The following is a 57,391-nucleotide window of genomic DNA, read 5'->3' on the forward strand; positions in this document are numbered from 1 at the left end:
GGGAGGCCGCTACCTTGCACCTGATCCGTCGTGGGGCGTGTGAAATACGCACACCCAAAGGCGCGCTGGTTGATCAAATTGCCGATGGCGAGTGTTTTGGGGTATCAAGTGTGTTGGCTCAAAACCCAGACGGTTTGGAAATCGTGGCGATGGAAGACAGTCTCGTTTACCGGTTTGATAAAGCCTCTTTTCTGACCGTGATTGCACAAAGCGACGCCTTTGCGCTGTTTTTCAAACACACTCGACACCATAGGTCGCGCAAATTATTACGCACCCAATCAGGCGATATTAATACGCCAGCGTTGCAGCTCTCAACGCCCATCGAACAAGTGATGACGCGCCAGCTTATTCAAGCGATTCCTGAAGAAACCGTGCAAGTAGCGGCGGCGCGCATGACCGAGGCGCGCGTCAGCTCGATTCTTATTGTTGCAGGTAAAGAGGAGAAGCAACGCCTAGTTGGCATAGTGACAGACCGGGATCTTCGTTCTCGAGTGCTGGCGTTGGGTATCACGGCCGATTTATCGCTGGCTGAGGTCATGACCGGCGAGCCAGCGACCTTATTACCAGACTCTTTGGTGATGCAGGCGCAAACCTTAATGAGCGAACACAATATTCACCATTTGCCAGTGGTTTCTGCCGAAGGCCTTCCGGTCGGTATGGTGACGGCGGCGGATTTATTGCGCCACCAAGAGTTGAGCCCCATTTTATTGATTAACCAGATTCATCGGCAGGCCAGTGTCGACAGCCTTGCACGGGTGTGCAAGCAATGGCCTATTTTGATTGTGAATCTGATTTTAACGGACATGAAACCGGCGGACATTGGCAAGGTATTGGCCGCAGTGAGTGACAATCTGACCCGCCGCTTGATTGAATTAGCCATTAAGACGCTCGGGGAGCCGCCGATGGCGTTTCAGTTCTTGGTGTTTGGTTCTCAAGCGCGAAGCGATCAGTCATTAGGCAGTGACCAAGACAATGGCTTGATGCTGTCGAGAGCGCCAACGCAAACGGAAGAAGAGTACTTTGCGGCCTTGGCCTCCTTTGTCTGCGAAGGTTTGGGGGAATGTGGTATTCGCTTGTGCCCTGGGAACATTATGGCAAGTAACCCAGACTGGCGGATGACGGCGGCACAGTGGCGTCAGGTATTTTCTAATTGGGTAACCAGCGCTGCCCCTAGCGCGTTACTGAACGCGAGTATTTTCTTTGATATTCGTTGTGTGTATGGGGATGACGAATCGGTGGCGAACTTGATCACCGAAGTGCAAAAAGACGTCGCTAAGAACAGTCTGTTTTTGGCTTCTTTAACGCGCAGTGCTCTCGCTTCAAAACCGCCGCTGGGTTTCTTCCGTCATTTTTTATTAGAGTCTTCTGGTGAGCATAAACACCAGCTGGATCTGAAACATCAGGGCTTGGCGCTGATCAATGATATTGCGCGTTTATATGGGTTGGCGTGCCGCACGTATCGAGTGGGTACGATTGAGCGGTTAGAGCAAGCGATTCGTGAGAAGTTGATCACCCCCGACACCGCCCGCAACTTAATCGACGCCTGGGACGAACTCAATGGCTTGCGCCTTGATGCTCAGCGCCGACACTGGCAGTCATCTGGTAAGGCCAGCGCTTACCTCGATCCGAGTGTGCTGAGCCCTTTAGAGCGCAAACATTTGAAGGCGACATTCGCCACGATTAAAGACGCTCAAGAGATTGTTCTACAGCGTTTTGCGAGAGGATATGCTTAGTGCTTGGCTGTTTGATAACAAGGTATAAAAGGTGGCGGCGCGATAAGTTGAGCGAAAAACGGCCATGGCAAGAGTGGGAATATTTGGTATTAGACATTGAAACCAGTGGGCTAGATGCCAAGCGAGATCACATTGTTAGTATTGGATGGGTGTTGATCAAACAGGGTCAGATTCAGTTGGATTCGGCGCAGCATCTCTTGTTAGATGGCGCACAAGTGGACGCCAGTGTGGGCATTCATTTGATCACAGATGGCGACCTAGAAGACCGTGGTCGTCGTGAAGAAAGCGTGATCCGTTATCTGCGTTTGCTGTTACGTGACAAGGTCTTAGTGATGCACCATTCACCGTTAGAACTTGGTTTCTTAAAGAGCTGGTGGCGCCAACTGAAGCAGCCTTCGTTGTCCATAAGTTGGTTGGACACGCTGGCGATAGAAAGAACAAAGGCAGCACGCAGCAGTCAACCAATACAAGAAGGAGGCTTTCGTTTAGCGCCTTGTCGAATGCGTTATGGGCTACCGGAATACCAAGGGCATGATGCGTTAACCGATGCCTTGGCGACGGCGGAGTTATTACTTGCGCAAGTCGCTTATCAAGGCAAAGGTTGTCGCTTACATGACTTGCTCCAAATGGGCGGCGGTCATGTCATCTTGGGATCAAAGCAAACGCTTAAACGTTAACGCTAAGAGTGACTTCAATGTTGTTGCGCGTGGCGTTTGAGTAAGGGCAAACTTGGTGTGCATCGTCGACCAGTTTTTCCGCCACGGCTTTGTCTAGCCCAGGTACGTTGATAACTAGGTCCGCAGCGATACCAAAACCGTGCTCAATTGGCCCAATGCTGACAGACGCGTCAATGTTGGTGTCTGCAGGCAGCGTGACTTTTTGTTGCGAAGCAACCAGTTGTAACGCACCAATAAAACAGGCTGAATACCCTGCGGCAAAAAGCTGCTCAGGGTTGGTGCCATTACCACCAGCACCGCCTAACGCTTTTGGTGTGCTTAGGGTGACCTGTAATGCGCCATCATCAGAGTGAGATTCACCAGTACGACCACCGGTTGATTTTGCTCGAGCGGTATAAAGAACATCATTTAATGCTGTCATTGCTGTCTCCTAATCTTGGATTTATATTGTCTGCTATTAAATAGCGCGCTATATAATTATCAAAAAATAAGAACTTAATCACATCAGCACAGTTAACGGCTATACCATTAAGAGTGGGTGAGTAAGTTCTGTCGCAGTGCTTCTATGGCTGTTTTGGTCTTCGCCAGCTCATCCAACGAAAGGTCTGAAGCACAGACCGCTTGTTGAATAATGCCTTCTACTTTGGCTTCTAAAGCTTCCCCTTGCTGAGTTAACTCAATGATGACATGACGTTCATCATCCTTCGCACGGTGCCTTGTGACTAAGCCAGCTGTTTCCATTCTTTTCAGTAATGGCGTTAAGGTGGCTGAGTCCAGATAGAGCTGTTCTCCAATGGTAGAAACGGAGCAGGATCTATGTTGCCAAAGTACAATTAAAACCAGGTATTGTGGGTAAGTGATGCCTAAGGGCTTGAGTAGTTTCCGGTATAACTTGTTCATCGCCAACGACGTTGAGTACAAGGAGAAACACAAAAGCTCGTTCAATTTTGGAACGCCTGTCATGGCGGACTTACCTCTAAACTCTGGATTCGTAGATAATAGATAGTGCGCTATTTAATTGCAATACTATCTATTCTGCTTCCTTGCTTTTTGATTTCTTGCTCCTATTTTTGTGCGGTTATCAGGCTAATGTGCTTACTTCTTCAGTTATTGTTCTCTAGCTACGAGAAGGGCTTGGATTAAATGCCCATTCCTCATCCGTCGGTTCGGACGCCAGGTGCTTGGGATTTTCAGACCAGTGAATCAAGTTAAGCTGACCGCTGGCTGATTCCGTGAGCGCCGTGCAATGTTCTACCCAGTCGCCGTCGTTACAATAGAGGGTCGCGTCTTTAAGGCGAAAAGAGGCGTAGTGAATATGGCCGCAGATATAACCATCAAGATGGTGGTTTTTGGCAGATTTTAGGGCCGCTGTCTCAAAGCGCTCAATAAACTCTTTGGCTTTATTGATATGGGTTTTCAAGTATCCGGCCAGCGACCAATAAGGCAAACCGATTAAACGACGCATGCCATTAATCCATTGGTTAAGCGAGAGCATCAGGCCGTGTGCTCGGTCGCCAATGGCTAACATCAGCGGGCTGATTTTGATCATCTGATCAAACTCATCGCCGTGACTGACATGGAAGGTTCGGCCATCTGCCGTGATGTGTTTGGCGTTTAGACGAATGTCGATGCCGGATAAGGTTTGTCCCGCAAATTGTCTAAAGAAGGCGTCGTGATTGCCTGGAATGTAAATCACCTTGGTGCCTGAGCGCGCCATGCTGAGGATCTGTTCAACGATCTGAGTGTGCGTATCAATAAAATTGGCACGACTCTTCATTTCTTGTAAGTCGATGATGTCTCCGACTAAGTACAAGGTTTGTGTGGAGATTTTCTGCAGAAAATCCAACAAGTGGTTTGCTTGGCAAGCCTTAGTACCTAAGTGAACATCTGAGATGAAAACCGATCGAAACGTCGTTTGCATAAAAGTCTCCTGAGCGCCATGTTCTTCTAAGATAAGCTGGCTTCATGACAAATATATGAGCGTGAGATGACGGTTCTGTCACATAGCGATACTGGGGGTGAAATAGGTATTTTGATAAGGCTGAAGGTAAAGGTAATTGCCGCCTTTTTGCTTTGCGGATTTCTTGGCTTGCGCCGCTAGCTCGGCGACGAGATGGTGGTTGTCACATTCATCAGGGTTTGGGTTCACCACCCCAATAGCGAGGCTTAAAATGGGGTGAAATACCGTCTCGCCTTGTCGGCTTTGCGTCCAGACACCGCCTTCTTGGAGGGTTTCTTGTGTGTAGAAATGACGAACTTCTTGAGCAAACCTAGCCAAGATAGCGCGACATTGCTGTTCCCAATTTGGCGATCGAAAAATGGCGACAAAATCATCGCCGCCGATATGGCCGATAAAGTTACCATCAGGACTCACTTCATCTTTAATAAGGTTGCCGACCAATTGAATAATAGCGTCCCCTTTGGAGTAACCAAAGTAGTCGTTAAAAGGTTTGAAATCATTGAGATCGAAATAGGCCACATAGAAGTCTTCTTTGGCTTTTAAACGCAGGCTGACTTCTTTGTGGATTGGCACATTCCCAGGCAACAAGGTGAGCGGGTTCGAGTAGGTCGCATTTTGTATTTTGAGTTCGGTAATGCGCTTGAGCAGATCGCGTAAATGCCCTGTACCAATAAATTTACCGTCTCGAACAATGATGATTTCGTTGTTGAGTGTATTGGCTTCTTGGTTGGTGACTAGCTCAGACACAGTCGCCAGACTAACGCCGCTTTCAACGATCAGCACATCTTCACTAAGTAAGGTGATGGCAGGTTTGTATTCGTATAAAGCGCGGCCATAGGTGGTCGAAAATAACTCATGCAACTGATAGCGTCGGACAACACCGATGGGCTCATCTGCCTTGTTTAGAACCGGAATAGCGAACACGTCAGGGTGCTCGGTAAAAAGCAGAGACACGCTGTTTAAAGGGCTGTCGGCATAAACGTTAGGCGTGGCTCTTGATAAGGTTTGTACTGTTTCTGCATGATCAATGTTGAAGGCAGCACGACGTTGGGCGTGTTTTTCCAAATACGCGTTAGGTTGTGATGAGGGTTTTTCTACCGGTCGAGCGAGAAAGAAACCTTGGCCGAATGTGACCCCCATTTCGATGAGCTGGTCCAACTCCTGCTGTGTTTCTATGCCTTCGGCAATCAGTTTGCAATCTAAGCGTTGGGCAATGGTAATGATGGAGCGAACAAACTCCCGCTTGATTTCGTCTTTATCAATGTCATGAATGAAATGCTTGTCGATTTTGACAATGTCAGGCTGCAATTCTGACCATAATCTAAGGCCTGAATACCCCACACCAAGATCGTCAATAGCGACTTGGAAGCCCATTTTTCGATAATGCTCGACACTGGTTCTCGACAATCCATTATGGTCGTAAGGATGCTGTTCAGAGAGCTCAATAATGATGTCTTTTTGGTTGAGACCAAGGTCATTAAGAATATTGAGCGTCATGCCTTTTTGATGGTAAGGCGAGCTTAATAGAGACGCGCTCACGTTCAGAAATAAGCGTCCTGGCAGCGCCAGTTTGGCAAAACGAGTCAGTGCTCGCTCGCGACAAAGCAGCTCAAGTTCGTGCAATCGATGCTCTTCAGTGGCCAAGGTAAACAGAGCGTCAGGGGTGAACAAAGGCGTGTTTTCAGGGCCTCGAGAGAGGGCTTCATTGCCGTAGATTGCACCAGATGATAAATCATAGATGGGCTGAAAAAGCGGCGTAATTAAGCCGTCATTTAAAATCTTATCCAGTAAAATTTTGTTCTCGTTCGTGCTCATCGTCGTCTTAACACTTCATCAGCTTGTTGATGCACATCAGTTTATGTCGTATTTATGACCGTTTGATGACGGTCTGTCGGGCACGAGTCGGTGGAACACAGTGAGCGCCATAGGCTGTCACAGAACGGGGTAATAACGCATTAAAATAGGGTGTGTTGTTTTTGAAAAGCAGAGTGAGAAATAGGGTAGGAAAAGAGTTGTACTAAGAGGGGGATTGAACCCGTAACCAGATCGGTATTGTTATTCTTACCTTACGATCGGGAACGTGGGTCGTTTAGTCTTCATTACGGCTGTTGATAACAACGGCAATCGACTAGTCGGTGACGCGAATGATTAGTGTGCTGTGTGGCCTTGAACTGAACGATTAGGGATCAAGCTAACAATTACTTTTTTAATGCCAGAAACCACTTTTTTGAACGCTAGAGAAAGGTAAACACGGCGCATTTCGTAGGCTTTTTCTACGTAGTAATCAGTGTCTAAGTTACCTAGGTTGTCGTATTTGTAATCAGTTTTCATCGTTTATCTCCTAAATAAAAATCGTGTTTTGTTTACGCTTTTTATAGTAGCGAATGGATGAATCTTGAACAAACGATCAATTTTCAGCTAATAGTTGAGAAAAACTAACCGTTAACGCAACAACCCTCTACATAGGGTGATTTTTACTGTGTTATTGAATCGGCTGCTGGCTGGCCGCACGGAACCTTCCTGGAGGATAGCCTGTGTTCTTTTTGAAAAAACGCGAGAAATAGGCCGGGTCTTTGAAGCCTAGATTATAAGCAATTTCTTCAATGGATTGGCTGGTGTACAGAAGTTGCCGCTTGGCTTCTAAGAGCAACCTCCCATGGATTAAGTCATGGATGCTCTGTTGCAGAACCGCTTTACTGGCGCGATTCAAACGGCTAATAGAGGAACCTAATGCCTGCGCGTATTGATCACTGCTCCAATGCTCTTTGTAGTGCTGCTCGATGAGGGTTTTTAGTGCCTGCATCTGACGGTCTTGCGTCGACATGACCGCATGTTGCTCACCACTCAGGCGTTGTTGACGCCTCAATTGCAGAAGAATGGCATTGATTAAGTAATGACACATCAATCCACGGCCTTCTCGCGAGTATTGCAGTTCTTTTTCCAGTTGCTCGATCAGCGGCCAAAGCTCTCTCAGCATGGATGGCTGCCCGTTAAAAGGGATGTAGCCTGGCTGATTCAATAAGGGTTTGATAAATTGTTCGGCTTCTTTGCCGATGCGGTCGATCACAGGCACGGCAATGGTAATGACTCGACCATCAGTGTCGGGAGCAAATTGAAAACTATGAACCACCCCCGTAGGCACAATAATGGCCCAACTGCCGAGTAAGTGTTGCTGCTGTTCATCCATTTGAATATTGGCGCTGCCCGATTTAAGAATCAAAATCTGAAACAACTGGGCATGGCGATGGGCTTTGATTTTCCAATCCAAATGACTGCTGCGAGATTCTATCGCTTCTATATGAAAAAAATCAGGGTCATCAATCCAATTAGATTCGCCATATAAACCAAAGTGAGGAATGCTGTTGTTTGTCATCATGTTTTTATTATTTTTCCAAAAGGTGCAATAAAGAGAAAACCAAAGCGTGTGCTCTTTATGATTACTTTTTATTGAATATCTCTGTTTTTACTTAAAAATAGCCACAAAAGCACGCCTTTTCTATGGTTTTTGTCGAAATATAGATTTCTTAAATAAATCTATAGATGATCGAAAAGTACAATTTTTTGATCATAATGTGCCTAACGGAAGGGCTTTTAATTCGCCACTATAAACTCACTTTATGGCGAGCAATGATCTCGCTAAAGAAAAAAAATAAAAGCATAAGGTGAGAAAAAATGAGAACACAAGTCGCTATTATCGGTGCAGGTCCGGCAGGATTATTGTTAGGCCAGTTGCTGGCCAAACAAGGAATAGACAATGTCATTATTGAGCGCGCCTCAGGGGATTACGTTTTAGGGCGTATCCGTGCCGGTGTTCTTGAGCAAGGTATGATGGACTTATTGCGTGAAGCGGGTGTGAATGAGCGCATGGATAAAGAAGGTGAAATTCACAGCGGCTTTGAATTGGCCTTTAATAATAAGCGTGTGCACATTGATCTAGCCGAACTCACCGGCGGTGATACCGTGATGGTGTATGGTCAAACCGAAGTGACACGGGATTTGATGCAAGCTCGTGCCGCCGCCGGATTAACGACCCATTACGAATCTAGCAATGTGCTTTTGCACGACGTGAAAACCGAATCGCCTTATGTGACCTTTGAGCAAGACGGGCAATTGCAGCGCTTGGATTGTGACTACATAGCCGGTTGCGATGGTTTTCATGGTGTTTCTCGTCAAACTATTCCCCTAAGTGTTCGCACTGAGTATGAACGGGTTTATCCGTTTGGTTGGTTAGGGCTACTAGCCGATACACCACCGGTTAACCATGAATTGATTTACTGCAAAACAGATCGAGGTTTTGCCCTCGCCAGTATGCGTTCGCCAACCCGTTCCCGTTATTACTTACAGGTGCCTTTAACCGACAAAGCGGAGAACTGGAGCGATGATGATTTTTGGGAAGAGTTGAAGAAACGTTTACCAGACGATGTGTCTAGTCAGTTGGTCACAGGGCCAAGTATTGAGAAAAGCATCGCCCCACTGCGTTCTTTTGTTTGTGAGCCAATGCAATACGGTCAATTGTTTCTCGTCGGCGACGCCGCGCATATTGTGCCGCCAACAGGGGCAAAAGGGCTGAACTTGGCGGCGTCTGATGTTGCAACCTTATACAAGGTGTTGACCCGAGTGTATCAACATAAGGATACCGCCTGTATTTCTCAGTATTCTGATATTTGTTTGCGTCGAGTGTGGAATGGCGAGCGTTTCTCTTGGTGGATGACGAATATGATGCACGATTTTGGTGATGTATCGGTCAATGGCGCAGACGCCGCAACCTTTGAAAAATTCATGAGTTCTGAGTTGAACTTCTATACGGGAACAGAAGAAGGGCGCCGAGTGATTGCTATGCAATATGTCGGCTTGCCTTATGAGCCAATTTTACCAAGTGAAAATCATTAGGTTAAACAAAAAATGAAAGAGGTTGATTATAAAGTATGAAATTACAATTTCTTAAAAAGCCTTATAAATCATTGGGTTTATAAAATATTTGTATTTTATTTTTGAGCGGAAGGAAAACACCTCCTTCAAAAATAAGATTTTGCTATTCATTTTTCCAATAGATAAAACTCAGAATCAATTACCTTTTTAAGGATTTGCTTGTTAGCTTTTAAAGAGAATACTGCAAAGGATCGCAGCACAATATAATAAATATAATGATACTTCGGAGTCGAACATGAGAAAAATAATAAAGCAGGCGGCTGTCGCAGCCGTTGCCGTTTCCGCCATTGCTCAAGTACACGCATCCGCTGAATACACTTTGCGTTTCAGTCACTTTTTCCCAGAGGTTTCTGGGCAAAGTAAAGAGCTGTTCCATGTGTGGGCAAAATCGGTAGAAGAAGAATCTAATGGGCGCATAGACGTTCAAATCTACCCTTCCGGTACCTTGGCGAAAGCCACAGGCCAATACGATGCGGTGAAAAACAGCATTGCTGATGTGGCCGTTGCTATTCAGGGTTACACCGCCAACCGTTTCCCTCTTACACAAATTGTTGAGCTGCCAGGGGTGGCGAAAGACGCTGCGCAAGGCTCTTGCATCGTCGAAAGCTTATACGATGAAGGTTTGATTGCGAAAGAGTATCGCCAAACCAAGCCTCTGTTTATGTTTACCCATGGGCCTGGTGTGCTGCACACCACAGACAAAGAAATTAAAACCCCAGAAGATTTAGCGGGCTTACGCATTCGTCGTCCGACTTCTGTGGTCGCGAAACTATTAGAAGGACTCGGTGCTCAGCCTGTTGGTATGCCTGCGCCAGACGCTTATCAATCCACTCAGCGCGGTGTGATTGATGGGGTTGCCTTGCCATGGGAAGGGCAATATACCTTCCGACTTAACGAGTTAACCAAATACCACACAGAAGTGGGTGGCCTTTATACCTTGGCCTTCGTGATGACAATGAACAAGTCCTTCTATAACCGCCTTCCTGCCGATCTTAAAAAGGTCATCGATAACAACTCAGGCATGAAATGGTCTGAAAAAGCCGCGAAGGTATTTGATGAACTGGATGCGAAAGGGCGTGCCCAAGCCATTGAAATGGGTGACACGATAGACATCATCAAAGATGGTGCAGAAAACCCATTGTGGAAACCTGTGCTGTATCAAGCCACCGAAGATTACTTAAAAGAGCTGCAAAAGAAAGGCTTACCCTCTTATAAGGTCTACGCTCGCGCTATCGAACTATCACAAACCGCGTGTAAATAAGCGATGATGAAGACTGTTTTTACAGCGTTATCTGGGGACTTTTCATGAAAGCAGTAACCTGTTTTATAGCGCGAATCACCCATTTTATGCATCTGATTGGCGGCTTCTTTTTAGTCGCCATGATGTGTGTAACCTTAGTGGATGTTGCTACTCGCGGAATCTTTACCCTTACCGATGGCGCGCTGGATTGGACTTTTACCGGTGGCATAGAGCTGGTTAAGTACAGCTTGTTGTTTACGGTATTGTTTATTTTGCCGCACTCGGTCAGCCGATCACAGGTGATTGTTGACCTGTTTACAGACGGTTTTAAAGCCAGAACAAAGGTCATGTTTGAAGCGTTTTATAGTGTTTGCTTTGGCCTATTTGGGGCGGCGATGGCATATAGTTTTTACCTACACATTGAAGACGCCGCGATGAGTTATGAAACCACTCAAGACCTGATGATCCCATTAACCTACTTTTACTCAGTGGCCACATTTGCAACCGTGATGCTGGCTGTTTCTGCGTTTGTCTACGCGTTCGATTTATTAATTTGTGGGAAGGCAGAATCATGAGTACCTCAATGATAGGTTTAGTTTGCATCGCGTTTATGATGCTATTAATTGTGCTGCGAGCGCCCATTGCGTTAACGATGGCGCTGATTGGCTTTGGTGGGTTTACCTGGATTGTGGCGTTTGATCCTGCGGTGTCTATTTTGGCAAACGGACCTTTTGAGACTCTGTCGAACTACAGTTTCAGTCCTATTCCTATGTTTATTTTGATGGGGGTATTTGCCTCAAAAGCCGGCATGTCACAGGCGCTCTTCCAAGGCGCACGAACCATGTTTGGCAGCTGGCGTGGTGGCATGGCATTGGCGGCCGTGACCTCCTGCGGCATCTTTTCTGCGATTTCAGGTTCTTCTTTGGCGACGGCGGCAAGCATGTCTCGTGTGGCCTTGCCTGAAATGGAGAAAAACGGTTATGCACCGACGCTGGCCAGTGGTGTGTTAGCGGCAGGCGGTACTTTAGGGGTGATGATTCCACCGTCGATTGCGCTCTTGTTGTATGCCTTGATCACTGAGCAATCGGTGGGCGATATGTTTATCGCAGGCATAGTGCCAGGCCTCATGGGCTTGGTGATGTACGGTCTTACTGTGGCCGTGGTGGTGACGCTTTTTCCGAAGAGTGCGAACCCTGGTGAAGCGACGACGTTAAAGCAGAAAATCATTGGCTTGAAAGGCTTGTTGCCTTTCTCTACGGTGTTCTTGTTTATTATCGGCGGTATTTACACCGGTTGGTTTACGCCAACTGAAGCCGCTGCTGTGGGTGCAGGTGCGACCTTGGTTATTGCCTTGGCCAGAGGGATGCGCTTCCAGCAATTTCAAGAAGCCGTGAGCGAAACCTTGGTGATGTCTGCGATGATCTTTTTTATGATCATAGGCGCGGAAATATTTGGTTATTTCTTATCGGTATCGCGTATTTCTTTCTCCTTGGTGGAGTATGTCGGCAGCTTAAACCTGAGCCCATACATGGTGTTATTGTGTGTGCTTGTTTTGTTTATGTTGCTGGGCTGTGTGATGGACAGTATTGCCATGCTGTTGCTGACCGTTCCTGTGGTTTATCCCCTGATTGAAGCCGCGGGCTTTGACCCTATCTGGTTTGGTATTGTGGCTGTGATTACCGTTGAGCTGGGGCTGATAACGCCACCGGTTGGCATGAATGTCTTCGTGATTAAATCAGTGGCGCCGCATATTGGTCTGGGAGACATGTACAAGGGCGTGGTGCCGTTTGTGATCTCTGACTTATTGCGCTTGGCCTTGATTGTCGCCTTCCCTGTGATTGCTGTGGGCTTGGTGCATTAACTGACAAATCGAGTTGAGCAGATAAACAAAAGCGGCCTCTGTGGATCACAGAGGCCGCTTTTTTACCTTTACTAATTGGCGAAAAGCTGCCGTCTGGCCATGATACCCAGACGTTTATTTCTGGCTGGTCAGCCAGCTAAATAACGTGCTGATGGCTTGTTGCGACCAATCTTCAGCGGCTTTGTTTTCTGCGCTTTGCTGGTTTTTATCTATTCCACGAGCACTCAGGTTCCAAGATGCCAAGTGACCATTGTCAGGCCCAATAAGGGACAAGGTGCCTTCTTGGAACACATAATAGCGCCCACTTTGTGTCTGACTATGGCTGGAGGTTTTAGAGGATAAGCGAAACACACCACCTTGCTTTGCAACCAACCCATATTTGGACAATTCACTTGCCAATAAATGACCTTGCTCGGTGGCAGAAATATCAAAACCAAACTGGCTTAGTGCTTGATTGAGTTGACGCTCCGTGGCTTGTAAGTCTTTGTCTGCACGACCGCTTAACCCATTTTGAGTCGAATAGAGATTGAGCTCATCCTGATAGGTTTTACGTTGGGCAAATAGGCGAATCAATCCCATGTAAGTGCGCCAGTCTTTTACGGCTGCCGTTTGCTCAGGGGTGGTGCTTAACCTAGCCGCCGCGCTGCGAATCTGGTCGTCGGTGTCGCTTAGCATAGCGGTTAATTTTGCGATGATGCGTTGGCGATCAATGGACTGCAAAACATAGACGTAATCGGCGCCTGCGAAACGTTGCTCATTGACGGTTTGTTCTAGTTCAATGGGCGCGGTTTTGACTTGGGTGTACGCGCTTTGTATCCGCACGACTTGCTCGTGTTGCCCTGAGGTCGACGACACCTGAGTGTCTTGGGTATTAACCTGACTCACTTGGGTACGCAGCTGTTGGGCAATCTGTGCATTGCCGTTTTGCTCTGCTTGTGAGAACGCCAACGCGAGATTATCGATGCGTGGCGCACTGCCAACACCATACAGGTGAGAGCGATCACTGGGCGGAGACAAGACCCAATCAGGCACATCGGATGAGTCTGTCTTGACCAGGCTGTCGCCGCTCAATGCGCTGATGCAGCCGGTTAAGCTGGCGAGACTAAAGGACGCGACGAGCAGCCAGCTAAAAGATCGAAACAAGGAGGCTTTGTTCATCGTTAGAAGAAACCACCTTTAGTCGCCAGCTTTTTGATTTTCTTCTGACCATTCCATACTTCTCGGTTGGTTGTCATGTCGATCAGTTTTAAATCCACTTGATAAAAAGTCACTCGCTCGTCACCGTTCGAATCGACGATGGAGTTGATGGTGCCAGACAAAGCAAAGCCGGCACCCTGTTCAAGGCCGAATTTCGCCACAGTATCAGGAGCGGCATTCATTTCTTGATCGCTTCTTTCGGTACGAATGTCTTCACGTTCTTCGCCAGACACCACAAAGTCCACTTTACCCGCGCGTAACAGGCTGCGTTTGATGTCATTCACAAAGGTATCCACAGGGATATGTTCTGAGCTTTTGTTGCGAATGGTCTGAATAATGACGGTTGGATTGCCTTTTTTCGAGAAGTTGTAATCTCGGTACCAAGGGAAACTCAACATGTCATTGATCATGGCATCGGCGACCAATTTAGAATCGATGTCGTTCCAGCGATCAGAAACCGCCACTTCTTTGTCCGTGTCGATTCGTTTAACACTACCCGAGCAGGCTACTAAGGTAACGGCGAGCAGTATCACAATTAAATGTTTCCATTGAGCTAATAGGCGCATGATCAGAGTCCTTATTTACTTACCTAAAATTTTAGGTGTTTAGAGTCGTCAGTTTAGTTTGGGTTACGTAAGTTCCACACTTTTATTTCATTGGGTTTTAACACAATTTTCCCCAATGAAAAATGTTGCTTGTCTACCGAGTAAGTTGGCTCGTAAGGGCGAGCTGGTATTGCTTTACGAGTTAAACGCACTTGCGCAGGCAAGGTGAGCCAGTTGCGCGTGTCGGCAGCCGAAGAGGCGAACACAGACACTTGGCCGATCAAGCTGAGGATCAAGCTGGCGGTATCATCTTTGACACTTCGCGCCACCCGATCAGCGAGCCAACTTCGTAATAATTCACGAACCAAGCCTTCGTATATGTCGCGCTGTGCTTCAAACAGCTGTTCTTGGAAGGCGATATCCGCCAGGGATGTCATGCGGATGGTTTGGCTCGCCGGCTCGGTTTTATCTGTACTTTTGTCAGAGTTTTGGTCTGTACTTTTACCAGTACTGTTGGCCGTGTCTTTATCTGTGCCGCTGGCGTTTAATGCCAATATAGGGGTTTGGTGGTCGAGTGTAAAACGTGTGTAATAGGGCACGGTGACGCGAATAAACTGCTGGGTTAGTAGTGTGTCTAAATGGGCTTGTTCGAGTTGTTTCCACACCGCCGGACCGACAATGACGCGCTTGGTGAAGACACCACTGACGGCGCCCCAAGCGCCACCCGCTTTGTAATTGGCGATCAAGTTAAGCGGATTAATGTCTGAATACACCATGGTAAACCAGCGAAAAGCATCGTTTTGTTGCTGGTGGCTGCCGCCGATTACAGGTTGTAATACCAAAGAATAGGCATTCGGGTCGGCGTACAGACGCAGCGACATTTCGCTTTTGTCTGGAATAAAGCCTTCGTGTTCGAGAATGACGAGCTCTGCGTCGTCTTTTTTGTAGCTGTCTAGCACGGTTTGCATCGGCAAAGAGAGTTTGCTTTTGATGAGTTTATTTATTTCATCTTGGCTCCAGCCTCCGCCCTTACGCATCATACGTATGGTGTCTAGCCAGGCGCGTTCTGCGGTCATATCAGACAGGCTATATTGTTTGGCGTAACCTGCTTCGTAGAGCTTGGCGGCGTCTTGATAGCTGATACGAGCGTCGTCGTATTGTTTGCTGATCTCATATTGCAGACCTTCTAAATAACGCGCCCAAGCGTCATCGCGATAGGCGTATTCTTCGGTACTGCGACCGCCATTATAGAAGTTACCCAGCCAGCTGAGCGCTTTCATATAAAAGGCTTGGTCTTGTTTCGCGTTTAAATCTTGGTAGCTGGGTTTCTGCGCTTGAATCTCATTGAGTTTATTGTCGATGCGGCGGGCTTCTACCAGAGCGGAGTCCCGTAGTTTGTCGCGTTGCTCACGATTAGTGGCTTGTTCTGATAAGGCTAAGTAATTGAGAGACTTAAGATAACTGATGTAGATTCGTTCTAAACCACTGCCATGGTAATTTTCTTGTCTGGGGTTGCTTAAGAGTGCCCAAGCGCGATTTTTGAAGCTCTTTTGGAAGAAGGTATCGCTAAGCTCATCGGCTTGTTCCAGCAAGGCGTTACTGCGCTGATAATCCCCTTGATTCTGCGCCAATGCGCCCGTTTCAAGGAAATAGAGTAATTGGTCATGGGGGCTGTCGTGCAACGCTTTGGTGAGTTGGTTTTCCGCGTTTTTCCAATCGCCTTGTTTGGCCAGGGTTAAGCCTTGGTCTATTTCCTGTTTATAGGTCGCGCAACCCGTCAATAGGGTGAAAGTTACGCAAATAATAGCCCACTTCAACATTAATGCCCTTTGCCTAGAAATTGGTTAATAAAAAGAACGCCAATCAATGCCATGCAGGCTAAGTAAAGTAAAAGCCAGCGAGCTTTAAGGCAATATGGACAAGGCTTTTTCTTTTTTTTCGTCATGATGGGTAAACGCCAAGTTAATGGTTACTGTTGGAGCGCATCTAACGACTACTATGCCACAAAAAAGGAGGCACAGGGCCTCCTTTTATAAGCAAAAAACGTGCACACGGGTTATTGTGTTGTGGCCGCTTCAGCTTGTTGTTTCTGAAGATTTTCTAAGTAAAGCGCATCAAAGTTGATTGGCGCTAGCATCACGGCAGGGAAACTGCCTTTAACAATGGTCGCATCAACATTTTCACGCGCATAAGGGAACAATGTTGCTGGACAGAAAGCGCCTAATGCGTGGTGCAATTGCTGATCGTCTAGACCGGCAATGACAAACAATCCACCTTGTTGAACTTGCACAAGGTAAGCAGGTTCATTGGCATTTTTCACATTCAAAGTGATATCTAACACGACTTCATAAACGCTTTCACCCACTTGGCGACTGCGAGTGTTCAATTCCATGGCCACTTCTGGTTGCCATTCTTCTTGGAAAACCATTGGAGAGCGTGGAGATTCAAAAGAAATGTCTTTTAGAAATACGCGTTGTAAAGAAAGCTGAGGACCTTGTTCTTCTTGGTTTACTGCCGCTTCGTTATTATCAGCCATTATTATTCCTTTTTCTTATGAAGAGTGTTCCGATTTACTGTCCTAGACAGCGATATCGTTGTTATTTTTCCGGATGCTATTTTTGCCGCTTTATTTAGTGAGCAAGCAAAGCATCCAGTTTTTGTTCACGTTCTAACGCAAACAAGTCGTCACAACCGCCAACGTGTTGTTCACCGATCCAAATTTGAGGAACCGTATGACGACCGCTTTTTTCCATCATTTCTTGGCGTTTTTTAGGTTGTCCATCCACACGAATTTCATCGTATGCGACGTTTTTTGTGCTAAGTAACTGCTTTGCTCGAGTGCAAAACGGGCAGTAGTCACTAGAGTAAATGGTTACTGTTGCCATAATAGTCTCTCTTATTTCTTCACTAGAGGAAGGTTAGATGACTGCCATTCAGCGATGCCGCCTTGAAGTTTGAAGACTTTACTAAAGCCTGCTTTTTTCAACTCTTTCGAGCTAGGGCCAGAATGAATGCCAGATTTACATACTACAATAATAGGGGCATCTTTGTGTTTCTCAAGCTTGCCTAGACTGCTTTTGATCTTAGTCGCAGGGATGTTTAAAGAGCCGGTGATAAAGCCAGTTTTAAATTCCTTTTCTGGACGAATATCAAGAATCACAGCGTCTTCTGTGTTCATAAGAGTCGTTGCCGCAGAAGGGGTTAATCCTTGTGGGCCACCTTTTGTTTCAGAGAAAATTAATGTGGCTAGGACAGCTAAAAATACCGCGACCATTTCCCAGTGGTTAGTCGCAAATTCAATAATTTGATTCATCATCATAACGGTAAGACCTGTAAAAAAACTGCCAGCATTATACACGGCCAGCTTAGCGGGTACATACTCCTTATCAGAGGATGTGGATTCTCAGAAAAAGATTTCTTCAGAACGGGCAAAACAGACAAAAAAGCCAGCCGACTATTTCGCCGCTCGCGTGACAGAATCCTGCTGTCACTGAACGAAAAGTCGGCTGGCGTTTGGAACATCGCCTGTTTTATAAAAAGGCGTTAGTTGCTGTTAGTTGAGTCGAATATTTTATCCGCATTGCCTTCAATAAAGCTGTCGAATAAGACGCCATCTGGTGTCTTATGACGACGCGCGAACTCATAGAAGCAACTTGGGATGGTGCTGGTTTTGGCGTCTGAAAAAGTGTATTCGATCTTGTCGGCCATAGTGGAAGACTGTTCGAGGTAGACACTTGGTGAGCCTTTTACTAAACCGCCGACTTCATTTAGGCGATAGCCTTGGTCTAACAGTAATTGGTTCACCTGTTCGATGCTGGTAAAGCCTTCTAACAGATTAATGCTCACCGTAAAGTGATTTGCTTGTAACCCCATAGTGGATAGCCAGGCCGCATATTCACTGTGTTCGGTGAGTGTTTGATAGTCGTCGAATGACAATGGCTGCCATAAGGTACCGGACCAAAATACGGCTGGCGACTGAACAGCGTCTGCCGGAATTTGTTTGATCATGGTCTGGATGATGGCTTGGCAATTGTCAGGGAGCTCGTCCACCAGTAGTTCTGACAAAAAGATCTTAGGCAATTCGTCATGCTCTGGGTGTTTGTAACAGCGCGCCACTAGGTGTTTATTCTCAAAGCGAAAAGCACCGTAAGCTTGGTAGCCCATGCTGAGCAGCTGAGGCTCTAATTTTGCCAACGAAACCGGTGAGTTAGCGAAGGTGCGAAACGCAACATGATCATTAAGAACGCTTTCTCCATGGCTTTTAAACAAAGCTTGGATACGGTTAGCTTGAGGAGTCACCTTAATGTACTGCTGCCATAGAGAGTCGAAAAATTCTGATGCTTGCATAACTTACCTCTAAAAATAGGATGACGGTTGATAACGACTTTACTGGATGCGTTGACCCACCGACAAAGGGTAAAAACGCACTTAGTCATGCAAAAAAATTATGCGGGTCACGGTGCTTCGGGGCTTTTTTACTAAATAAACTGCTTTTGGTCATTAAAATAGTGTTGATCACATACGCAGGAAAACTGTGTTCTTTGCTGTGAGCAAGGCCGACTACTCGTTTCAGCGCAATGTCATTTAACGTGCGTAATACTATGTCGCCACGGCCGCGTGATGAGTGTTCTGGGATCAGTGAAATGCCTAAGCCTGCGGCCACCAGATCGAGTGCGTATTCTTCGGTTTTCACTTGTGCGCGAACATCGGTGGTGAGCCCTTGCTTTTGCATAATGAAGTTCCAAGATTCCAAAATATCGCAGGGTGTGCGCGAGACAAAAGGTTGTTTGTCGATCTGCTTGATAGAAAGCGAGGTGTAATCGGCCAACCAATAGCCAACCGGCATAGCAATGACGTAATCGTCTTCCCAAAGTGGGTAAAACACATCGTCTTCGTTTATGTAGTTGCTGCAGGTAAAGCGTAAGTCGGCACTTTCAGAGGCGTCAACCAAGCTTAATGTCAGCCCCGGAATGTCATCGAGCATGGTTTTAATGACTTGGCTGATTAAGGTGCCAGATAAAAAAGGCGCCAAAGAAATGGACAGCGCCAGAGGTTTGGCACTGTGGCGGAACATGTCTTTGAGATTGCTGAATTCATTCACCATACGACAAGCGTGAGGGTAGAGCTGTGTGCCACTGTCCGTGGGCGCCACTCCCTTAGAGTGACGAACAAACAGCTTGGTGTCTAAATCCTCTTCCAGTTGCGCTAAGGTGGCCGAAATAGACGGCTGAGCAATAAAGCAGCGTTTTGCTGCTGCGCTTAAGCTGCGTTCTTCAAAAACTGCAATGAAGTACCTAAGTGATCGAACGTCCATAAAGAGAGCCTCAGAAGCCTGTGTTTTACTGAGTATGGAGCAGGCTATAGGTAAAAACTAGACCTCCCTCAGGAAAACGGTATTTCTCATCATTGACTAAGCTGAGTAAGGTGTTGGAAAGACTTGAGCGCGGCAAATTGACCATCAGCGCTTTCTCTATTTGTCATTTCACCAAGATTACAGAGGTTCAGAATGTCATTAACTTGCTTAGAAACATTGGGTGTTAATCAACTAAAACAGGGCGATACTTTCTACAGTGTGTTGACCGGTAATACACGAGCCTTGGGTGACGGCAGTGAATTTTCTGCGCACAGCCCCATTGACGGCGCGCGCTTGTCACAATTCAACAATGCCACACCAGCACAGTTAGAAGGCGTCAGTGCAGAACTAAGAGACGCCTTTAGCGTATTGCGAACCATTCCAGCGCCACGTCGTGGTGAGTTGGTGCGTCGTATTGGTGAAGAAGCTCGTAAATACAAAGAAGAGCTGGCTCAAGTCATTTCATTAGAAGCGGGCAAGATTGTTCCTGAAGCCTTGGGTGAAGTTCAAGAATGGATCGATGTCTGTGACTTTGCGGTCGGTCAATCTCGTATGTTGCATGGTTTGTCGATTGTTTCTGAACGTCCAGGGCATCGAATGATGGAGCAATGGCAACCACTAGGCCCTGTTGCGGTGATTACGGCGTTTAATTTCCCGATGGCCGTGTGGGCGTGGAATACCATGCTTGGGCTGGTTTGTGGTGACCCTGTGTTATTAAAACCGTCTGAAAAGGCGCCTTTGTGTGCCTTGGCCATGTATCAAATCGCGCAGAATGTATTGGCGGATATGCCAGACATTCCAAAAGCGGCGGTGTCTGTGATGATAGGTGGTCGAGATTTAGGGGAGGCCATTGCCGCTAGCAATACTTTCCCACTCGTGTCGGCGACAGGATCAACGGCCATGGGTCGAGCAGTGGCGACGACTGTGGCTGGTCGTTTAGGGCGCTCTTTACTAGAACTTGGTGGCAATAATGCCATGATAGTGTCGGATTCCGCCGATTTGGATCTAGCCTTGCGGGCGATTGTGTTTTCCGCCGCGGGTACTGCGGGACAACGTTGCACAACCTTACGTCGCCTTATTACTCATACTTCTGTGGTAGATGGCGTGGTAGCACGTTTGGCGAAATCTTATACCTCATTACCGATTGGTAACCCATTAGAAGAAGGCACTTTAGTCGGGCCCTTGGTGGATGAAGGCAGCTTTGCACGCATGCAAGCGGCGTTAGAAACCGCGAAACAACAAGGTGGAGAAATCATTTGTGGCGGACAACGCGTAACGGATGGCGTGCCAGCAGGTGGTTTTTATGTGGCCCCCGCCATTGTACGAATCGCTCACGACGCTCCTATTGTTCACGAAGAAACCTTTGCGCCTATTTTGTACGTGCTAACGTACAGTGATTTCGAAGAAGCGATTGAAATTCAAAATGAAGTGCCACAAGGCTTATCTTCTGCGGTCTTCACCGAGCGTTTACGTGAAGCGGAATTGTTTATGTCGCCAGCGGGCTCAGATTGCGGTATTGCTAACGTCAATATTGGCACCTCTGGCGCTGAAATCGGTGGTGCATTTGGTGGCGAAAAAGACACTGGTGGTGGTCGTGAGTCTGGTTCGGATGCGTGGAGAAACTACATGCGTCGCACCACCAATACGATTAACTATGGCGGCGATCTGCCATTGGCTCAAGGCATTGTTTTTGAGTAAGGCTAGGTTGCGAGCATAGTGCAATACGCGGCGAGTTTGGCTCGCCGTTTATTGTGAGCCTTACCCAAGTAAGGTGTGTTGTTTATTCATCCATCCATTTCTAAGGCCGTTGTCGTCGGCTTTAAGGTCGTGAGTATGCTGGAATCTGTGTGTGATTCTTTGTGGCGGGCCAGTGCACCAGAAGGCCCTAAGTTAGCGCCTTTAGAAGGGCGTCACGAGGTGCAGGTGGCGATTGTTGGTGGCGGTTTTACCGGTTTATCCGCGGCGCTTCACCTTGCTCAGTTAGGCTTGTCTGTTGCGGTTATTGAAGCGCAAGAAATTGGTTTTGGTGGTTCTGGCCGTAATGTGGGCTTGGTGAATGCTGGGGTTTGGCTGGAGCCAGATCAACTGGATAAAACCATAGGCGCGGACGCGGGACGAACCTTATATAACACCTTAGCAGACGCCCCCGAGTTGGTGTTTAGCTTGATCGAAAAGTATCAAATCCAATGCGAAGCGGTACGCCATGGTACTTTGCATGCGGGCGTGGGTAAGCCTGGCTTGGCGCAATTACAGCGCCGTTGTGAGCAGATGCAAATGCGCGGTGCGCCCGTGCAATTGCTGGACACCGCAGAAGCCCAAGCGCGCATTGGTTCAAGCAAGTTTAATTCTGCATTGTTCGACCCTAGGGCCGGCACGATTCAGCCATTAGCCTACGCTCGTGGGTTGGCAAAGGCGGCCCTAAAAGAGGGGGCTTTGCTGTTTGATCACTCTCCCGTCAGCAGCGTGCAACCTTCGTCAGAGGGCTGGATTGTGAATACGCCAGATGGCGAAGTTCACGCCCAAAAAGTCGTCTTGGCGACCAATGCGTACAGCGAACATGGGGTAAAGGAGCAAGCGCGTAAATTTGTGCCCATCTTTTACAGCCAGTTAGCCAGCCAACCGTTAACGCCCGCTCAGCTGGCGCAGATTTTACCGAACGGTGAAGGGGTATGGGACACCTGTACTGTGATGAGTTCTTTTCGGCTTGACCAGCAAGGGCGTTTGATTTTTGGTGGTATGGGCGGAGAAGGCGGTGCCTTATCTAATTGGGCGTCTCAACGAGTGTGTGAGCTGTTTCCGTTTTTGAATAAGGTGGAATGGGCGTATTCGTGGAGTGGCAAAATTGCCTACAGTGAGGATCATTTGCCCCATTGTCAGCAATTACAGCGCGGGCTGTTCAGTGTTGCAGGGTACAGCGGTCGTGGTATTGGCCCGGGCACCATGATGGGGAAAGAGCTGGCGGAGTGGTTTGCAGGGAAACGAGACGCTTTGTCTGTGCCCACTACCATGCTGCGCGATATTCCATTACGGGAGTTGAAACGTCTATTTTACGAAGTGGGCGCGCACACTTATCACCTAGGCCAAAAAACACATGCTTTTGATTAGCTTAATCGGATGATTTGACAATAAAAACGAAGGAATGCGCAATTTTAGGGCATTCCTTTGTATGCCTAATAAGCTTAAGGTAGAGTATATTTTTATCCCTCTATCACCTTAGAATGAAGTGGCCAAAGAATGCGGAGATATATCCCGTCGTCAACCGCGCTCAAATGTTTTGAAGCGTCGGTTAGGCACCTTAGCTTTACGCGCGCGGCACAAGAGTTACACCTAACTCAAAGTGCTGTGAGTCGTCAGATTCGTAATCTGGAAGAGTTTTTATCTCGTGACTTATTTATTCGTTTAAACAAACGCTTAGTTCTTACTGGCACTGGGGCGGCTTATTACAAAGAAGTCGTACCCTTACTCGATGGTATGGAGAATGCGTGTTTGCGCATGCTGCATAGAGAAGACGAAAAAACAACGTTGACCATTTCGGCGTTGCCGACCTTTGCTTCCCATTGGTTGGTTCCTCAATTGGCTGAATTCCAGCAAACGTACCCACAGTTTCAAATCAAAGTTCGTTCCCTCGATGACGCGGCGAAAATCGACCCTGAATGTATCGATATCATTCTTCACTATGGTGGCGATCATTGGCCTCGTGCTGTCTCGCATCAGCTGATGCAAGAGAAGGTCGTCGCTGTGTGCTCTCCCGCTTTGTTAGCGCAATATCAAGACCAGCAAACCGATGGGCAATGGCAATGCAGCGACGTGGTTAAGCTCCCTTTGCTGCACTCGTCTGCGCGTATTAATGCTTGGCCCGATTGGATGGTGGCGCAGGGATTAGAAAGTGGCTCCTTTGCTGGCACCTCGTTCGAGCATTTTCATATGCTGATTGAAGCGGCGAAAAACAGCATGGGCGTGGCGGTCATTCCGAGTATCTTAGCGCAAGGTAGCCTAAACAATGGTGATCTCGTTGCGCCTTTTGGTGATGAAGTGGCGACCCCCCATGAATACTTGTTGTCTTATCCGGCCGACAAAGCCGATTTAGAGCAAGTGGTGACTTTTCGAGATTGGTTGTTGGCCAAACAAGCCCGATCATAAAGAGAATTAATAAGCGGAATAGTCTTGTCAGTCTGTAACTAAATTACACGCCTGTGATAGTATCGAACCATCGTCATGTTTAATTTACGGGACACATTACCATGAATAAAAAGACCACCGCACTCTTCATCCTTGATGGATGGGGTTACAGCGAAACTTCCCAATCGAATGCCATTGCTGCAGCAAACACGCCTAACTGGGATCGTTTGTGGGAGAACCGCGCGCACACCTTAATCAAAACATCGGGTTTGGCCGTTGGTTTGCCAGAAGGCCAGATGGGCAACTCTGAAGTTGGCCATATGAATCTAGGTGCGGGTCGAGTGGTTTATCAAAACTTTACTCGTATTGGTAAAGCCATTTCTGATGGTTCGTTTTTTGAAAATACGGCCTTGGTTAATGCTGTCGATAAAGCGGTTACCGCGGGCAAAGCTGTGCATATTCTAGGCTTGCTTTCGAACGGTGGTGTGCACAGTCATCATGAGCAAATCATGGCAATGTGTGAGCTAGCCGTTAAACGTGGCGCCAAAGCGGTTTATGTTCATGGCTTTACGGATGGCCGTGATACGCCACCGCGTTCAGCACAAACACCGATTATGGAATTAGAAGCCAAGCTTGCGGAATTGGGCGTTGGTAAAATCGCTACCTTAACGGGTCGTTATTTTGCAATGGACCGAGACAATCGCTGGGATCGTGTGCAAACCGCCTACGACGCGATCGTATTAGGTGAAGGCCAGTTCCAAGCCGAGTCTGCAGAACAAGCGATTCAAGCCGCTTACGAGCGAGATGAAAATGATGAGTTTGTCAAAGCGACCGTCATTGGTGAGCCTGTGCCAGTTGAAGATGGCGATGCGATTGTATTTGCGAACTTCCGTCCGGATCGTGCGCGCCAACTAACCCGTGCTTTTACTGAGCAAGAATTTGCTGGTTTTGAGCGTAAAGCGCACCCTGCGTACGCGTCGTTCGTGACCTTTACAGAATTTGCCTCAGACATTGCTGCCGATGTGGCCTTCCCGCCATTGGCGTTGAGCAACACCCTAGGCGAAGTGCTTTCTAAGTCTGGTAAAAAACAACTGCGCATTGCGGAAACCGAAAAATACGCCCACGTTACCTTTTTCTTTAATGGTGGCGAAGAAGCGGTGTTTGATGGGGAAGATCGTGAATTGATTCCCTCTCCTAATGTAGCCACCTATGACCTGAAGCCAGAAATGAGCGCGCCAGAAGTCACAGATAAGCTGGTGGAAGTGATCGAAGCGGGCAAATACGACACCATTATTTGTAACTTTGCGAATGGTGATATGGTTGGGCACAGTGGTATTTTCGATGCAGCGGTAAAAGCGGTCGAAGCGGTAGACGCATGTTTAGGCCGAATTATGGCGGCGTTGAAAGTGAATGGCGGCCAATGTTTGGTCACCGCAGACCACGGTAATGTTGAGCAAATGCTAAGCAATGACGGGTCTCAGCCATTGACCTCTCATACGATTGGTCCTGTTCCTTTGGTGCTTTTCTCTCCCACTCCAGGTCTTGGTCTTAAAGAAGGTTCTTTGTGTGACATCGCGCCGACTTTGTTGGACATGATGGGCATGGAAAAACCTGAAGAAATGAGTGGCGTTAGTCTGCTCACACGCCAGTGAGGCATTGATGACTTTATTATGTCGTCATGTGTTCTGTGTCGTATTGCTCTTGTTGTCCAGTGTGAGCTGGGCAGCAGGGGAGCCTAAAACGCCACAAGAAGCCAAACAGCAAATTCAAGCATTGCAGCAAGATTTGAAAAAGCTGAATGCTTGGTTGAAGGATACAAAGTCTCAGCGTTCTGATGTGGAAAAAGAATTAGAAGGCAAAGAGAAGGCGATTCAGGGATTGCTTAACAAGATTCAAAACTTGAAAGACAGCCTGAAGAAGGGGGAAAAGCAGCTTGGCCAGCTAAAGCAGCAGCAGCAAACTCTTCAGCTTAGTATCCAAAAACAAAACGAACAAATAGCCGCCCAATTAAGGGCGGTTTATCGTTCCGGTAAGCAAGAAGGCATTAAGTTGCTGCTCAATGGGTCAGACACTGCGACCTCGATGCGCTTGCTGCAATACAATCGTTATTTCTCAACGGCTCGACAATCCCTTATTAATGGCTATGCGAATGAGGTGAATGACCTCAATTTGGTGGAAAAAAGCCTGCGCCAGAAACGCGCTCAACAAGCCCAAGAAGAAGCCTCATTAATAGAACAACGCAATCAACTCAGCCAAGAGAAAACCGCGCGTCGCGCCCTATTGGCTAAGTTGGATAAAGATTTAGCAAAAGGCAATCAGCGTTCTCAGCGTTTGGCGCAAAACCAACAAGAGCTTAAAGAAATGCTGAAGCGCCTAGAAGAAGCATTGGCAGATGTGAAGCTGCCTGACCAAGACGTGCCTTTCTCATCACAGAAGGGCAAGCTAGTAAGCCCATTGAGAAAACTCGTACGTTTGCCCACTGACGGCAAGGTAAACCTTGGCGGAGTGACCCTTGAGGCCAAAGAGGGCACACAGGTACACGCTATTTTTAATGGTCGAGTGGTGTTTGCTGATTGGTTACGAGGGTTCGGATTTTTAATGATTATTGACCATGGAGATGGTTATATGTCTCTTTATGGTTACAACCAGAGCCTGTTAAAAGAAGTGGGCGAATGGGTGAATAGTAATGATGTGGTTGCGACGGTTGGCAGCTCAGGTGGACGCTCGGACGCGGCTCTCTTTTTTGCCATTAGACACAATGGTGCACCTTTAACGCCGCTCTCTTGGGTACGGTCTAGTTGACCCCTAGTAGCAATAAATGTGTTTTTGTATACATGGCACAACAACAGGAAAAAATATGATGAACCCCTTGAAGCGAGGTCTAGTATTGTTACTGATGGCCTTTTCTGCGCAGCAGAGTATGGCCGCAGATAAGCCAGTCGATAGCCATGCATCGCCGTTACCCCTTTCTCAAATACAGTCTTTTGTAGAAACCTTCGAAACCATTCGCGAAGGGTATGTGGACGATTTATCAGATCAGCAGATCTTAAATAAAGCGTTAAAGGGAATGGTGTCGGCATTGGATCCCCATTCTGAGTACCTGACGAAAGACGAAGTGGCAGACTTTGAAGACCTGACTTCTGGCAACTATGCCGGGGTTGGTGTTGAAGTTGAGATGAAAGACGGCAAGTTAACCGTGGTTTCGCCAATTGATGGTTCACCAGCCAAACAAGCAGGCATCTTGCCTGGGGATGTGATTGTAAAAGTCGGCACCACCTATATTAGTGATCTTGGCTTTCAAGACGTGATGAACTTAATGCGTGGTGAAGTAGGGACTAAGGTCACCTTAGACATTGAGCGTGGCGGCAAGATTAAACATTTTAGTCTAGAGCGCCGCTTGGTCGAAGATGAGAGTGTCACCAGTAAATGGTTAAGCAAAGGCATTGCTTATTTGCGTATTAAGCAGTTCCAAGGTGATACCGACACAGAGTTCTATAAAGCCGTTAAAAAACTGCAAAAAGAACAGCCAATTAATGGCGTTGTGTTGGACTTGAGAAATAACCCAGGTGGGGTGCTGCAAGCGGCGGTTGGTGTGGTCGATACCTTTATTGATAAAGGCATGATTGTCTACACAGATGGGCGTCATAAACTGTCTAAAAGCCAATTTAGAGCCACGACTAAGCACACGTTATTACCTAAAGCGCCTTTGGTTGTGTTGATTAACGATGGTTCTGCGTCTGCGTCTGAAATTGTGGCAGGTGCGCTCCAAGATCATCAGCGCGGCTTGATCATGGGCACAGAGAGCTTTGGTAAAGGCTCAGTGCAAACCGTGGTTCCTTTGTCTAATGGGGCCGCCGTAAAGCTCACCACGGCTTTGTATTACACACCTAATGGTCGCTCTATTCAGGCGCAAGGCATCACGCCTGATTTGGTGGTTCCCGAAGCGACCTTAACGCTTAATAAAGATCATTTTGTGGTGAAAGAAGCGGAGCTTAAAGGTCATCTTAGTAATGGCACAGGTGGCGCGGACAGAACCAATACAGCGGAGCAGTTTAAGCTCAGCGATCTGGCGAAAAGCGATTTTCAGCTATTCCAAGCGCTGACTATTTTAAAAACCTTACCGACTTTTGATCATCACCCTTGAGAGACAAAATTGTGAATGTAATAAACATCAAGAAGGGCGCGCTGTGGTGCGCTCTTATCTTGGTTGGCTTGATGGGGAATCAGGCTCAGTCAGCAACATCCGAACAGCCTGCTACGATGGGGCCGTTAGTGCTGAAAAGCGCCTCATCGGATTTTGAGATAACCGCTGAAGAAGAAAGCTGGTCAGACGCCAGTGAACATTGGCTTGGCCCTATTATTAACGATTTGGCGTCGCCAGAGGAAAGCGAGACACTGGCTGTTCCGTTAAAATCGGTGCCGCCATTTTGGCATCCAATCACCCCCATAGCGCCAAAAGGAAGCCATCTCGCGCAGACCAAGCCTAAAAAGTCGTTGCCTAAAATTGCCATTTTAATTGATGATTTGGGGTACAACCGACAAGGTATGAAATCCGCACTGGCTTTGCCTAAAAATGTGGCGTTAGCCATACTGCCGTTAACCCCTTTTGCTCATGAGACAGCAACGCAAGCCAAAGCCCAACAGCGTGTAACCATACTGCATGCTCCTATGGAGAACGTACGCGAACTTAAGCTTGGGCCAGGTGGTTTGTATGTCAAAATGACAGAGAAACAACTCAAGACTGCCTTGGTGAAAGACATCGACAGTTTGCCCGGTATTAAAGGGGTAAATAACCACATGGGGAGCTTGTTAACAGCGCAGCAAAACTCTATGAATTGGGTCATGGAAGTGCTGCAAGGGCGCTCTTTGTTTTTCATTGATAGCCTGACGTCGTCCCACAGTGTGGCAGAAAAAACAGCCAAACGTCATGGTTTGAAAACCACCAGTCGAGATGTGTTTTTAGACAATATTCGCATGGAAAAAGCCATAGATAAGCAGTTTTCACGCTTGATCAAATTGGCAAAACGTAACGGTGAAGCCCTCGCGATTGGTCATCCTTACCCAGAAACGATGGCGTATTTAAAGAAACGTTTGGTGGCGTTAGGAAAAGATGGCGTAAAATTGGTGCCTCTGACAGAGATGCTTCATAAAGCGCCACAGAAGCCGTAATTTGTTCAGTGAAAAGCATTTAAATTAATGACTTAAATGCTTTTCATTTTATCGTCCAAACGGTTAGTATTTTCACATAAGCATGTTTCACTAAGTTTGGCTCCTGTCCTCATTTCGTTGCGATGCCCCCTGTGGTTTAGCGCTGTATCCTGGCTCATTTTACGCCTAATTACGATAACTCCTTCCCCTAGTAAAGTGCCTTCTTAGAGCATAAAACACCGCCCTATAGTATTTTTACAGTGTTTAATTTTATCTATTCAAAGTCTTCTCGCAGTTTATTTTTTCTATTTTAGTGCTTCTCTATTGACCACGGACTGTTCAAATATTAGTCTGTTGCTACATTGCGGTGCACATTCTTTAGGGAATTCCGTATAAAGTTCCATTTTATATGTCATTTTAGGGGTGGCTTATTTTTGGAACGCTTCTTGCTTTTATATAATAACGATAAACAAAAAAACGAGTAGGAGCTCTTCTTATGTCAAATGCGGTAGTAAGGAAAACGTTAATTTCTATTGCGGTAGCAGGTGCAGCGACACTGGCTCAAGCAGATGTGGTAATTGGTGTAGCAGGTCCTCATACAGGGGCTTATGCTGCGTTTGGCGAACAACTATGGAAAGGGGCTGAGCAGGCGGCAAAAGACATTAATGCCTCAGGCGGTATTAATGGTGAAATGATTAAGTTGGTGAAAGCCGATGATGCTTGTGAACCAAAACAAGCGGTGTCTGTTGCCAACCGTTTAGTTGACTCTGATGGCGCTGTCGCGGTCGTTGGTCACTTCTGTTCTTCTTCTACTCAACCGGCCTCAAATATTTACGCTGAAGCGGGTGTCTTAATGGTAACACCAGCGTCAACGAACCCAACGATCACAGATCGTGGCCTGCCTAATGTTTTCCGTGTTTGTGGTCGTGATGACCAGCAAGGCGATGTAGCAGCAAGTTATATTGTTGATAAATTGAAAGCAAAACGCGTGGCGATTATTCACGATAAAGACACCTACGGAAAAGGTTTAGCAGATGCAATGAAAGCATCGTTAAACGCGTATGGTACGAAAGAAGTCATGTACGAGGGTCTAACTCGTGGTGAAAAAGACTTTAACGCACTCGTCACTAAGATTCGTTCTGTGGATGCAGACGTTGTGTATTTTGGTGGTTTGCATTCTGAAGCGGGTCCATTGGTTCGCCAGCTTCGTGAACAAGGGTCAAAAGCCATCTTTATGTCAGGCGATGGTATCGTTTCTGATGAGTTTGTTACCGTTGCCGGTGGTCCACAGTATGTGAAAGGCGTGATGATGACATTTGGTGCTGATCCAATGTCATACCCAACAGGCAAAAGCGTCGTGAAAGAGTTCCAAGCAAATGGCTATGAGCCAGAAGGGTATACTCTGTATTCTTACACGGCATTGCAGGTTGCAGCAGCGGCATTACAACACGCGGATTTAGATCCTATCAAAGGCGCGGAATGGTTGCATACTCACTCTGTTGATACGGTAATGGGTAAAAAGAGCTTTGATAAAAAAGGCGATTTGACCGTATCGGATTACGTTATGTATGAGTGGAATGATAAAGGTAAGTACATCCAATTAGATTAATTGCTGAATTAATTTAGTTCATTACTCGCCGATGTTCAGTGCATCGGCGAGTTGTTCTTCGATTTACATTTCCGCGAGGTTATACGATGGATATCGTTCTCCAGCAGTTGGTCAACGGCCTAACTCTTGGCTCGGTTTATGGGCTTATAGCGATCGGCTACACCATGGTGTACGGCATTATTGGCATGATTAACTTCGCCCATGGCGATGTTTACATGGTTTCTGCTTATCTCACTGCCATTTCAATCGCACTGCTTACTTTCTTTGGCGTGCAATCTTTTCCTTTCATTATTTTTGGTGCGTTAATCTTTACGATTGTGATTACCGGAGCCTATGGGTGGGTGATAGAGCGTGTTGCCTATCGACCATTACGTAACTCTAGTCGTCTTTCTGTGCTGATCTCTGCGATCGGTATGTCTCTTATTCTGCAAAACTACGTACAGCTTAGTCAGGGGCCTAACCAACAAGGTGTGCCTACCTTATTAAGTGGTGCCTTCCGCTTCCATATTGGCGATGGATTCGTCCAGATCACCTACATGAAATTATTGATCTTGCTGATCGCATTCACTGGTATGGCGGTACTGACTTATATTATTCAGAAGACAAAGCTGGGCCGCATGTGTCGTGCGACTCAACAAGACCGCAAGATGGCTTCTATCTTGGGCATTGATACCGATAAGGTTATTTCTTCTGTGTTTGTCATTGGTTCCGCGATGGCTGCGCTGGCTGGCGTGTTGGTCACGCTCGATTATGGCGCGTTTGATTTCTATATTGGTTTTATTATGGGAATTAAAGCCTTTACGGCTGCGGTGCTCGGTGGCATTGGTTCCTTACCTGGGGCAATGTTAGGAGGCATTATTTTAGGTCTTTCTGAATCCTTGTTCGCTGGTCTAGTGAGCTCTGATTATAAAGACGTGTTCTCTTTCTCTTTGTTAGTGCTCATTTTGATTATTCGTCCAAGTGGTCTTCTAGGCAAACCAGCAGTGGAGAAAGTATAAATGAGTCAAACAGCAGGTATGAATTATAAGCAATGCTTCACTGATGCCGTTGTTGCTGCATTGATGGCGTTGGTGGTGTTTGGCCCCATTATGGGGGTCGTTCTTGACGGCTATAAATTTGATATCGACTTTCAGCGGGTGGCGGTGATTGTCTGCGTTGTCTTTGTTGGCCGCTTTATTATGTCTTACTATTTTCAAACCGAAAAAGGTAAGGCAATGATCTTTAAATACGCCAGCAACCATGATGGCGTAACGGTGAATCCTCCGCATTTTAAATCTAAAATGATTTGGGTAATCCCTGTGGTCATGGTGATCGGTTTTCTGATTCCCTTTATTGCGTCTAAGTACATCTTAACGGTAATGATTTTAGGCTTGATTTACGTCCTACTAGGGCTTGGCCTTAATATCGTTGTTGGCTTAGCGGGTTTGCTGGACCTTGGCTTTGTGGGTTTTTACGCCATCGGTGCTTATGCACTGGCTTTGGGCTATGAAAATCTGGGTCTAGGGTTCTGGTCGATGCTACCGATTGCAGCGATAGCCGCCGCGTTTGCTGGCGCCATACTGGGTTTTCCGGTGTTGCGGATGCACGGTGACTATTTGGCGATTGTGACCCTGGGCTTTGGTGAAATCATTCGCTTGGTGTTAACCAACTGGGTGTCCTTGACCCACGGACCTAATGGTATTTCTGCGCCACTACCAACCTTCTTTGGGCTGGAGTTCAAGCGGCGATCCGCAAGCGGTGAGACCTTCCATGAGTTCTTTAATTTGCCCTACGATTCTGGCTACAAATACATGTTTATCTATTTGGTGCTGTTTGCTGTGGTTTGGGCGGTTCTGTTTATCAAGCATCGCTTGGTTAAAATGCCCATTGGCCGTGCTTGGGAAGCGCTGCGAGAAGATGAAATTGCGTGTCGTTCTTTAGGTTTAAACCATGTTTTAGTTAAGTTATCTGCCTTTATGTTGGGCGCTTCTACCGCCGGTTTGGCTGGGGTGTTCTTCGCCACTTATCAAGGCTTTGTTAGTCCATCCTCGTTTACTTTCTTTGAATCAGCATTGATTCTCGCGATTGTTGTACTCGGTGGCATGGGGTCAACACTGGGTGTGGTTATTGCCGCGTTCTGTTTGACCGTATTGCCTGAGATGTTAAGGGAAGTGGCCGAATTCCGAGTGCTGTTGTTCGGTATCTTGATGGTGGTCATGATGATTTGGAAACCTCGCGGTCTCGTTCGTGTGACTCGAAATGGTTTTGCTGCGAGAGAAGGGGCGGTTAAATGAGCCAAGAAAACATCCTTAAAGTAGAAAACTTGGTCATGCACTTTGGTGGTATTAAGGCCCTTAATGATGTGACCTTTGATATAAAACGCGGCTCAGTATCGGCTTTGATTGGGCCTAATGGAGCAGGTAAAACAACGGTATTTAACTGTCTGACAGGCTTTTATAAGGCCACGGGAGGCAACATCATGTTGTCTGCCAACAACAAAGAAACCAGTGTGATCAAAGTGTTAGGTGAACCTTTTAAAGGCACTGACTTTATTTCACCGGTGGCGTTTTTTCAGCGCTTAAAATACAAAATGTTTGGCGGCTCACATTTGGTTAACCGTGCAGGTTTATCAAGAACCTTTCAAAACATTCGTTTATTTAAAGAAATGTCGGTGGTAGAGAACCTATTGGTGGCTCAGCACATGCGCGTCAATCGCAACCTATTGGCCGGCATTTTGAACACTAAAGCCTATCAACTCGCAGAAGAAGAAGCGCTAGAACGTGCTTTTTATTGGCTAGGGGTTGTTGATCTAGTGGACTTTGCGAACCGTTTAGCGGGAGAGCTTTCTTATGGTCAGCAGCGTCGCTTAGAAATTGCTCGGGCCATGTGTACTAATCCAGAAATAGTGTGTCTCGATGAGCCAGCCGCTGGCTTAAACCCGTCGGAAACCGAAGCCTTAACGAAAATGATCCGTGTTTTGCGAGACCAGCATAAGACCACCGTCTTATTGATTGAGCACGATATGGGCATGGTGATGGATATTTCGGATTATATTGTTGTTCTTGATCATGGTGAAGTGATTGCCGATGGCGGTCCTGATGATATCAAGAGTAATCCAAAAGTAATTGCCGCCTATCTCGGGGCAGAAGAAGGCGAGGAGGTGACCCTATGACAACCTTGATGGAATTTAAAGAGGTGGATGTCCATTATGGTCCAATCCAAGCGTTAAAAAAGGTATCGTTAACGATAGATGAAGGTGAAATTGTCACCATGATCGGTGCCAATGGCGCCGGTAAGTCGACTCTACTGATGTCTATTTTTGGCCAGCCACGTATTTCGAGCGGTGAGATTATTTACCGTGGAGAAGACATTTCGCAAAAGTCTGCCCATTATGTGGCGTCTCATGGGTTGGCTCAATCACCAGAAGGACGGCGTATATTTCCGAGCATGTCGGTCGAAGAGAACCTATTGATGGGGACAATTCCAATTGGCATGCAGTATGCGAATGAAGACATGAAACGTATGTTTGAGCTGTTTCCACGCTTGGAAGAACGCCGCAATCAACGGGCGTCGACCATGTCTGGTGGTGAGCAACAAATGTTGGCCATTGCTCGGGCGTTAATGAGTCGTCCTAAGCTGTTGTTGTTGGACGAGCCGAGTTTGGGGCTTGCGCCTATTATCGTGAAGCAAATCTTTCAAATCTTGAAGGATGTGGCCAGCACAGGTATGACGATTTTCTTGGTAGAGCAAAACGCCAACCACGCATTGAAACTGGCGGATCGTGGCTATGTGATGGTAAACGGAGAAATTCGTTTGACTGGCACAGGGGCTGAGTTGTTGGTGAATCCAGAAGTGCGAGAGGCGTATCTAGGCGGACATTAATTCGCTCAAGTTACTGACTTAGAAATAAAAAATGGCGAACTCTATGGATTAGGGTTCGCCATTTTTATTGCTGTTGAGCACTGTGTTAACAGGGCATTAAGCGCGAAATAAGGTGTCGCTTATTAAGTCTTTCACTTGCGAAGGCTGCAGGCTTTCTCCAAGAGGAGCATCGTAAATCGCATCAACCCCATCGCCAAAGTAAGCCATAACTTCTTCTTTCGACATGGCAGGTTCGAGCCCAGCAGGGTTTGCCGAAGTGGAGACAAGAACACCGTCGAAGGCATCGCATAATGCCTGAACTGGCGCATGTTGCGACAGACGAATGGCCACGCTGGCGTGTTGTCCACGGACCCATTCTGGTGCGATGTGAGTGTCTGGAACTACCCAAGAAGTCGGTATAAGCGTGCGACTGGTGAGTCGTGTTGCCGATTCTGCGCTCAGTGTTTTTGTCCAAGGAAGAAGGTGGGAGGCGTTGCTCGCAACCAAAATTAGGCCTTTTTCCATGGCGCGTGATTTCAGAGACAGAATCTTTTTGACTGCAGATTCGTTGAATGGATCACAACCTAAACCCCAAACGGCTTCCGTTGGGTAGGCAACAACACCGCCTTGACGCATGATGTCGGCGAGTAGTTCAGGGGAATGTATCAGTTTCATGGAAGATCACTCAGACAGGAAGAGGAAAATTGTCAGAGGGAATTTTAAGGGTATTTCTTATGAGGAGCTAGAAGGGAAGGCCGATTAACAAAAATTAATCAGCCCAGAGTCCAACTAGATGACTTGAAAGAGCATCAATCGCTTATTTTAGCGCTTTGATTTTTTCTTTGATGTCAGCAATTTTACTTTCCATGACTTTTTCTAGATGTTCTAACTCAACAATTAGATCATCTTTAGAAACTTTGATTTCATGTTGTTTACCGACAATCTGCTCAAGTTCTTCTAACGCACGAACCACAATTAAAGAAGGTTCTTGTACTTGGCGGTAAGTTTGTTGTCCGCCATCGGCTAATACGGTTTTGGTTGATCGGCCGAATTTAAACTTTTTACTTTTTGGCAGTAGAGAGCCTTTTTCACGACGATAATATACTTTTAAAACATCTTGTCCATTTTCATATCGAAGGGTAAATTTTTCGATATTTTCTGTACTGGTGATGCCCATAGATTCAAGCGTTGGATGCATAACAAGGTCCTATTTAGTGTTTGTATAATACTTAGTTAAGTAGTATGGGATTGTTATGTTTAAAAGCAAGGGTAAAGCAGAAGAAAATTGAGATGACGCAGGAAGCCGGTAATTAATTACCCGCCTTCATTTTCCTGCAATCATCTTTTAGTAGAAGCGTTAATCTTCTTCTTGTTCGGTATTATCTATGCCGAGTTCTTTTATTTTTCGGGTCAGCGTATTGCGTCCCCAGCCCAATAATAAAGAGGCGTCGCGACGGCGCCCTGCAGTATGGGCTAATGCCGTTTCAATCATAATGCGTTCAAACTTTGGCACCGCTTGTTCTAAAATGCCTTTTTGACCACTGGCTAAAGCGCTGTCTACCCAGTTTTTCAGCGCTTCTTCCCAAGAGCCAAAAGGCTGCTCGCTCGGAGTTGCTGAGAGTAACTCTGGCGGTAAATCTTCTACTAGGACTTCACGTCCCGATGCCATAACAATCAACCAGCGACAGGTGTTTTCGAGCTGGCGCACGTTGCCAGGCCACTCCAGTCGGGTGAGGTAGTTTTCGGTTTCTTTGGTCAGCAGTTTGGGTTCTACCGCCAGTTCTTCGGCAGCACGGCTTAAAAAGTGTCGTGCCAGCTTAGGAATATCTTCGCGTCGCTCTGCTAATTTTGGTAAATGAATGCGGATCACGTTTAGGCGGTGAAATAAATCTTCACGGAATGAGCCTTTTAGCACCAAGCCTTCAAGGTTTTGGTGAGTCGCCGCGATAATGCGCACATCGACTTTTACTGGTGTATGGCCCCCCACACGATAGAACTCACCGTCGGCTAATACACGCAGTAGTCGAGTTTGTGTTTCCGCTGGCATATCGCCTATTTCATCTAGAAACAGTGTGCCACCATTGGCTTGCTCGAATCGTCCGCGGCGTTGTGTGTTGGCGCCAGTAAAAGCGCCTTTCTCATGGCCGAATAATTCGGATTCGATTAAGTCATGGGGAATCGCCGCCATGTTCAGAGCGATGAAAGGGTTAGCCGCTCTTGGGCTGTGGGTATGCAGAGCTTGAGCGACAAGCTCTTTACCCGTACCGGACTCACCATTAATCAGTACAGTAATATTGGAATTGGCAAGACGACCGATGGCACGGAATACCTCTTGCATCGCTGGCGCTTCACCAATGATGTCCTTGTCCACTTGTGTTTCTATTTCTTCGACTGGCTCGTCGAGGCTTGGCATGGAGTTTCTGTGGTGCAAAATAGCGCGTTTTACCAAGCTGACGGCTTCTTCGACATCAAACGGCTTTGGTAAGTATTCAAACGCGCCGCCTTGATATGAGGCCACCGCACTTTCTAGGTCAGAATGCGCCGTCATGATAATCACTGGCAAATGAGGATGGTCGTTTTGCAGCTTGTTGAGCAGAGTTAAGCCATCCATGCCCGGCATACGAATATCACTGATGATCGCACTGGGTTGTTCATGATCAATAATGTCCACCAGGGTTTCAGCGGATTCGAATAAGCGACACTGGATGCCCTCTTGTTCTAGGGTTTTTTCCAGTACCCAACGAATCGATCTGTCATCGTCTACAATCCATACTGTTTCTTGTGGTGTCATGTGTTTTTCTCCTTGCCTGGGACGATCGTCTCAATGGGCATTAATATATTAAATTCTGTGTTTTGTGGTTGGCTATGGCACTCGATAATTCCGTTGTGCTGATGGATCACGGATTGTGAAATCGAAAGTCCAAGCCCAGTGCCATCGGCTCGGCCACTAACCATTGGGTAAAATAGGGTTTTTAATAAGGGCTCAGGAATGCCAGGGCCATTATCAATAATGCTGATTTTGCACACCAAACGATGGCGTTTTGCGCCAATGGTGAATTGTCGTAATGCGCGGGTGACGAAGCGAATTTGTTTCTGGTGATTGTCTTCTTGCTCTAATAAGGCCTGCATTGCATTACGGGACACGTTCAACAAGGCTTGAATAAGTTGAGATTCGTCTCCGATAATGTCTGGAATACTTGGGTCATAATCCCGGATGATCTCAATTTGCCCGTCTGACTCCACTTGAATAAGCTGCTTTACTCGCTCAATAACTCGGTGAATATTGAGTTCTTTGGTTTTAGGTAACTGGCGAGGTCCTAATAAGCGGTCGACTAGATCGCGAAGGCGATCCGATTCTTCAATAATCACTTGGGTGTAATCTTTTAGTGCTTCATCCGTGAAAGCTCGGCTGATCAGTTGTGCCGCGCCACGGATGCCACCAAGTGGGTTTTTAATTTCATGGGCTAGGTTGCGCACCAATTCTTTACTGGTTTGGTGGTTGGCAATGAGTTCGTCTTCTAGAGAAATTCGTTTCATACGATCTCTAGGGTAAAGCTCGATAAGCAAGCTATCTGTGGTATTAATGGCGCCGATAACAGGCGTTACTGTGTAATCGCAAAATAGCTTTTTCTCATTCGCCATCTCTACTTCCGCTTCCCGCTTGGTAAAGGGGTGCCCAGATTCAATGGCAGAATACAAAGACGCGACGCTGTCTTCATCCTCTCGGAATACCGCACCTAAGTCTTGGCCGTAAATGCGTTTGCGGCTCACTTCGAGCAGCATTTCGGCAGCAGGATTTAAGTATTCAATAATTAGCTCGCGGTTTACTTGCACCACAGCCGTTGATAAACGATCTATTAATAAGCTATACACAGTCGTGCCTCTTTAGTGACTCTTATTGACTGCAAAATACGAACCAACAATGAGTTCTTAATAAGATTGATTTAATTGAGTATTTTCAATGCTTGGAAAGACATTGTGCTTCATTTTGGTGCAACTATAAATGTGTGTTTTTTTAGAGGGCAAAAAAAAGCCCCAAATAGAATCGGGGCTTTTCGTTAGTCATGTGCGACTTTTACTATTACAAGCTGTAGTAAAGTTCGAACTCAAGTGGTGTTGTTGTCATTGCAACACGTTGTGCATCACCAGATTTAAGTTCAATGTAAGCATCGATCATCTCATCAGAGAATACGCCGCCTTGAGTCAAGAATTCGCGATCTTCGTTTAGGCAAGAAAGCGCTTCTTCTAGGCTGCTAGCTACTTGAGGGATGGCTAGCGCTTCTTCAGCTGGTAGGTCGTACAAATCTTTGTCTGCTGCATCGCCAGGGTGAATCTTGTTTTTGATACCGTCGATACCAGCCATCAACATTGCTGAGAATGCTAGGTATGGGTTAGCGGTTGGATCAGGGAAACGCGCTTCAATACGCTTGCCTTTAGGGCTTGCAACGTATGGGATACGGATAGAAGCAGAACGGTTACGTGCTGAGTAAGCTAGCATAACTGGTGCTTCGAAGCCTGGAACAAGACGCTTGTAAGAGTTAGTTGAAGCGTTAGTGAACGCATTCAATGCTTTAGCGTGCTTGATGATACCGCCAATGTAGTAAAGCGCCATATCAGATAGACCAGCGTACTGATCACCAGCGAATTGGTTTTCGCCGTCTTTCCAGAAAGATTGGTGAACATGCATACCAGAACCGTTGTCACCAACGATTGGTTTCGGCATGAAAGTCGCTGTTTTGCCGTAAGCGTGTGCCACGTTATGGACACAGTACTTAAGGATTTGAACTTCATCGGCTTTCTTAACGAGAGTGTTGAATTTCACACCGATTTCGTTTTGACCAGCCGTCGCTACTTCGTGGTGATGAACTTCGATTTCTAGTCCCATGGATTCCATTGCGCCACACATTGCGCCACGTAGGTCATGGTGAGAGTCAACTGGTGGTACTGGGAAGTAGCCGCCTTTTACGAAAGGACGGTGACCCATGTTGCCGCCTTCAATCTTCTTGTTAGAAGACCAAGCTGCTTCTTCAGAGTTGATTTCTACTGTTGAACCAGACATGTCTGTTTTCCAGCGAACATCATCAAAGATGAAGAATTCAGGCTCAGGACCGAAGAATGCTGTGTCGCCAAGGCCTGTTGCTTTTAGGAACTCTTCAGCGCGAAGTGCAACAGAGCGAGGGTCGCGATCGTAACCTTGCATAGTAGAAGGCTCGATGATGTTACAACGAACAATCAAAGTAGGCTCTTCAGTGAAAGGGTCAACAATTACTGTGTCATCCTGAGGCATCATGATCATGTCGGATTCATTGATGCCTTTCCAGCCAGCAATGGAAGAACCGTCAAACATTTGACCATTTTCAAAAAACTCTTCGTCTACAGTTGAAGCTGGAATAGACACATGCTGCTCTTTACCTTTGAAATCGGTAAAACGAAGGTCAACCCACTTCGCGTCGTGCTCTGCAATCAAAGCAAGGGTCTTGTTTGACATAGTTGGTTCTCCAAATAATTAAAACGAAATTTCTTCCGACATAGTATTTAAAATTGCTTCAAGGTGAAGCGCTATTGCTAGATTACTAAGCACAAGCTGTGCCAGAAGTTTGGGCGTTCAATTAAATCCTTATATAACAGCAAGATAGAAAAATATCGCCCTATGAGCGCGCACCTACATAGCCCCAATAGAGGTCAATATAAAAAGTTTTGTGCTTCTTTGGTGCGATTTAATATTTTTTGCGTCATATTGGTGCGAATATATTGTTTTCGTCCGCTTTGGCTTTTCTTTATAATGTGCCCCGTTTTTAATTACCTGGCATGCAACGCATTCTCTATGAAATTTATTGTTAAGTTTTTCGCTGAAATCACCATCAAAAGTCGTCCTGTACGAAAGTCATTCATCAAACAACTTCGTCAGAACATAAAGCTAGTGCTAAAAAAGCACGATGCTGATGTGGTGGTCGCAGGCAATTGGGATTTCATCGAGGTGTTGTCTGAGCGTGATGATCTTCGTGACGACTTTATTGACGCGCTCTCTAATATAGCCGGTATTGCGCATTTTCAGTTTGTGCGTGAATTTCCTCTGGTGGATCTTGACGGTATTATCGATGAAGCCTTGGTCTCTTATGGCGATGTCCTAAAGGATGCGGTGTTTGCGGTGCGCGTTAAACGTGTTGGTAAGCAGCATGATTTTAGTTCTGTTGAAGCAGAGCGTTATATTGGTGGTTGCCTAAAAGCAAAGTCCGGTGCTCACAGCGTGCGTCTAAAAGACCCTGATGTATTAGTGCCCATCGATATTCGTGACAACCGTGTATGGATGATTGAGAAACGTGTAGAAGGCTTGGGCGGTTACCCGATTGGCTCTCAAGATTCTGTGCTGTCATTAATGTCTGGCGGTTACGATTCCACGGTCAGTTCTTATCTGACCATGAGCCGCGGCTTAAAAACGCATTTTTGTTTCTTCAATCTAGGGGGCGATGCCCACGAAATTGGCGTTAAGCAGGTGTCGAGCTTCCTTTGGGAAAAGTACGGCTCTGGCTTGAACGTAAAATTTGTCACTGTACCGTTTGAAGAGGTAGTGGGTGAAATCCTCACTAAGGTCGATAACGCTGAAATGGGCGTTATCCTCAAACGTATGATGCTGCGTGCCGCAACACAAGTCATGGAAGGCGTAAACGCCAAAGCCTTGGTAACAGGGGAAAGTGTTGCGCAGGTTTCCAGCCAAACCTTGATTAACTTAAAAGTGATTGATCAAGTCACCGACGAATTGGTGTTGCGCCCTTTAATCACCACCAACAAGCAAGAAATCATTGATAAAGCCATCGACATTGGTACCGCGCCTTTTGCGGCCAGCATGCCAGAGTTTTGTGGGGTGATTTCGGTAAAACCGACAACGCGAGCAAAAATGCATCGTATAGAGCGTGAAGAAGCGAAATTTGACTTTGCTGTGCTAGAAAAAGCGGTAGAGGAAATGCGCGTGATGTCGATCCAGAATGTAATGGACGACGTGGATAAGCAATATCAAGGGGAAGTGCCAGAAGTGCGCATGCCTGTTGGTGATGAAGTTATCATCGATATTCGTCACCCAGATGAAGCGATGAAGCGTCCTTTGAAAGTCAGTGGTCGACCAGTTAGAGTCATTCCGTTTTTCGCACTGGATTCTCAGTGGAACGACCTAGAACCTGATGTCATGCATCTGTTGTATTGTGGTAAGGGCGTAATGAGCCGAATCCATGCTTCCTACTTATTAGGCAAAGGACATTCCAACGTTGGGATTTACTTGCCGTAGAAAATGACGAACAAAGTGGTCTGTTTATTGCCTAGTGAATTCTGGGCGTAAATAGAATTTGGCCATGTTTTTTGCGCTGGTCAAATACCCTTCGAAGATTATTTGTTGACTTTTTTAGTTAGTTTAATGGGATCTTAACGAATATAAGGGTACAATTGCGCGAATTTTACCCCGTACTGAGATCCAACGCGCTTGTAGAGCATAGCTGCTCGAGCCAAGCAGCGATATATCTTTTTGCCTACGCTTAATGCAGAGAATTAAAATGTCTAATGATATTAGTAAGTTACGCAATATTGCCATCATTGCGCACGTTGACCATGGTAAAACTACCCTAGTTGATAAACTTTTGAGCCAATCAGGTACTCTTGATCGTAAAGATGAAGGTTCCGAACGCATCATGGATTCCAACGATCAAGAAAAAGAACGTGGTATCACCATTTTGGCGAAAAACACGTCTATCAAGTGGAATGATTACCGCATCAACATCGTAGACACACCTGGACACGCCGACTTCGGTGGTGAAGTGGAACGTGTACTATCTATGGTCGATTGCGTATGTCTATTGGTTGATGCTGTTGACGGCCCAATGCCGCAAACACGTTTCGTAACCTCTAAAGCATTTGAGCAAGGTTTGCGTCCTATTGTTGTTATCAACAAAGTTGACCGTCCTGGCGCTCGTCCTGATTGGGTTATGGATCAAGTTTTTGATCTGTTTGATAACCTTGGTGCAACGGAAGAACAATTAGACTTCCCTGTTATCTACGCTTCTGCAATCAACGGTCAAGCTGGTACTGATCCAGATAACTTGGCAGACGACATGACGCCACTGTACGAAATGATCGTAGAAAGCGTTCCTGTTCCTGATGTTGATCCAGAAGGTACTTTCCAAATGCAGGTTTCTGCATTGGATTACGACAGCTATGTTGGTGTTATCGGTGTAGGCCGTATCACACGCGGTAGCTTGTCTCCTAACCAACAAGTGGTTGTAAAATCAGCGGATGGTAAAGAGCGTAAAGGTAAAGTACTAAACGTGAAGGGCTACCATGGTCTATCTCGTGTTGATACAGACAAAGCCTCTGCTGGTGATATCGTATGTATCAATGGTATCGATGGTCTAAGTATTTCTGATACTTTGTGTGATCCTACTTGTGTTGAAGCGCTTCCAGCATTGTCTGTAGATGAGCCAACAGTAAGCATGACTTTCATGGTAAACGACTCTCCGTTTGCTGGTAAAGAAGGTAAATACATCACCACTCGTAACATCAAAGATCGTCTAGACCAAGAGTTGATCCACAACGTTGCATTGCGTGTTAAGCAAGGCGACACGCCGGATAAATTCATTGTATCTGGTCGTGGTGAGCTTCACTTGTCTGTATTGATCGAAACAATGCGTCGTGAAGGCTTCGAAATGGGTGTATCCCGTCCTGAAGTTGTTATCAAAGAAATTGACGGTGTTAAATCTGAACCATTTGAAATGGTAGTAATCGATGTTGAAGACCAACATCAGGGCGCTATCATGGAAGAAGTTGGCCTACGTAAAGGCGAACTAACAAACATGGAACCAGATGGCAAAGGCCGTACACGCCTTGAGTTCATGATGCCATCACGTGGTTTGATCGGTTTCCGTGGCTTGTTCCTAACATTGACGTCTGGTTCTGGTATCTTGACGAGTGTGTTTGATCACTACGGTCCAGTGAAAGACGGCGAAGTTCAAAGCCGTAAAAACGGTGTATTGATCAGTATGTTGACTGGTAAAACAGCCGCTTACTCTTTGTTTAACTTGCAAAGCCGTGGTCGTATGTTCCTAGGCCATGCGGTTGAAGTTTACGAAGGTCAAGTTATCGGTATTCACTCACGTGATAACGATTTGTCTGTTAACCCTGTTAAAGGTAAGCAGCTGACTAACGTACGTGCTTCTGGTACGGATGAAGCTTTGACTCTTACGCCACCGATTCGCCAAACGCTAGAACAAGCGCTTGAGTTCATCGAAGACGACGAATTGGTAGAAGTAACACCAGAAAGCATTCGTGTTCGTAAGAAATTCCTAACTGAAAACGAACGTAAACGTAACGCTCGTAAGTAAGACATCGCCATTCTTTAATGAGCGGCTCACTCGAGTCGTTTCAAAAGAGCAGCAGCAAATGGGGTCACGCAAGTGGCTCTATGAGCGACATAAGCGCCTTCGGGCGCTTTTGTTTTATCTGGGGTTTGGTGATACTTAAGCAAAGCGAACATAGCCGATGAAAAGGAGTGCAGAGTGAAAGTTTTAGTGCAGCGAGCGTTGAATGCTAGCGTCATGGTGAGCGGTGAGGTGATTGGTGCGATTGATCATGGGCAGCTTGTTTTGGTGGGGATCGAAAAAGGCGACACAGAGCAGGATGTGCAGCGTCTAGCGGATAAATTGCTAAAATACCGTATGTTTTCTGATCAAGATGGAAAGATGAATTTGAATGTGCAGCAAGCGGGAGGCGGTATTTTATTGGTGTCGCAATTTACTCTGGCGGCTGACACCAAGAAAGGTCTTCGTCCTGGCTTTTCCACAGCGGCGGTTCCCGCTGAGGGTGAGCGCTTATTTAATGATTTTGTGGATAAAGTGCGCTCACAGTACGATCGCGTTGAGACAGGCCGCTTCGGTGCTGATATGAAGGTGTCCTTCACAAACGATGGCCCTGTTACCTTTATGCTGGATTAGGCCCTGTATGTGGCAAGCAGCGAAGCATAAAAAAAGCGGCTGTGGAAAACTCGCCGCTTTATTAACAATAGTATTCTCTTCTCAGTCGGTATTAACTTGCCTCTGAGACCTCTTCAGCGTCCTCTTCTTCTCTTTTTACCGTTCTCCCTGCCAGTAGGCCTAATTCAAATAGCATCCACATAGGAATGGCCAGCAATGTCTGAGAGAAAATATCAGGAGGCGTAATTAACATGCCCACGACAAAGCAACCGAGAAACACATAAGGGCGTTTTTTAGAAAGTGTTGCCACAGTCGTCACGCCAGCTTTGACCAATAAATAGGTGGCCACTGGAATTTCAAAAGTCACACCGAAGGCGAAAAATAGTTTAAGGACAAAGTTTAGATAGTTGTTGATGTCCGTCATGACGGTAACGTCACCTGGCCCTACTGTGGTGAAAAAGCCAAAAATCAGCGGCAGCACAACATAGTAAGCAAACAGTACACCGCCATAAAATAACACTATGCTGGAAATGAGCAGCGGGATGGCAATTTGCTTTTCGTTTTTATACAAAGCGGGGGCAATAAAAGACCAAGCTTGATACAGGGTATAAGGAATCGACAGCAATACGGAGATGGCAAAGGTCAACTTCAACGGCGCTAAAAAGGGTGAGGCGACTTCGGTTGCTATCAAGGAGCTGCCTTTGGGCAGTAGCAATCTTAAAGGCTCAGAGACGATCATATACAGGTCGTTAGCGTAAAAATAGAGACCAATAAAAATCACTAAAACCACGACCACAGATTTTAATAATCGATTTCTGAGTTCTATTAAATGGGCAACAAGTGGCGCTTGGGAAGAAGAATCAGTACTCATAGTTAACAATCTGCCAGTAAATTAAGAACGAGATGTTTCAGTAGTATTGGTGTCTGACTTGGTGGTTTTTTCAGTGCTGTCTCCGGTAGGAGTCACAGGCTGGATGGCGGCGTCGTTTTTGTCGCTAACCTCTAAAACCGTTTCATTGGGTGTGACTAGATCGGCTTCTTGAATGGGTTCGTCTGGCTTGTCGACCGGCGCAGATTCTGGCAAAGGCGTGATTCTATTTTGAATGTCGTTGCCTTCTTTCATGATGCGCTGATTCGTTTGAGCGATGTTTTGTTGCAGTTCTTCTTGGTCCAGCTGGGCGTTAATTTCGCGCTGTACTGAGCTAATGGAGCGACGAATTTTACGAATCCAGAGACCCGCAGTTTTGGCCGCGGTAGGAAGGCGTTCTGGGCCAAGAATAATCAAGGCCACCACGAAAACAACTAATAGTTCTGAGAAGCCAATATCGAACACAGGTTAAGCGCTCTTGTCGTCTTTTTTAGTTTCTGAATCAATGACTTTGTTTTGTGCTGTCTTTGATTCGCCTTCGGCGTCATCTTCTTTGTTAACGGCTTCTTTAAAACCTTTAACCGCACCACCTAAATCACCGCCGAGGTTTTTGAGTTTTTTGGTGCCAAAGATAAGAATTAAAATGGCCAACACAATAAGTAATTGCCAAATACTGATACCACCTAACATGTTTACATACTCCTATTTGGTGCGATTCGCTTTCTCTTCTAAACCAGATAAGTCGAAACGGCGTGCTAATTCATTTAAAACGTCATCCGGACCTAAATCAAGGTGGGATAACATGACCAATGTATGAAACCATAAATCCGCCGTTTCGCTAATTACCTCAGATTTGTCTTGAGAGATCAGGGCGTCTTTTGCTGCGATAATGGTTTCGGTGCTTTCTTCGCCTACTTTTTCGAGTATTTTATTTAACCCTTTAGCGTGCAAGCTGGCAACATAAGAGGAATCTGCCGCCGCTGTTTTACGTTCTTCTAAAGTGGCAGCAAGTTCAGCTAATACATCAATTTTCATTATAATCTCACGAATGTTACGGTTTTAATATCAATAAGTATAAACCAATCAAAAAGAGCGAAATGCTCAAAATGTCGGCACTTTGAAGGTGTTTTAACGAATCTGGACTGATTGTTAGCCAAGCAGCGCCAAGACTGACAAGGCCTAAAAGCCTGAACGGCAGGCCACGGCGAGTCTTTTTCACCTCTTTGCTTAGTTCAAGAATGGCCGCGGTTTGTGTTTGCATGCGCTCTTCTTGGTGGGATATTTGCGTTAGTGCCGAGAAAATCAAATTAGGAATTTTAGGCATTTGTCCTGCCCATTCCGGTGCTTGTTTTCGCACCTCTTCTAGTAAGCGTTTTGGCCCCATTTGTTGGTGCATCCAGCGTTCTAGGAAAGGTTTTGCTGTGACCCATAAATCCAAGTCTGGGTACAGTTGACGCCCCAATCCTTCGATATTAAGCAGTGTTTTTTCAAGCAGTACCAGTTGCGGTTGTACTTCCATATTAAAGCGGCGTGCGGTTTGGAATAAGCCTATGAGTACCTGACCAAAAGAAATGTCTTTGAGTGGTTTGGCAAACATGGGCTCGCAAACGCTGCGAATGGCGGATTCAAAAGCATGAACTGGGGTTTCTTTTGGTACCCAGCCGCTTTCTACGTGCAACTCGGCAACAAGGCGATAATCGCGTTGGAAAAATGCCAACAAATTACGCGCTAAATAGTTTTTGTCTGCGTCATCTAGGCTGCCCATGATGGCGCAATCAATCGCAATGTACTTGGGTTTTTGTGGGTTTGATACATCCACAAAAATATTCCCTGGGTGCATGTCTGCGTGAAAGAAACTGTGCGAGAAAACTTGGGTGAAGAAGATCTCTACACCGCGTTCTGCAAGGCACTTCATGTCTGTGCCAGCGGCGTTTAACGCCTTAATGTCAGCGACAGGAATGCCTGAAATGCGTTCCATCACCATGACATTTTTCTGGCAGTAGTCCCAATACACTTGCGGTACGTAAAGCAATTCAGAATCGGTAAAGTTACGTTGCAATAGCCCAGTGTTAGCGGCTTCTTTGGCAAGGTCTAGCTCGTCTAAAATGGTGTATTCGTAATCGGTCACCACTTCGACGGGTCTTAAACGGCGACCGTCTGAGCTGCTTTTGGCAACAAAGTGAGCCAAGGTATACAGCAAGCCAATGTCTTGGCGGATGGTTTTCTCGATGTTGGGGCGAATAACCTTTACCACCACCTCTTCCCCTGAATGCAGGGTCGCGGTATGGACTTGGGCAATGGAGGCTGACGCCAATGGCGTGGCAGAAAACTCGGCAAAGAGTTCGCTAACCGGGGCTTTAAGATCGCGTTCGATAATCGCTTGCGCAGTGCTACCGGAGAAGGCAGGTACCTTGTCTTGCAGCTTGGCCAGCTCATCGGCTATGTCATCGTCAAGGAGGTCGCGGCGAGTCGATAGAATCTGTCCGAACTTAACGAAGATGGGGCCGAGGGATTCAAGGGCTAAGCGAAGGCGTTCGCCTCGATTCTTGATCACTCTTTGTCTGCCTATTTGACACAGCATACCGACGGTGTAACGCAAGTACCAAGGCAGCTTGTCAAAGGGAATGAGTGCATCAAGGCGGAAGCGTAGCACGGTAAAAATGATACGCGTTAAACGAAAGACGCTTCTTAACATATTAGAATTTAAATCCTTTATGTAGGGCTACAATGCCGCCAGTCATGTTTTGGTAGCTGGTGCGTTCAAAACCAACGTCATCCATCATGCCTTTTAGGGTTTCTTGATCAGGGTGCATGCGGATCGATTCAGCCAAGTAGCGATAGCTTTCTGCATCATTGGCAATCACCTTGCCCATGAAAGGCAAAAGACGGAATGAATAATGATCGTAGATCTGGGACAGGGCCTCAGATTCTGGTTTGGAGAATTCCAACACTAATAAGCGGCCACCCGGTTTAAGCACTCGGTACATGGATGCCAAGGCTTTGGATTTGTCTGTGACGTTACGTAGTCCAAAAGCAATGGTGATGCAGTCGAAGGTGTCATCGGGGAAAGGCAGCGCTTCGGCATTGGCTTGCACGAATTTCACATTGCCAACAACGCCGTGATTGGCCAGCTTATCGCGACCCACTTTTAGCATGGAGTCATTGATGTCAGCGAGAATGACTTGTCCTTCGCTGCCGACCAAACGAGAAAATTTCAATGTTAGATCACCGGTGCCACCAGCAATGTCGAGGACTTTGTTGCCTGCTCGGACACCCGATTGACTGATGGTGTGGCGCTTCCACAGACGATGTACACCACCTGACATTAGGTCATTCATAATGTCGTATTTTGCGGCTACCGAGTGAAACACATTGGCAACGGCCTGTACTTTTTCATCAGTAGGGATTTCTTTAAAGCCAAAGTGGGTGGTTTTGTTCTGATCGTCTTGCATAAATTACTTCATCCTAAGGGCGCCAAGACGCGCCAAATTCTATAACTGCGGTGCGTACACATTAGTAAAGCATTGTAACTGCCATCAGTGGGCTAGGGAAGGTATGAATAAGCCTTCTTAGCCTCAACCCGAAAGGCTTCTTTAAAATCCGTTCGCTTCTGTTTAGTGCTCGCGCTCTGGTGTTGCGTTATCCACCATTACCTTATTGCGACCAGCTTCTTTGGCGCAATAGAGTTGTTTGTCGGCCCGCGAGAAAAAGGCTTCGTATTCTTCATCTATTAACTCAGCTAAACCAATGGAGATGGTAATGGATACGGGTTCTCCATTGACATTAAACGGGGCTTTTTCTACTTCTTTACGAATCGCTTCGGCGCGCTGATGGGCGTCTTCTAGCGTCGTATTTGGAAACACAATAACAAATTCTTCGCCGCCATAACGGTACAATAAATCTGGCTTATTCAGGGCGTTGCGAATTTGTCTGGGTACTAGGCGCAGTACTTTGTCACCGGCTAAGTGGCCCCAGGTGTCGTTGACCTGTTTAAAAAAGTCGATGTCGCAGATCGCCAAACTCAGTGGCTTTGCGTTTTTCTGCGAGCTGGCACACAAGGGCAAAATGGCGTCTTGATAGGCCGCGCGATTGGGTAAGTCGGTTAGGGCGTCAGTCATGGCTTGCGCTAGCTTTTCTTGTAGGCTAGTTCGCAAAGAAGAGGTGTCTTTTTCCATTCGAGTGACCTTGCTTTTCAACAAGGAAATCGATTGATTGGACATTTTCTCTTGGCTGATCATTTGTTTGCGATATCGCGACATGGTGGTGGAAATGCTCGCCATGCGCTCATTAATCAGCAGTTTTAGGGTGTCTAGATCGTCGGCTTGTTGCACCGCGCTGGCGGCTTCTTGTACTTGTTGTTGCATGGTCGCATTGAAGCCTTCCCGACTCTCGGAGAGGTTCTTTTGGCTGCGGTAGCTTTTTACAATGGAGTCATTAATGCTGGCCAGTTGCTTGTTTAGCTCATTTAGATAGCTGGTTAACCCTTCTTGAGTGTTGCCAATCGCCACCATGATGAGGGCAATAACATCATCCAGTAACTTAGGGAAACTGTGAAACGTGTGGTTGTTCGCTAACGCCTTTTTAAGCTCAGAAATTTGGTTGTCGTAATGGCTCGGCAAGGCAAGGTTATTAAGCAATCCAGACAATGTGTGACTGACTTGTTGCAATGCTTCTTGGCTATTCAATTTATTCTGCGGAGAGGAGGAACGTCTGAAAATGCGAGAGATCAGGGTGCGTTTTTCATTGTCTACTGGCGTGGAGTAAGACAGGGTGCTCTCAACGAGAGCAAGGTATTCTTTGAGCAGTTGAGGCCAATGGGGCAAAGATTGCCAATGGGAGCGAATGGAGGTCTCAAAGGCCTTTTTTTCACTCTGGGGGACGTTTTGTCCGTGTTGATCCAATACATCAATCAGATCGTGCAGAGTATGCCTAAAGTGCTTGGCTCGGGTTAATCTTGCCTCGTCTACTTTGAGTAGAAGAGGCTCCACATTGTCCAAAATCGTTTGAATAGCCGCAGCGTCTGCTCCTTTGCTAATCTGTACACGAATTTGGCGAATGGCGGAGTCTAACTCAGGATCATTTCCTTCGGCTAGTAGACTCGTCCTTGAGACTGCTTTACGTAAAGCGTTGACTAGCTTGTCTTGAGATATATCCGTCATGGAGCCTCACATTTTAAGGTTTACTTGTTTTGTTCTTCTTTCTTGATCAGGTAATTAACCACATTATAGATATTTTCACTGCCGCCAGCAGTAGAAGCATCGACTAAATATTTACCGTTAACCACTAATGTTGGGGTGCCACGAACGCCATACGCACGGATTTTAGCGTCCGCTTGGCTAAGGCGACTTTCCACCGCAAATGAATTGTATTGCTTGCGGAATACGTCTTCGCTTACACCGTGTTTCGCGAAGAATGCCGCTAATGAGTCTTCTGTATTTAGACGTTCACGTTTTACATTGATTGCGTTGTAGATATCTTCATGAACCTTGTCTTCAATGCCCAGTAGATCGGCGACATAAAAGGCTTTTGCGTGAGCCAACCAGTTACGACCAAAGACCGCGGGTAAGTATTTGAAATCGACGTCATTGGAAATGGTTTTTTTCCAAGCTTGAGTGGATGGTTCAAGGTGGAAACAATGTGGGCAGCCAAACCAAAAGACTTCAACCACTTCTACTTTGCTTGGGTCTGCGGTACGAACAGGGGTCGGGATTGTGGTGTAGCCGTTTCCATCGCTGTAATCTTTTGCGTAGGATGTCAGAGGGATAAGTAAAGTAAGGATTAACGCTGAAAATAGCTTTTTCATTGATGGCTCCTGATGATCAATGTTTATCGAGACTCGCAATTATATTGCCAGATTTTCGACTTTATTCGATGTTTTGTCTGTTATAAAGTTCTTCCATTTGACCAAGTTTACGTAAAACTTACAAGGTTCTCTAAGTGCTTGACGTATTGATTGATTTATTCATCCGTGAGAGGCAGATGAATCCTTTAATGAAGCCCTTGTAGGTAATCTGAGACGGCATCAATCTCTTCTGCGCTGAGTTTACGCGCAATGGTTTGCATCATGCTGGCGGCGTCATTGTTGCGCTTGCCGCTTTTAAAGTCATTCAGTTGGGTTTTAGTATACGCCTTAAATTGGCCGCTTAACGCTGGGAAAGCCGCCGAATTCAAGCCTTTTCCTGCAGGGCCGTGACAAGAGGCGCAAGCCGGCACCGCGGTATCTGGGTTGCCGAAACGATATAACGCCTCGCCTTGCTCCAGCGTATCAGCCGATGCCTGGCCGATGCGGGTGCGTTGGTTGGCAAAGTAAGCGGCAATGTCTGATAAGTCTTGCGCTGAATACTTATCTAATAGCGTTGCCATTTGCGGGACAGGGCGTTTACCGGATTGAATATCGTCTAGCTGCTTTAAAAGATAGCGGTGTGGTTGACCGGCGAGTTTGGGAAACACACTGATTTGGCCATTGCCGTCTGCACCATGACAGGCGACACAGCTTGAGGTGAGCGCTTTACCATGAGCAATGGCGTCGTTTGTCTGGCCGTGGCAAGCCGCACTGAGTAAAAACAAAAAACCAAGACACAGGTGTCGCATGGCAGACCTTAGCGTGTTGAGAGAAGAGGATAGAATGAATAGCGATTTTCTTGAAAATGACGTTTTAGCCCATTAAATGGAATTTAACGCAGATTTACCGGTGAAAACATGGCAAAAAAAGCGATTCACAGGCATTATATACAACCGATGAATAAACGTGAACGCTAATCCTGATTCCACAGACGAATACCAACTTATGACTCCTTTTGACGCTATATTCCGATCCGCCCACTTTATTAAAAGTGCCGAAAAGCTTTCACAATGTCCACTTGATCAAGGTCTTGAGGTTGCTTTTGCTGGTCGATCTAATGCAGGTAAATCCACTGCATTAAATACACTGACCAACCAAAAGAAACTGGCTCGTACATCGAAGACGCCTGGCCGTACTCAACTGATCAACTGTTTTGGTTTGAGTGTGAGTGATCGACGTCTAATCGATTTACCAGGTTACGGTTTCGCGAAAGTGCCCATTGCCATGAAAAAAGTATGGCAAGCCCACATGCAAGATTACTTGATGAATCGTCGCTCGTTAGCGGGGGTTGTCTTGGTAATGGACATTCGCCATCCTCTTAAAGAGTTTGATGAAATGATGTTGGAATGGGCAAAATCTAACGGCATGAAAGTACACGTTTTGCTCACGAAATCAGACAAGTTGAAACGTGGACCTGCGAAAACGGCCATGTTTACCGTGCAAAAAGCCATTAAAGAACAAGGCGTAGACGGCACAGTACAAACTTTCTCTGCATTGAACAACGATGGTCTTGATGAGTTGCGAACTCAACTGGCCTCTTGGTTAGTGTTTGATAATTTGGACGAGATTCCGATTTCTCCACACGCTTAATCAGGCACGATTAGCCTGATTTACCGCGTATAAAAAAGCCTCTATTTGCAGAAATAGAGGCTTTTTTCGTTGTGCATCCAAGCTCAGCGAATGACCGCCTTTATCAGGCGGTATCCGTTATGACGCTTGATAGGCCGCTAAGAAAGTATCGAAGTCGACATCATCATTGGCTTCGATTTGTTGCTGTTCAGAAATCGAGGTGGCAGCCAAGGTGGCAAAGGTGTCCACAATGTCGCCAGACAGTGGCGCAGCCAGCCATGCTTTTTGCTGCTCGGTGGCCAATGACAGCATCGCGTTTTGAAAGCCTTGTGCTTCTTGGCAACGGGCTAAGAGCTGCGCCGAAGGCAAGAGGGTGTTATCCGCGAGTTTGTTTTCTTGCTCAATAATGGCCTCTAAATACGCCTGATTCCCCGTTTGAGCGACCAAGAACTGGGCCACTTCTTTTAGCTTGGTTAGCAGGTCTGAGGCTTTGTCTTGTAGTCGAACTGGGCCGTGGCCGAAATCGAACTTAGCGTCCAACTCTCTGCCATGAGAAGCAATTTCTTGTTGAGCGACACGCAGTTGATGGCATTCATCGCTGTCTAACAGGGCATCATCGCTGAGCATGCAATACAGTAGAAAGACATCAATAAAATACAGAGTCGAGGCTTTCATACCAATCGAAGACGCTGGGTCAATGTCCATAATGCGCACTTCAATGTACTCCACACCGCGGTCTTGCAGTGCCGTACTTGGGTGCTCGCCAGGTTGGGTCACGCGTTTTGGGCGGATGTCGCTGTAATATTCGTTTTCAATTTGCAGCAAGTTGCTGTTTAGCTGGCGGTATTGACCTTCGACCTTGACGCCAATTTCTTGGTAGCGAGGGTAAGGGGTTTTCAGCGCCGTTTTTATGGTACGGATGTAGGTATCGACTTCGTTGTAACAGACAAACAAGTTGGCTTGTGCTTTGTTTTGATAGCCTAAATCGCTCATGCGCAAAGAGGTGGCTTTATGGCCGACCCAAGTGCGCTTTGCTAATTCAGACAAGCTGTCTGGTTTTTTCTCTAAGAAGCTTTCATCGATGGCTGGAGAAGCGCCAAATAATAACGACAACATCCAAGAGTTACGACGAAAGTTGCGGATAAGAGCGAAGTAGCTGTCAGACTGAAAGGCTTGTCGTTGTGCGTCAGTAAGGGCGGTTTTTCCTTTATACGCGGCCAGGAACTGCCAAAAAGAAGCGTCAAAAGAAAAGTTATAATGCATACCGGCGATGCACTGCATGATGCGGCCATAGCGGTTGGATAACCCTTCGCGATAGACGCGTTTGAGTTTGCCTGTATTTGATTCGCCAAAGTAAGCAATGGGCACATCGTCGTTGTTTTCTAAATAACAAGGCATACTCGCTGGCCACAAACATTCGTTTTGCTTCGCCAGTTCATGGTTGACCACATGGTGAATGCTGGTCAGTTCGTCAATCACACCTTCAACACTAGGATGTACCTTAGTGATGAATTCCATTAAAGATTCAGAATAATCTGTGGTAATGGAAGTGTGTGTTAAAGCCGCGCCCAACGCTTTTGGGTGGGGGTTATGGGAAATGCGACCTTGCGATCGGTCCACACGAAGTGCTTCCCGTTCTACTCCGCGATGAAACGTTAGTGCTGCTGAAGAATCGGTCTGTTGGCAGTGATTCGCCAGCGCATGTAAAGCATCAGTTAAGGTAGTCAAGAAGCCATCCTTCTATAAAAATAAGGCAAAGATAAATATCACTGATTGTACTCGGCTGGCCTTATTGGCAGCAAGCTGACATTTTCATCTGACGAAAGATTGCAAGATCGATCCTTAGTCCATTGTAGTTATTCTCTTGTCCGATCGGTAAAATGATGGCTCATTCATAGTATAAGACTGAAAAATGTTGAGAGCAGCATGAACACTGTTAGATTAAAGCAGATCGGTTTTTGGTCGTCATTTGCTGTTATTATCATTGTTGCGTTAACCTGGGGCGTGGATCAGATCCTACCTCAGCAGCGGTCGTCTGATGTTGGTCAGTGCGATCAAACAGAGCATGAATGCATTGTTTCATTACCTGGCGAACAGATGCCAGCGACCCTGTCTTTTGATGAAGGCATTCATGTAGACACCTCGATTCCTGTGTCTCTTTCTTTGCCGCAAGACTTGGCCAACAAAACCAACTCAATTCGTTTGACCTTGAGCTGTAAAGAAACCTATATGGGTGTGAGCTCAATACGCTTAACGCAAAAGCCTGGGCCGAATGTGTGGCAGGGCAATATTCGTTTGCCAAGAGCGGACAAAGAAAAAGTGACCTGGCAAGTGAAGGCAACATTGATCGAAGGCAGTGGCAACGAAAAAGACATTTGGTTTGAGTTTGATGTGGATTCTGCAAAGCCATAAGGCACAGAGATGCACCACTGGCTTGCTAGACAGCACTCAAATTTGAACAATAAAAAAGGCGACCTTCAGTGTGAAGATCGCCTTTTTAATGGGAGCCGTATAAAGCGTGCGTTACAAACGCATCTCTATGCCAGCGTCGCTCATGCGTTCTTTGGCTTGTTGGATACTGTATTCGCCAAAGTGGAAAATACTCGCGGCCAACACAGCGTCGGCTTTGCCTTCGATGACGCCATCAACAAGGTGATCTAGGTTACCCACACCACCAGACGCAATAACCGGCACGTGAACCGCTTCGCTGATGGCACGGGTTACGCCCAAATCAAAGCCGTTTTTCGTGCCGTCGCGGTCCATACTGGTTAAGAGGATTTCCCCAGCGCCGTATTCGACCATTTTTTTCGCCCATTCAACCGCGTCTAAGCCTGTTGGCTTGCGACCACCGTGGGTAAAAATTTCCCACTTGTCCGCTTCGCCTTCTTGGCTGACTTTCTTCGCATCAATGGCGACCACAATACATTGTGAGCCAAAGCGTTCTGCGGCTTCACGTACAAACTCAGGGTTAAATACCGCTGCGGTATTAATGCCCACCTTGTCTGCGCCTGCGTTTAGCATACGACGAATGTCTTCACAGGTACGAATGCCGCCGCCAACGGTCAGCGGAATAAACACCTGGCTCGCAATGGCTTCGACCATATGGACTGTGGTTGCTCGATCGTCGGAGCTGGCGGTAATGTCCAAAAAGGTGATTTCGTCAGCGCCTTGCTCGTTGTAGCGTTTCGCCACTTCAACTGGGTCGCCAGCATCGCGAATGTCGACGAACTGAACGCCCTTTACCACTCGGCCATTGTCCACATCAAGACAAGGAATAATACGTTTTGCTAATCCCATAACAGGCTCCTAATCTTTGTTGGCCAAGGATGGTTTGCCATCCCAGTGAATAAAGTTTTTGTACAGTTGAAGGCCGTCTTCGTGGCTTTTTTCCGGGTGGAATTGCACCGCAAATACATTGTTGCGGGACAAGGCGACGCAAAACTCTAAGCCGTAATCACAGGTGCCAGCCACTTCGTTTTTGTTTTCTGGCACAACATAAAAGCTGTGTACAAAATAAAAACGCGCGTTGTCTGGAATGCCTTCCCACAAGGGGTGATTAATGGTCTGTTTTACTTGGTTCCAGCCCATGTGCGGCACTTTTAGTTTGCTGCCGTCATGATCTGTGTGTTGCTCACCAAAGAAAAGGGCGTTGCCTTTGAAATGATCTAAACAATTCACGCCGCCGTTTTCTTCGCTGTGGGACATCAAAGACTGAATGCCAACACAAATCGCCAAAAAGGGCTTTTCAGCCATGGCTTTGCGAATACTAGGTACTAAACCTGCGTTGTACATCTCGCCGATACAATCTCGAATCGCGCCGACGCCAGGTAATAGCACGCGATCGGCTGCATCGATAACCGCCGGATCACTGGTGACGACCACTTGGGTGTTTTCATCAGCGACGAATTCTAATGCTTTGGCCACCGAGTGCAGGTTGCCCATGCCATAATCGATGACAGCAACAACCGATTTTTTAACTTCGTTCATGCGAAAATCCTACAAACAGCCTTTTGTCGATGGCATTTGACCTGCCATACGTTCGTCCACTTCTAGAGCCATGCGCAAGGCTCGACCAAATGCTTTAAAAATGGTTTCTGCTTGGTGGTGGGTGTTCTTACCACGAAGATTGTCCAAATGCAGTGTGACTTTGGCGTGGTTGATAAAGCCGTGGAAGAACTCGGAGAACAAATCCACGTCAAAACCGCCCACAGAACCGCGAGTGAAAGGCACGTGCATTTCTAAGCCTGGACGACCAGAGAAATCGATAACCACGCGTGACAATGCTTCGTCTAATGGTACGTAGGCATGGCCGTAACGTTTGATGCCTTTTTTGTCGCCCACAGCTATGTCAAAGGCTTGGCCTAGGGTAATGCCTAAATCTTCAACCGTGTGATGAGCGTCAATATGAAGGTCACCAACCGCATGGATATCTAAGTCGATCAAGCCATGGCGTGCGACTTGCTCAAGCATATGGTCGAGAAAAGGGACGCCGGTGAAGCAATTGAATTTACCTGTACCATCTAGGTTGATCGATACCTTGATTTGAGTTTCAAGCGTATTTCGCTCGACACTAGCAATGCGGTCGGACATTGATTGGGTTCTCCACGTTGAGTCGTGACGCACTGGCATCACGGTTTAGGCCGTCAATTCAGAAAGCCGTTATAGATTGTCATTGAAAATCACAGTTGCCGTCATTATAGAACGAGGGGTCTCTGGCTTCTATGCTTTACGCATCGTTTTTGATGAGTTGTTGCTATTGGATCGATAAACCAAGGGATCGAGTGCTATTATGTTACTAATTCAGCAAACTAAGTCTAAGGATTCAAGTCTATGAAATGGCTAAAAAGGCTCGGTGTGGCAATGGGCGTTCTGTTGGTGTTGCTAATGGCAATACTGGCTTACGTCATGTTTTTTGTTAATTCTGATTCATTCAAAACGGAATTACAGAAAG

At 46.6% G+C, this 57,391-nt stretch carries 56 protein-coding genes (2 of these 56 running past the window's edge); 24 read left to right on the top strand and 32 right to left on the bottom strand.

The window, feature by feature from the left end; all coding sequences use genetic code 11:
- Nucleotides 1–1,733: the 3' portion of a DUF294 nucleotidyltransferase-like domain-containing protein gene (locus tag E0D71_RS06615; protein WP_133002525.1), read on the top strand. 145 nt of this gene lie to the left of the window's left edge; 1,733 of the gene's 1,878 nt are visible here — the last part of the coding sequence; its start codon lies beyond the left edge, outside the window; the stop codon is at nt 1,731–1,733.
- A gap of 47 nt (nt 1,734–1,780) precedes the next feature.
- Nucleotides 1,781–2,410 carry a 3'-5' exonuclease gene (locus tag E0D71_RS06620; protein WP_243711950.1) on the top strand — a complete coding sequence of 210 codons (630 nt, stop codon included), beginning with the start codon at nt 1,781–1,783 and terminating at the stop codon, nt 2,408–2,410.
- Here the strand turns inward: E0D71_RS06620 and E0D71_RS06625 are convergent.
- The 6 genes from E0D71_RS06625 to E0D71_RS06650 all read right to left on the bottom strand — a co-directional run bounded on the left by E0D71_RS06625 (nt 2,400) and on the right by E0D71_RS06650 (nt 7,746).
- Complete coding sequence (locus E0D71_RS06625) at nt 2,400–2,831, bottom strand: organic hydroperoxide resistance protein (RefSeq protein WP_133002527.1); 432 nt, start codon at nt 2,829–2,831, stop codon at nt 2,400–2,402. The genes E0D71_RS06620 and E0D71_RS06625 overlap by 11 nt on opposite strands.
- A gap of 107 nt (nt 2,832–2,938) precedes the next feature.
- Nucleotides 2,939–3,373: a MarR family transcriptional regulator gene (locus E0D71_RS06630; protein WP_133002528.1), complete on the bottom strand. Its 435-nt coding sequence runs from the start codon at nt 3,371–3,373 to the stop codon at nt 2,939–2,941.
- Nucleotides 3,374–3,527: 154 nt separating this feature from the next.
- A complete protein-coding gene (locus E0D71_RS06635) occupies nt 3,528–4,331 on the bottom strand; it encodes a UDP-2,3-diacylglucosamine diphosphatase (RefSeq protein ID WP_133002529.1) in 804 nt (267 codons plus the stop codon).
- A gap of 78 nt (nt 4,332–4,409) precedes the next feature.
- Complete coding sequence (locus E0D71_RS06640) at nt 4,410–6,185, bottom strand: bifunctional diguanylate cyclase/phosphodiesterase (RefSeq protein WP_133002530.1); 1,776 nt, start codon at nt 6,183–6,185, stop codon at nt 4,410–4,412.
- Nucleotides 6,186–6,518: 333 nt separating this feature from the next.
- Nucleotides 6,519–6,701: a hypothetical protein gene (locus E0D71_RS06645; protein ID WP_133002531.1), complete on the bottom strand. Its 183-nt coding sequence runs from the start codon at nt 6,699–6,701 to the stop codon at nt 6,519–6,521.
- A 151-nt stretch (nt 6,702–6,852) separates the two neighbouring features.
- Nucleotides 6,853–7,746, bottom strand: coding sequence for a helix-turn-helix domain-containing protein (locus tag E0D71_RS06650; RefSeq protein WP_243711951.1), 894 nt, complete (start codon nt 7,744–7,746; stop codon nt 6,853–6,855).
- A gap of 296 nt (nt 7,747–8,042) precedes the next feature.
- On the opposite strand from E0D71_RS06650, the gene pobA reads away from it, so the two are divergent.
- From pobA to E0D71_RS06670, 4 genes are all read left to right on the top strand, one after another.
- Nucleotides 8,043–9,260 (top strand): 4-hydroxybenzoate 3-monooxygenase, encoded by a 1,218-nt coding sequence (pobA, locus tag E0D71_RS06655; protein WP_133002532.1) that lies wholly within the window; start codon nt 8,043–8,045, stop codon nt 9,258–9,260.
- Between the two features lie 274 nt (nt 9,261–9,534).
- Nucleotides 9,535–10,560, top strand: a complete 1,026-nt coding sequence (locus tag E0D71_RS06660; protein WP_133002533.1) for a TRAP transporter substrate-binding protein — start codon at nt 9,535–9,537, stop codon at nt 10,558–10,560.
- Nucleotides 10,561–10,604: 44 nt separating this feature from the next.
- Nucleotides 10,605–11,114, top strand: coding sequence for a TRAP transporter small permease subunit (locus tag E0D71_RS06665; RefSeq protein WP_133002534.1), 510 nt, complete (start codon nt 10,605–10,607; stop codon nt 11,112–11,114).
- On the top strand, nt 11,111–12,400 hold the full coding sequence (locus tag E0D71_RS06670; RefSeq protein ID WP_133002535.1) for a TRAP transporter large permease: 1,290 nt from the start codon (nt 11,111–11,113) through the stop codon (nt 12,398–12,400). The genes E0D71_RS06665 and E0D71_RS06670 overlap by 4 nt, the downstream gene beginning before the upstream one ends.
- Nucleotides 12,401–12,514: 114 nt before the next feature.
- Here the strand turns inward: E0D71_RS06670 and E0D71_RS06675 are convergent, their stop codons facing one another.
- The 8 genes from E0D71_RS06675 to E0D71_RS06710 all read right to left on the bottom strand — a co-directional run bounded on the left by E0D71_RS06675 (nt 12,515) and on the right by E0D71_RS06710 (nt 19,456).
- Complete coding sequence (locus E0D71_RS06675; protein ID WP_133002536.1) at nt 12,515–13,558, bottom strand: LPP20 family lipoprotein; 1,044 nt, start codon at nt 13,556–13,558, stop codon at nt 12,515–12,517.
- 2 nt (nt 13,559–13,560) lie between these two features.
- Nucleotides 13,561–14,163 (bottom strand): penicillin-binding protein activator LpoB, encoded by a 603-nt coding sequence (locus tag E0D71_RS06680; protein ID WP_133002537.1) that lies wholly within the window; start codon nt 14,161–14,163, stop codon nt 13,561–13,563.
- A gap of 53 nt (nt 14,164–14,216) precedes the next feature.
- Entirely contained in the window at nt 14,217–15,962 is a 1,746-nt protein-coding gene (locus E0D71_RS06685; RefSeq protein ID WP_243711953.1) for a hypothetical protein, read from the bottom strand.
- A 236-nt stretch (nt 15,963–16,198) separates the two neighbouring features.
- A complete protein-coding gene (gene secB, locus E0D71_RS06690) occupies nt 16,199–16,678 on the bottom strand; it encodes a protein-export chaperone SecB (RefSeq protein ID WP_133002538.1) in 480 nt (159 codons plus the stop codon).
- Nucleotides 16,679–16,772: 94 nt separating this feature from the next.
- Complete coding sequence (gene grxC, locus E0D71_RS06695; RefSeq protein ID WP_133002539.1) at nt 16,773–17,027, bottom strand: glutaredoxin 3; 255 nt, start codon at nt 17,025–17,027, stop codon at nt 16,773–16,775.
- Nucleotides 17,028–17,038: 11 nt separating this feature from the next.
- Entirely contained in the window at nt 17,039–17,461 is a 423-nt protein-coding gene (locus E0D71_RS06700) for a rhodanese-like domain-containing protein (protein ID WP_243711954.1), read from the bottom strand.
- A gap of 224 nt (nt 17,462–17,685) precedes the next feature.
- On the bottom strand, nt 17,686–18,489 hold the full coding sequence (locus E0D71_RS06705; RefSeq protein ID WP_133002540.1) for a DUF1338 domain-containing protein: 804 nt from the start codon (nt 18,487–18,489) through the stop codon (nt 17,686–17,688).
- Between the two features lie 85 nt (nt 18,490–18,574).
- Nucleotides 18,575–19,456, bottom strand: a complete 882-nt coding sequence (locus E0D71_RS06710; RefSeq protein ID WP_133002541.1) for a LysR family transcriptional regulator — start codon at nt 19,454–19,456, stop codon at nt 18,575–18,577.
- 192 nt (nt 19,457–19,648) lie between these two features.
- Here E0D71_RS06710 and E0D71_RS06715 point away from each other — a divergent pair, with 192 nt between their 5' ends.
- From E0D71_RS06715 to E0D71_RS06770, 12 genes are all read left to right on the top strand, one after another.
- Nucleotides 19,649–21,193 (top strand): aldehyde dehydrogenase family protein, encoded by a 1,545-nt coding sequence (locus tag E0D71_RS06715; RefSeq protein ID WP_133002542.1) that lies wholly within the window; start codon nt 19,649–19,651, stop codon nt 21,191–21,193.
- Nucleotides 21,194–21,271: 78 nt separating this feature from the next.
- The gene (locus E0D71_RS06720) at nt 21,272–22,600 is read left to right on the top strand and encodes an FAD-binding oxidoreductase (RefSeq protein WP_243711955.1); all 1,329 of its coding nucleotides are present in this window, start codon (nt 21,272–21,274) and stop codon (nt 22,598–22,600) included.
- A 129-nt stretch (nt 22,601–22,729) separates the two neighbouring features.
- Entirely contained in the window at nt 22,730–23,635 is a 906-nt protein-coding gene (locus E0D71_RS06725) for a LysR substrate-binding domain-containing protein (protein WP_133002544.1), read from the top strand.
- Nucleotides 23,636–23,736: 101 nt separating this feature from the next.
- Entirely contained in the window at nt 23,737–25,266 is a 1,530-nt protein-coding gene (gene gpmI / locus E0D71_RS06730; protein WP_133002545.1) for a 2,3-bisphosphoglycerate-independent phosphoglycerate mutase, read from the top strand.
- Nucleotides 25,267–25,273: 7 nt separating this feature from the next.
- Nucleotides 25,274–26,416 (top strand): peptidoglycan DD-metalloendopeptidase family protein, encoded by a 1,143-nt coding sequence (locus tag E0D71_RS06735; RefSeq protein ID WP_133002546.1) that lies wholly within the window; start codon nt 25,274–25,276, stop codon nt 26,414–26,416.
- Nucleotides 26,417–26,471: 55 nt separating this feature from the next.
- Complete coding sequence (locus E0D71_RS06740; RefSeq protein ID WP_133002547.1) at nt 26,472–27,758, top strand: S41 family peptidase; 1,287 nt, start codon at nt 26,472–26,474, stop codon at nt 27,756–27,758.
- Nucleotides 27,759–27,769: 11 nt separating this feature from the next.
- On the top strand, nt 27,770–28,783 hold the full coding sequence (locus E0D71_RS06745; RefSeq protein WP_243711956.1) for a divergent polysaccharide deacetylase family protein: 1,014 nt from the start codon (nt 27,770–27,772) through the stop codon (nt 28,781–28,783).
- 475 nt (nt 28,784–29,258) lie between these two features.
- Nucleotides 29,259–30,371 (top strand): branched-chain amino acid ABC transporter substrate-binding protein, encoded by a 1,113-nt coding sequence (locus E0D71_RS06750; protein WP_133002548.1) that lies wholly within the window; start codon nt 29,259–29,261, stop codon nt 30,369–30,371.
- A gap of 86 nt (nt 30,372–30,457) precedes the next feature.
- Nucleotides 30,458–31,369 carry a branched-chain amino acid ABC transporter permease LivH gene (locus E0D71_RS06755; protein WP_133002549.1) on the top strand — a complete coding sequence of 304 codons (912 nt, stop codon included), beginning with the start codon at nt 30,458–30,460 and terminating at the stop codon, nt 31,367–31,369.
- On the top strand, nt 31,370–32,644 hold the full coding sequence (livM, locus tag E0D71_RS06760; protein ID WP_133002550.1) for a high-affinity branched-chain amino acid ABC transporter permease LivM: 1,275 nt from the start codon (nt 31,370–31,372) through the stop codon (nt 32,642–32,644).
- Nucleotides 32,641–33,522, top strand: coding sequence for an ATP-binding cassette domain-containing protein (locus tag E0D71_RS06765; RefSeq protein ID WP_133002551.1), 882 nt, complete (start codon nt 32,641–32,643; stop codon nt 33,520–33,522). The genes livM and E0D71_RS06765 overlap by 4 nt, the downstream gene beginning before the upstream one ends.
- Complete coding sequence (locus E0D71_RS06770) at nt 33,519–34,232, top strand: ABC transporter ATP-binding protein (RefSeq protein ID WP_133002552.1); 714 nt, start codon at nt 33,519–33,521, stop codon at nt 34,230–34,232. Before E0D71_RS06765 ends, E0D71_RS06770 begins: the two co-directional genes overlap by 4 nt.
- Nucleotides 34,233–34,328: 96 nt before the next feature.
- Here the strand turns inward: E0D71_RS06770 and E0D71_RS06775 are convergent, their stop codons facing one another.
- The 5 genes from E0D71_RS06775 to glnA form a co-directional block, all read right to left on the bottom strand.
- Nucleotides 34,329–34,886: a Sua5/YciO/YrdC/YwlC family protein gene (locus E0D71_RS06775; RefSeq protein WP_133002553.1), complete on the bottom strand. Its 558-nt coding sequence runs from the start codon at nt 34,884–34,886 to the stop codon at nt 34,329–34,331.
- Nucleotides 34,887–35,028: 142 nt separating this feature from the next.
- On the bottom strand, nt 35,029–35,409 hold the full coding sequence (locus E0D71_RS06780) for a DUF3461 family protein (protein WP_133002554.1): 381 nt from the start codon (nt 35,407–35,409) through the stop codon (nt 35,029–35,031).
- Nucleotides 35,410–35,568: 159 nt separating this feature from the next.
- Nucleotides 35,569–37,002, bottom strand: coding sequence for a nitrogen regulation protein NR(I) (ntrC, locus tag E0D71_RS06785; RefSeq protein WP_133002555.1), 1,434 nt, complete (start codon nt 37,000–37,002; stop codon nt 35,569–35,571).
- Nucleotides 36,999–38,084: a nitrogen regulation protein NR(II) gene (glnL, locus tag E0D71_RS06790; RefSeq protein ID WP_133002556.1), complete on the bottom strand. Its 1,086-nt coding sequence runs from the start codon at nt 38,082–38,084 to the stop codon at nt 36,999–37,001. Before glnL ends, ntrC begins: the two co-directional genes overlap by 4 nt.
- Before the next feature lie 208 nt (nt 38,085–38,292).
- The gene (gene glnA, locus E0D71_RS06795; protein ID WP_133002557.1) at nt 38,293–39,699 is read right to left on the bottom strand and encodes a glutamate--ammonia ligase; all 1,407 of its coding nucleotides are present in this window, start codon (nt 39,697–39,699) and stop codon (nt 38,293–38,295) included.
- A 336-nt stretch (nt 39,700–40,035) separates the two neighbouring features.
- Here glnA and thiI point away from each other — a divergent pair, with 336 nt between their 5' ends.
- From thiI to dtd, 3 genes are all read left to right on the top strand, one after another.
- A complete protein-coding gene (gene thiI / locus E0D71_RS06800; RefSeq protein WP_133002558.1) occupies nt 40,036–41,490 on the top strand; it encodes a tRNA uracil 4-sulfurtransferase ThiI in 1,455 nt (484 codons plus the stop codon).
- Nucleotides 41,491–41,752: 262 nt separating this feature from the next.
- Complete coding sequence (gene typA / locus E0D71_RS06805) at nt 41,753–43,573, top strand: translational GTPase TypA (RefSeq protein ID WP_133002559.1); 1,821 nt, start codon at nt 41,753–41,755, stop codon at nt 43,571–43,573.
- A 174-nt stretch (nt 43,574–43,747) separates the two neighbouring features.
- Nucleotides 43,748–44,182, top strand: coding sequence for a D-aminoacyl-tRNA deacylase (gene dtd / locus E0D71_RS06810; RefSeq protein ID WP_133002560.1), 435 nt, complete (start codon nt 43,748–43,750; stop codon nt 44,180–44,182).
- 91 nt (nt 44,183–44,273) lie between these two features.
- Here the strand turns inward: dtd and tatC are convergent, their stop codons facing one another.
- The 9 genes from tatC to E0D71_RS06855 form a co-directional block, all read right to left on the bottom strand.
- Nucleotides 44,274–45,032: a twin-arginine translocase subunit TatC gene (gene tatC, locus E0D71_RS06815; RefSeq protein ID WP_133002561.1), complete on the bottom strand. Its 759-nt coding sequence runs from the start codon at nt 45,030–45,032 to the stop codon at nt 44,274–44,276.
- A gap of 21 nt (nt 45,033–45,053) precedes the next feature.
- Complete coding sequence (tatB, locus tag E0D71_RS06820) at nt 45,054–45,494, bottom strand: Sec-independent protein translocase protein TatB (RefSeq protein WP_133002562.1); 441 nt, start codon at nt 45,492–45,494, stop codon at nt 45,054–45,056.
- Between the two features lie 3 nt (nt 45,495–45,497).
- Nucleotides 45,498–45,719, bottom strand: coding sequence for a Sec-independent protein translocase subunit TatA (gene tatA, locus E0D71_RS06825; protein ID WP_133002563.1), 222 nt, complete (start codon nt 45,717–45,719; stop codon nt 45,498–45,500).
- Between the two features lie 12 nt (nt 45,720–45,731).
- The gene (locus E0D71_RS06830) at nt 45,732–46,064 is read right to left on the bottom strand and encodes a phosphoribosyl-ATP diphosphatase (protein WP_133002564.1); all 333 of its coding nucleotides are present in this window, start codon (nt 46,062–46,064) and stop codon (nt 45,732–45,734) included.
- Between the two features lie 16 nt (nt 46,065–46,080).
- On the bottom strand, nt 46,081–47,724 hold the full coding sequence (gene ubiB / locus E0D71_RS06835; protein WP_133002565.1) for a ubiquinone biosynthesis regulatory protein kinase UbiB: 1,644 nt from the start codon (nt 47,722–47,724) through the stop codon (nt 46,081–46,083).
- Between the two features lies 1 nt (nt 47,725).
- Nucleotides 47,726–48,481, bottom strand: coding sequence for a bifunctional demethylmenaquinone methyltransferase/2-methoxy-6-polyprenyl-1,4-benzoquinol methylase UbiE (ubiE, locus tag E0D71_RS06840; protein ID WP_133002566.1), 756 nt, complete (start codon nt 48,479–48,481; stop codon nt 47,726–47,728).
- A 162-nt stretch (nt 48,482–48,643) separates the two neighbouring features.
- The gene (locus E0D71_RS06845; protein ID WP_133002567.1) at nt 48,644–50,188 is read right to left on the bottom strand and encodes a GGDEF domain-containing protein; all 1,545 of its coding nucleotides are present in this window, start codon (nt 50,186–50,188) and stop codon (nt 48,644–48,646) included.
- A gap of 20 nt (nt 50,189–50,208) precedes the next feature.
- On the bottom strand, nt 50,209–50,832 hold the full coding sequence (locus E0D71_RS06850) for a thiol:disulfide interchange protein DsbA/DsbL (RefSeq protein ID WP_133002568.1): 624 nt from the start codon (nt 50,830–50,832) through the stop codon (nt 50,209–50,211).
- A 185-nt stretch (nt 50,833–51,017) separates the two neighbouring features.
- Nucleotides 51,018–51,620 carry a c-type cytochrome gene (locus E0D71_RS06855; protein WP_133002569.1) on the bottom strand — a complete coding sequence of 201 codons (603 nt, stop codon included), beginning with the start codon at nt 51,618–51,620 and terminating at the stop codon, nt 51,018–51,020.
- Nucleotides 51,621–51,816: 196 nt separating this feature from the next.
- On the opposite strand from E0D71_RS06855, the gene yihA reads away from it, so the two are divergent.
- Nucleotides 51,817–52,461 carry a ribosome biogenesis GTP-binding protein YihA/YsxC gene (gene yihA, locus E0D71_RS06860; protein ID WP_133002771.1) on the top strand — a complete coding sequence of 215 codons (645 nt, stop codon included), beginning with the start codon at nt 51,817–51,819 and terminating at the stop codon, nt 52,459–52,461.
- 117 nt (nt 52,462–52,578) lie between these two features.
- On the opposite strand, the gene gshA is transcribed toward yihA, so the two are convergent.
- On the bottom strand, nt 52,579–54,168 hold the full coding sequence (gene gshA / locus E0D71_RS06865; RefSeq protein WP_133002570.1) for a glutamate--cysteine ligase: 1,590 nt from the start codon (nt 54,166–54,168) through the stop codon (nt 52,579–52,581).
- A gap of 198 nt (nt 54,169–54,366) precedes the next feature.
- Between gshA and E0D71_RS06870 the strand changes: the two genes are divergently transcribed.
- The gene (locus E0D71_RS06870) at nt 54,367–54,852 is read left to right on the top strand and encodes a hypothetical protein (RefSeq protein ID WP_133002571.1); all 486 of its coding nucleotides are present in this window, start codon (nt 54,367–54,369) and stop codon (nt 54,850–54,852) included.
- A 111-nt stretch (nt 54,853–54,963) separates the two neighbouring features.
- On the opposite strand, the gene hisF is transcribed toward E0D71_RS06870, so the two are convergent.
- From hisF to hisB, 3 genes are read right to left on the bottom strand one after another with little or no spacing between them, the layout of a single operon-like run.
- Nucleotides 54,964–55,737, bottom strand: coding sequence for an imidazole glycerol phosphate synthase subunit HisF (hisF, locus tag E0D71_RS06875; protein WP_133002572.1), 774 nt, complete (start codon nt 55,735–55,737; stop codon nt 54,964–54,966).
- 9 nt (nt 55,738–55,746) lie between these two features.
- On the bottom strand, nt 55,747–56,427 hold the full coding sequence (hisH, locus tag E0D71_RS06880) for an imidazole glycerol phosphate synthase subunit HisH (RefSeq protein WP_133002573.1): 681 nt from the start codon (nt 56,425–56,427) through the stop codon (nt 55,747–55,749).
- 9 nt (nt 56,428–56,436) lie between these two features.
- A complete protein-coding gene (hisB, locus tag E0D71_RS06885) occupies nt 56,437–57,030 on the bottom strand; it encodes an imidazoleglycerol-phosphate dehydratase HisB (protein WP_111637746.1) in 594 nt (197 codons plus the stop codon).
- A gap of 240 nt (nt 57,031–57,270) precedes the next feature.
- On the opposite strand from hisB, the gene E0D71_RS06890 reads away from it, so the two are divergent.
- On the top strand, nt 57,271–57,391 hold the start of the coding sequence (locus E0D71_RS06890; protein ID WP_133002574.1) for an AsmA family protein. It continues 2,114 nt past the right edge of the window; 121 of the gene's 2,235 nt are visible here — the first part of the coding sequence; the start codon lies at nt 57,271–57,273; its stop codon lies off the right edge, out of view.

Origin of the sequence: Marinomonas sp. KMM3893 (genome assembly GCF_004352855.1) — a bacterium.
GTDB classification, from domain to species: domain Bacteria; phylum Pseudomonadota; class Gammaproteobacteria; order Pseudomonadales; family Marinomonadaceae; genus Marinomonas; species Marinomonas arenicola.

What these genes read in the sequence shown, in the direction of transcription:
- E0D71_RS06625 (WP_133002527.1), bottom strand. Translation starts at nt 2,831, where the DNA reads ATGACAGCATTAAATGATGTTCTTTATACCGCTCGAGCAAAATCAACC.
- E0D71_RS06630 (WP_133002528.1), bottom strand. Translation starts at nt 3,373, where the DNA reads ATGACAGGCGTTCCAAAATTGAACGAGCTTTTGTGTTTCTCCTTGTAC.
- E0D71_RS06635 (WP_133002529.1), bottom strand. Translation starts at nt 4,331, where the DNA reads ATGCAAACGACGTTTCGATCGGTTTTCATCTCAGATGTTCACTTAGGT.
- E0D71_RS06640 (WP_133002530.1), bottom strand. Translation starts at nt 6,185, where the DNA reads ATGAGCACGAACGAGAACAAAATTTTACTGGATAAGATTTTAAATGAC.
- E0D71_RS06645 (WP_133002531.1), bottom strand. Translation starts at nt 6,701, where the DNA reads ATGAAAACTGATTACAAATACGACAACCTAGGTAACTTAGACACTGAT.
- E0D71_RS06650 (WP_243711951.1), bottom strand. Translation starts at nt 7,746, where the DNA reads ATGATGACAAACAACAGCATTCCTCACTTTGGTTTATATGGCGAATCT.
- pobA (WP_133002532.1), top strand. Translation starts at nt 8,043, where the DNA reads ATGAGAACACAAGTCGCTATTATCGGTGCAGGTCCGGCAGGATTATTG.
- E0D71_RS06660 (WP_133002533.1), top strand. Translation starts at nt 9,535, where the DNA reads ATGAGAAAAATAATAAAGCAGGCGGCTGTCGCAGCCGTTGCCGTTTCC.
- E0D71_RS06665 (WP_133002534.1), top strand. Translation starts at nt 10,605, where the DNA reads ATGAAAGCAGTAACCTGTTTTATAGCGCGAATCACCCATTTTATGCAT.
- E0D71_RS06670 (WP_133002535.1), top strand. Translation starts at nt 11,111, where the DNA reads ATGAGTACCTCAATGATAGGTTTAGTTTGCATCGCGTTTATGATGCTA.
- E0D71_RS06675 (WP_133002536.1), bottom strand. Translation starts at nt 13,558, where the DNA reads ATGAACAAAGCCTCCTTGTTTCGATCTTTTAGCTGGCTGCTCGTCGCG.
- E0D71_RS06680 (WP_133002537.1), bottom strand. Translation starts at nt 14,163, where the DNA reads ATGCGCCTATTAGCTCAATGGAAACATTTAATTGTGATACTGCTCGCC.
- E0D71_RS06685 (WP_243711953.1), bottom strand. Translation starts at nt 15,962, where the DNA reads ATGTTGAAGTGGGCTATTATTTGCGTAACTTTCACCCTATTGACGGGT.
- secB (WP_133002538.1), bottom strand. Translation starts at nt 16,678, where the DNA reads ATGGCTGATAATAACGAAGCGGCAGTAAACCAAGAAGAACAAGGTCCT.
- grxC (WP_133002539.1), bottom strand. Translation starts at nt 17,027, where the DNA reads ATGGCAACAGTAACCATTTACTCTAGTGACTACTGCCCGTTTTGCACT.
- E0D71_RS06700 (WP_243711954.1), bottom strand. Translation starts at nt 17,461, where the DNA reads ATGATGATGAATCAAATTATTGAATTTGCGACTAACCACTGGGAAATG.
- E0D71_RS06705 (WP_133002540.1), bottom strand. Translation starts at nt 18,489, where the DNA reads ATGCAAGCATCAGAATTTTTCGACTCTCTATGGCAGCAGTACATTAAG.
- E0D71_RS06710 (WP_133002541.1), bottom strand. Translation starts at nt 19,456, where the DNA reads ATGGACGTTCGATCACTTAGGTACTTCATTGCAGTTTTTGAAGAACGC.
- E0D71_RS06715 (WP_133002542.1), top strand. Translation starts at nt 19,649, where the DNA reads ATGTCATTAACTTGCTTAGAAACATTGGGTGTTAATCAACTAAAACAG.
- E0D71_RS06725 (WP_133002544.1), top strand. Translation starts at nt 22,730, where the DNA reads ATGCGGAGATATATCCCGTCGTCAACCGCGCTCAAATGTTTTGAAGCG.
- gpmI (WP_133002545.1), top strand. Translation starts at nt 23,737, where the DNA reads ATGAATAAAAAGACCACCGCACTCTTCATCCTTGATGGATGGGGTTAC.
- E0D71_RS06735 (WP_133002546.1), top strand. Translation starts at nt 25,274, where the DNA reads ATGACTTTATTATGTCGTCATGTGTTCTGTGTCGTATTGCTCTTGTTG.
- E0D71_RS06740 (WP_133002547.1), top strand. Translation starts at nt 26,472, where the DNA reads ATGATGAACCCCTTGAAGCGAGGTCTAGTATTGTTACTGATGGCCTTT.
- E0D71_RS06750 (WP_133002548.1), top strand. Translation starts at nt 29,259, where the DNA reads ATGTCAAATGCGGTAGTAAGGAAAACGTTAATTTCTATTGCGGTAGCA.
- E0D71_RS06755 (WP_133002549.1), top strand. Translation starts at nt 30,458, where the DNA reads ATGGATATCGTTCTCCAGCAGTTGGTCAACGGCCTAACTCTTGGCTCG.
- livM (WP_133002550.1), top strand. Translation starts at nt 31,370, where the DNA reads ATGAGTCAAACAGCAGGTATGAATTATAAGCAATGCTTCACTGATGCC.
- E0D71_RS06765 (WP_133002551.1), top strand. Translation starts at nt 32,641, where the DNA reads ATGAGCCAAGAAAACATCCTTAAAGTAGAAAACTTGGTCATGCACTTT.
- E0D71_RS06770 (WP_133002552.1), top strand. Translation starts at nt 33,519, where the DNA reads ATGACAACCTTGATGGAATTTAAAGAGGTGGATGTCCATTATGGTCCA.
- E0D71_RS06775 (WP_133002553.1), bottom strand. Translation starts at nt 34,886, where the DNA reads ATGAAACTGATACATTCCCCTGAACTACTCGCCGACATCATGCGTCAA.
- E0D71_RS06780 (WP_133002554.1), bottom strand. Translation starts at nt 35,409, where the DNA reads ATGCATCCAACGCTTGAATCTATGGGCATCACCAGTACAGAAAATATC.
- ntrC (WP_133002555.1), bottom strand. Translation starts at nt 37,002, where the DNA reads ATGACACCACAAGAAACAGTATGGATTGTAGACGATGACAGATCGATT.
- glnA (WP_133002557.1), bottom strand. Translation starts at nt 39,699, where the DNA reads ATGTCAAACAAGACCCTTGCTTTGATTGCAGAGCACGACGCGAAGTGG.
- thiI (WP_133002558.1), top strand. Translation starts at nt 40,036, where the DNA reads ATGAAATTTATTGTTAAGTTTTTCGCTGAAATCACCATCAAAAGTCGT.
- typA (WP_133002559.1), top strand. Translation starts at nt 41,753, where the DNA reads ATGTCTAATGATATTAGTAAGTTACGCAATATTGCCATCATTGCGCAC.
- tatC (WP_133002561.1), bottom strand. Translation starts at nt 45,032, where the DNA reads ATGAGTACTGATTCTTCTTCCCAAGCGCCACTTGTTGCCCATTTAATA.
- tatA (WP_133002563.1), bottom strand. Translation starts at nt 45,719, where the DNA reads ATGTTAGGTGGTATCAGTATTTGGCAATTACTTATTGTGTTGGCCATT.
- E0D71_RS06830 (WP_133002564.1), bottom strand. Translation starts at nt 46,064, where the DNA reads ATGAAAATTGATGTATTAGCTGAACTTGCTGCCACTTTAGAAGAACGT.
- ubiB (WP_133002565.1), bottom strand. Translation starts at nt 47,724, where the DNA reads ATGTTAAGAAGCGTCTTTCGTTTAACGCGTATCATTTTTACCGTGCTA.
- ubiE (WP_133002566.1), bottom strand. Translation starts at nt 48,481, where the DNA reads ATGCAAGACGATCAGAACAAAACCACCCACTTTGGCTTTAAAGAAATC.
- E0D71_RS06845 (WP_133002567.1), bottom strand. Translation starts at nt 50,188, where the DNA reads ATGACGGATATATCTCAAGACAAGCTAGTCAACGCTTTACGTAAAGCA.
- E0D71_RS06850 (WP_133002568.1), bottom strand. Translation starts at nt 50,832, where the DNA reads ATGAAAAAGCTATTTTCAGCGTTAATCCTTACTTTACTTATCCCTCTG.
- E0D71_RS06855 (WP_133002569.1), bottom strand. Translation starts at nt 51,620, where the DNA reads ATGCGACACCTGTGTCTTGGTTTTTTGTTTTTACTCAGTGCGGCTTGC.
- yihA (WP_133002771.1), top strand. Translation starts at nt 51,817, where the DNA reads ATGACTCCTTTTGACGCTATATTCCGATCCGCCCACTTTATTAAAAGT.
- E0D71_RS06870 (WP_133002571.1), top strand. Translation starts at nt 54,367, where the DNA reads ATGAACACTGTTAGATTAAAGCAGATCGGTTTTTGGTCGTCATTTGCT.
- hisF (WP_133002572.1), bottom strand. Translation starts at nt 55,737, where the DNA reads ATGGGATTAGCAAAACGTATTATTCCTTGTCTTGATGTGGACAATGGC.
- hisH (WP_133002573.1), bottom strand. Translation starts at nt 56,427, where the DNA reads ATGAACGAAGTTAAAAAATCGGTTGTTGCTGTCATCGATTATGGCATG.
- hisB (WP_111637746.1), bottom strand. Translation starts at nt 57,030, where the DNA reads ATGTCCGACCGCATTGCTAGTGTCGAGCGAAATACGCTTGAAACTCAA.